54 protein-coding genes, 1 tRNA gene and 1 pseudogene (1 of these 56 only partly in view) are annotated in these 56607 nt (G+C 71.6%); 37 read left to right on the plus strand and 19 right to left on the minus strand.

The features are described 5' to 3' along the window. Window positions 1-177 precede the first annotated feature (177 nt). The 3 genes from E6R60_RS29980 to E6R60_RS29990 form a co-directional block, all read right to left on the minus strand. A complete protein-coding gene (locus E6R60_RS29980; protein ID WP_136329838.1) occupies window positions 178-2706 on the minus strand; it encodes an FtsX-like permease family protein in 2529 nt (842 codons plus the stop codon). Window positions 2707-2841: 135 nt separating this feature from the next. After that, on the minus strand, window positions 2842-3612 hold the full coding sequence (locus E6R60_RS29985; RefSeq protein WP_136329839.1) for an ABC transporter ATP-binding protein: 771 nt from the start codon (window positions 3610-3612) through the stop codon (window positions 2842-2844). Between the two features lie 196 nt (window positions 3613-3808). After that, the gene (locus E6R60_RS29990; RefSeq protein ID WP_136329840.1) at window positions 3809-4834 is read right to left on the minus strand and encodes a LacI family DNA-binding transcriptional regulator; all 1026 of its coding nucleotides are present in this window, start codon (window positions 4832-4834) and stop codon (window positions 3809-3811) included. 224 nt (window positions 4835-5058) lie between these two features. Here E6R60_RS29990 and E6R60_RS29995 point away from each other — a divergent pair, with 224 nt between their 5' ends. The 15 genes from E6R60_RS29995 to E6R60_RS30065 all read left to right on the plus strand — a co-directional run bounded on the left by E6R60_RS29995 (window position 5059) and on the right by E6R60_RS30065 (window position 19337). After that, on the plus strand, window positions 5059-6795 hold the full coding sequence (locus E6R60_RS29995; protein WP_136329841.1) for an ABC transporter substrate-binding protein: 1737 nt from the start codon (window positions 5059-5061) through the stop codon (window positions 6793-6795). A 119-nt stretch (window positions 6796-6914) separates the two neighbouring features. After that, the gene (locus E6R60_RS30000) at window positions 6915-7910 is read left to right on the plus strand and encodes an ABC transporter permease (protein ID WP_136329842.1); all 996 of its coding nucleotides are present in this window, start codon (window positions 6915-6917) and stop codon (window positions 7908-7910) included. Next, entirely contained in the window at window positions 7907-8833 is a 927-nt protein-coding gene (locus tag E6R60_RS30005; RefSeq protein WP_136329843.1) for an ABC transporter permease, read from the plus strand. The genes E6R60_RS30000 and E6R60_RS30005 overlap by 4 nt, the downstream gene beginning before the upstream one ends. Before the next feature lie 44 nt (window positions 8834-8877). Beyond that, window positions 8878-9819, plus strand: a complete 942-nt coding sequence (locus E6R60_RS30010) for an ABC transporter ATP-binding protein (protein ID WP_136329844.1) — start codon at window positions 8878-8880, stop codon at window positions 9817-9819. Further along, window positions 9804-10715 carry an ATP-binding cassette domain-containing protein gene (locus E6R60_RS30015; RefSeq protein WP_240802732.1) on the plus strand — a complete coding sequence of 304 codons (912 nt, stop codon included), beginning with the start codon at window positions 9804-9806 and terminating at the stop codon, window positions 10713-10715. Before E6R60_RS30010 ends, E6R60_RS30015 begins: the two co-directional genes overlap by 16 nt. Beyond that, a complete protein-coding gene (locus tag E6R60_RS30020; RefSeq protein ID WP_136329845.1) occupies window positions 10712-13120 on the plus strand; it encodes a glycoside hydrolase family 2 TIM barrel-domain containing protein in 2409 nt (802 codons plus the stop codon). The genes E6R60_RS30015 and E6R60_RS30020 overlap by 4 nt, the downstream gene beginning before the upstream one ends. Window positions 13121-13368: 248 nt before the next feature. Further along, window positions 13369-13454, plus strand: a tRNA-Leu gene (locus E6R60_RS30025). A 507-nt stretch (window positions 13455-13961) separates the two neighbouring features. Continuing rightward, window positions 13962-15545: a hypothetical protein gene (locus E6R60_RS30030; protein ID WP_136329846.1), complete on the plus strand. Its 1584-nt coding sequence runs from the start codon at window positions 13962-13964 to the stop codon at window positions 15543-15545. A gap of 26 nt (window positions 15546-15571) precedes the next feature. After that, complete coding sequence (locus E6R60_RS30035; RefSeq protein ID WP_136329847.1) at window positions 15572-16162, plus strand: hypothetical protein; 591 nt, start codon at window positions 15572-15574, stop codon at window positions 16160-16162. A 37-nt stretch (window positions 16163-16199) separates the two neighbouring features. Continuing rightward, window positions 16200-16646: a hypothetical protein gene (locus E6R60_RS30040; protein ID WP_136329848.1), complete on the plus strand. Its 447-nt coding sequence runs from the start codon at window positions 16200-16202 to the stop codon at window positions 16644-16646. A 9-nt stretch (window positions 16647-16655) separates the two neighbouring features. Further along, entirely contained in the window at window positions 16656-17069 is a 414-nt protein-coding gene (locus E6R60_RS30045) for a DUF3592 domain-containing protein (RefSeq protein ID WP_136329849.1), read from the plus strand. A 92-nt stretch (window positions 17070-17161) separates the two neighbouring features. After that, complete coding sequence (locus E6R60_RS30050) at window positions 17162-17536, plus strand: DUF4259 domain-containing protein (RefSeq protein WP_136329850.1); 375 nt, start codon at window positions 17162-17164, stop codon at window positions 17534-17536. Between the two features lie 50 nt (window positions 17537-17586). Next, entirely contained in the window at window positions 17587-18069 is a 483-nt protein-coding gene (locus E6R60_RS30055; RefSeq protein WP_136329851.1) for a GNAT family N-acetyltransferase, read from the plus strand. Window positions 18070-18154: 85 nt separating this feature from the next. Further along, window positions 18155-18775, plus strand: a complete 621-nt coding sequence (locus E6R60_RS30060) for a DinB family protein (protein ID WP_136329852.1) — start codon at window positions 18155-18157, stop codon at window positions 18773-18775. A 127-nt stretch (window positions 18776-18902) separates the two neighbouring features. After that, the gene (locus tag E6R60_RS30065) at window positions 18903-19337 is read left to right on the plus strand and encodes a VOC family protein (RefSeq protein ID WP_136329853.1); all 435 of its coding nucleotides are present in this window, start codon (window positions 18903-18905) and stop codon (window positions 19335-19337) included. 24 nt (window positions 19338-19361) lie between these two features. Here E6R60_RS30065 and E6R60_RS30070 read toward each other — a convergent pair whose 3' ends face one another. Both E6R60_RS30070 and E6R60_RS30075 read right to left on the minus strand, forming a co-directional pair. After that, a complete protein-coding gene (locus tag E6R60_RS30070) occupies window positions 19362-19772 on the minus strand; it encodes a cupin domain-containing protein (protein WP_136329854.1) in 411 nt (136 codons plus the stop codon). 47 nt (window positions 19773-19819) lie between these two features. After that, window positions 19820-20836, minus strand: a complete 1017-nt coding sequence (locus tag E6R60_RS30075) for a zinc-dependent alcohol dehydrogenase family protein (protein WP_136329855.1) — start codon at window positions 20834-20836, stop codon at window positions 19820-19822. A 257-nt stretch (window positions 20837-21093) separates the two neighbouring features. On the opposite strand from E6R60_RS30075, the gene E6R60_RS30080 reads away from it, so the two are divergent. Together E6R60_RS30080 and E6R60_RS30085 are read left to right on the plus strand one after the other, a co-directional pair. Further along, on the plus strand, window positions 21094-21999 hold the full coding sequence (locus E6R60_RS30080) for a helix-turn-helix domain-containing protein (protein WP_136329856.1): 906 nt from the start codon (window positions 21094-21096) through the stop codon (window positions 21997-21999). A gap of 66 nt (window positions 22000-22065) precedes the next feature. Then, complete coding sequence (locus E6R60_RS30085) at window positions 22066-22953, plus strand: Bax inhibitor-1/YccA family protein (RefSeq protein WP_136329857.1); 888 nt, start codon at window positions 22066-22068, stop codon at window positions 22951-22953. A gap of 97 nt (window positions 22954-23050) precedes the next feature. Here E6R60_RS30085 and E6R60_RS30090 read toward each other — a convergent pair whose 3' ends face one another. After that, window positions 23051-23278: a DUF4287 domain-containing protein gene (locus E6R60_RS30090; RefSeq protein WP_136329858.1), complete on the minus strand. Its 228-nt coding sequence runs from the start codon at window positions 23276-23278 to the stop codon at window positions 23051-23053. A gap of 102 nt (window positions 23279-23380) precedes the next feature. Here E6R60_RS30090 and E6R60_RS30095 point away from each other — a divergent pair, with 102 nt between their 5' ends. After that, window positions 23381-23698 carry a hypothetical protein gene (locus E6R60_RS30095; RefSeq protein WP_136329859.1) on the plus strand — a complete coding sequence of 106 codons (318 nt, stop codon included), beginning with the start codon at window positions 23381-23383 and terminating at the stop codon, window positions 23696-23698. A 109-nt stretch (window positions 23699-23807) separates the two neighbouring features. On the opposite strand, the gene E6R60_RS30100 is transcribed toward E6R60_RS30095, so the two are convergent. From E6R60_RS30100 to E6R60_RS30110, 3 genes are all read right to left on the minus strand, one after another. Continuing rightward, window positions 23808-24674 (minus strand): hypothetical protein, encoded by an 867-nt coding sequence (locus tag E6R60_RS30100; protein ID WP_240802733.1) that lies wholly within the window; start codon window positions 24672-24674, stop codon window positions 23808-23810. 343 nt (window positions 24675-25017) lie between these two features. Further along, entirely contained in the window at window positions 25018-26238 is a 1221-nt protein-coding gene (locus E6R60_RS30105) for an acetyl-CoA C-acetyltransferase (protein ID WP_136329860.1), read from the minus strand. A 164-nt stretch (window positions 26239-26402) separates the two neighbouring features. Next, window positions 26403-27464 carry an SGNH/GDSL hydrolase family protein gene (locus tag E6R60_RS30110; RefSeq protein ID WP_136329911.1) on the minus strand — a complete coding sequence of 354 codons (1062 nt, stop codon included), beginning with the start codon at window positions 27462-27464 and terminating at the stop codon, window positions 26403-26405. A 177-nt stretch (window positions 27465-27641) separates the two neighbouring features. Between E6R60_RS30110 and E6R60_RS30115 the strand changes: the two genes are divergently transcribed. Further along, window positions 27642-29054, plus strand: coding sequence for a cystathionine beta-synthase (locus E6R60_RS30115; RefSeq protein WP_136329861.1), 1413 nt, complete (start codon window positions 27642-27644; stop codon window positions 29052-29054). A 324-nt stretch (window positions 29055-29378) separates the two neighbouring features. Here the strand turns inward: E6R60_RS30115 and E6R60_RS30120 are convergent. Next, window positions 29379-30194 (minus strand): annotated as a pseudogene (locus E6R60_RS30120) (helix-turn-helix transcriptional regulator); the annotation flags it as partial. 149 nt (window positions 30195-30343) lie between these two features. Here E6R60_RS30120 and E6R60_RS30125 point away from each other — a divergent pair. After that, window positions 30344-31105, plus strand: a complete 762-nt coding sequence (locus tag E6R60_RS30125; RefSeq protein WP_136329862.1) for an SDR family oxidoreductase — start codon at window positions 30344-30346, stop codon at window positions 31103-31105. Window positions 31106-31115: 10 nt separating this feature from the next. On the opposite strand, the gene E6R60_RS30130 is transcribed toward E6R60_RS30125, so the two are convergent. Continuing rightward, window positions 31116-31544, minus strand: coding sequence for a hypothetical protein (locus E6R60_RS30130; RefSeq protein WP_136329863.1), 429 nt, complete (start codon window positions 31542-31544; stop codon window positions 31116-31118). A 161-nt stretch (window positions 31545-31705) separates the two neighbouring features. On the opposite strand from E6R60_RS30130, the gene E6R60_RS30135 reads away from it, so the two are divergent. Beyond that, window positions 31706-32551 (plus strand): MurR/RpiR family transcriptional regulator, encoded by an 846-nt coding sequence (locus tag E6R60_RS30135; protein WP_136329864.1) that lies wholly within the window; start codon window positions 31706-31708, stop codon window positions 32549-32551. A 649-nt stretch (window positions 32552-33200) separates the two neighbouring features. Here E6R60_RS30135 and E6R60_RS30140 read toward each other — a convergent pair. The 4 genes from E6R60_RS30140 to E6R60_RS30155 form a co-directional block, all read right to left on the minus strand. After that, window positions 33201-33575, minus strand: a complete 375-nt coding sequence (locus E6R60_RS30140; RefSeq protein WP_136329865.1) for a hypothetical protein — start codon at window positions 33573-33575, stop codon at window positions 33201-33203. A gap of 74 nt (window positions 33576-33649) precedes the next feature. Beyond that, complete coding sequence (locus E6R60_RS30145; RefSeq protein ID WP_136329866.1) at window positions 33650-34126, minus strand: roadblock/LC7 domain-containing protein; 477 nt, start codon at window positions 34124-34126, stop codon at window positions 33650-33652. Between the two features lie 38 nt (window positions 34127-34164). After that, a complete protein-coding gene (locus E6R60_RS30150) occupies window positions 34165-34950 on the minus strand; it encodes a transcriptional regulator (RefSeq protein WP_136329867.1) in 786 nt (261 codons plus the stop codon). Then, window positions 34947-35369, minus strand: a complete 423-nt coding sequence (locus E6R60_RS30155) for a hypothetical protein (protein WP_136329868.1) — start codon at window positions 35367-35369, stop codon at window positions 34947-34949. The genes E6R60_RS30150 and E6R60_RS30155 overlap by 4 nt, the downstream gene beginning before the upstream one ends. Before the next feature lie 233 nt (window positions 35370-35602). Between E6R60_RS30155 and hutU the strand changes: the two genes are divergently transcribed. From hutU to hutI, 4 genes are read left to right on the plus strand one after another with little or no spacing between them, the layout of a single operon-like run. Continuing rightward, window positions 35603-37297: a urocanate hydratase gene (hutU, locus tag E6R60_RS30160; RefSeq protein WP_136329869.1), complete on the plus strand. Its 1695-nt coding sequence runs from the start codon at window positions 35603-35605 to the stop codon at window positions 37295-37297. 17 nt (window positions 37298-37314) lie between these two features. Continuing rightward, on the plus strand, window positions 37315-38529 hold the full coding sequence (locus E6R60_RS30165) for an allantoate amidohydrolase (RefSeq protein ID WP_136329912.1): 1215 nt from the start codon (window positions 37315-37317) through the stop codon (window positions 38527-38529). After that, window positions 38526-39905, plus strand: coding sequence for a formimidoylglutamate deiminase (locus E6R60_RS30170; RefSeq protein ID WP_206309552.1), 1380 nt, complete (start codon window positions 38526-38528; stop codon window positions 39903-39905). The genes E6R60_RS30165 and E6R60_RS30170 overlap by 4 nt, the downstream gene beginning before the upstream one ends. Window positions 39906-39958: 53 nt before the next feature. Then, a complete protein-coding gene (hutI, locus tag E6R60_RS30175; RefSeq protein WP_136329871.1) occupies window positions 39959-41146 on the plus strand; it encodes an imidazolonepropionase in 1188 nt (395 codons plus the stop codon). Window positions 41147-41382: 236 nt separating this feature from the next. On the opposite strand, the gene E6R60_RS30180 is transcribed toward hutI, so the two are convergent. After that, window positions 41383-42366 carry an RNA polymerase sigma factor SigF gene (locus E6R60_RS30180; RefSeq protein ID WP_136329913.1) on the minus strand — a complete coding sequence of 328 codons (984 nt, stop codon included), beginning with the start codon at window positions 42364-42366 and terminating at the stop codon, window positions 41383-41385. Between the two features lie 281 nt (window positions 42367-42647). Here E6R60_RS30180 and E6R60_RS30185 point away from each other — a divergent pair, with 281 nt between their 5' ends. From E6R60_RS30185 to E6R60_RS30210, 6 genes are all read left to right on the plus strand, one after another. Beyond that, complete coding sequence (locus E6R60_RS30185; RefSeq protein WP_136329872.1) at window positions 42648-43016, plus strand: STAS domain-containing protein; 369 nt, start codon at window positions 42648-42650, stop codon at window positions 43014-43016. 220 nt (window positions 43017-43236) lie between these two features. Then, complete coding sequence (locus tag E6R60_RS30190) at window positions 43237-43785, plus strand: ATP-binding protein (protein ID WP_136329873.1); 549 nt, start codon at window positions 43237-43239, stop codon at window positions 43783-43785. Window positions 43786-43978: 193 nt separating this feature from the next. Continuing rightward, on the plus strand, window positions 43979-44644 hold the full coding sequence (locus E6R60_RS30195) for a peptidase (RefSeq protein ID WP_136329874.1): 666 nt from the start codon (window positions 43979-43981) through the stop codon (window positions 44642-44644). Between the two features lie 145 nt (window positions 44645-44789). Next, window positions 44790-45866 carry a hypothetical protein gene (locus E6R60_RS30200; protein WP_240802734.1) on the plus strand — a complete coding sequence of 359 codons (1077 nt, stop codon included), beginning with the start codon at window positions 44790-44792 and terminating at the stop codon, window positions 45864-45866. Between the two features lie 59 nt (window positions 45867-45925). Beyond that, window positions 45926-46978: a hypothetical protein gene (locus tag E6R60_RS30205; RefSeq protein ID WP_136329915.1), complete on the plus strand. Its 1053-nt coding sequence runs from the start codon at window positions 45926-45928 to the stop codon at window positions 46976-46978. Between the two features lie 35 nt (window positions 46979-47013). Then, window positions 47014-48342 carry a hypothetical protein gene (locus E6R60_RS30210; protein ID WP_136329916.1) on the plus strand — a complete coding sequence of 443 codons (1329 nt, stop codon included), beginning with the start codon at window positions 47014-47016 and terminating at the stop codon, window positions 48340-48342. Window positions 48343-48464: 122 nt separating this feature from the next. On the opposite strand, the gene E6R60_RS30215 is transcribed toward E6R60_RS30210, so the two are convergent. Beyond that, window positions 48465-49961 carry an oligopeptide:H+ symporter gene (locus E6R60_RS30215; protein ID WP_136329875.1) on the minus strand — a complete coding sequence of 499 codons (1497 nt, stop codon included), beginning with the start codon at window positions 49959-49961 and terminating at the stop codon, window positions 48465-48467. A 423-nt stretch (window positions 49962-50384) separates the two neighbouring features. On the opposite strand from E6R60_RS30215, the gene E6R60_RS30220 reads away from it, so the two are divergent. Both E6R60_RS30220 and E6R60_RS30225 read left to right on the plus strand, forming a co-directional pair. Further along, on the plus strand, window positions 50385-51062 hold the full coding sequence (locus E6R60_RS30220) for a response regulator transcription factor (RefSeq protein ID WP_136329876.1): 678 nt from the start codon (window positions 50385-50387) through the stop codon (window positions 51060-51062). A 15-nt stretch (window positions 51063-51077) separates the two neighbouring features. Then, a complete protein-coding gene (locus E6R60_RS30225; protein WP_136329877.1) occupies window positions 51078-52343 on the plus strand; it encodes an ATP-binding protein in 1266 nt (421 codons plus the stop codon). Between the two features lie 4 nt (window positions 52344-52347). Here E6R60_RS30225 and E6R60_RS30230 read toward each other — a convergent pair whose 3' ends face one another. Beyond that, on the minus strand, window positions 52348-52959 hold the full coding sequence (locus tag E6R60_RS30230) for a GtrA family protein (protein WP_136329878.1): 612 nt from the start codon (window positions 52957-52959) through the stop codon (window positions 52348-52350). 219 nt (window positions 52960-53178) lie between these two features. On the opposite strand from E6R60_RS30230, the gene E6R60_RS30235 reads away from it, so the two are divergent. Genes E6R60_RS30235 through E6R60_RS30245 form a run of 3 tightly spaced genes read left to right on the plus strand, consistent with a single transcriptional unit; the run spans window position 53179 to window position 56053 of the window. Continuing rightward, a complete protein-coding gene (locus E6R60_RS30235) occupies window positions 53179-54318 on the plus strand; it encodes a 5-(carboxyamino)imidazole ribonucleotide synthase (RefSeq protein ID WP_206309553.1) in 1140 nt (379 codons plus the stop codon). Next, window positions 54315-54851: a 5-(carboxyamino)imidazole ribonucleotide mutase gene (gene purE, locus E6R60_RS30240; protein WP_136329879.1), complete on the plus strand. Its 537-nt coding sequence runs from the start codon at window positions 54315-54317 to the stop codon at window positions 54849-54851. The genes E6R60_RS30235 and purE overlap by 4 nt, the downstream gene beginning before the upstream one ends. 5 nt (window positions 54852-54856) lie before the next feature. Then, window positions 54857-56053, plus strand: coding sequence for a dipeptidase (locus E6R60_RS30245; protein WP_136329880.1), 1197 nt, complete (start codon window positions 54857-54859; stop codon window positions 56051-56053). Window positions 56054-56077: 24 nt separating this feature from the next. On the opposite strand, the gene E6R60_RS30250 is transcribed toward E6R60_RS30245, so the two are convergent. After that, window positions 56078-56437 (minus strand): VOC family protein, encoded by a 360-nt coding sequence (locus E6R60_RS30250; protein WP_136329881.1) that lies wholly within the window; start codon window positions 56435-56437, stop codon window positions 56078-56080. 102 nt (window positions 56438-56539) lie between these two features. Between E6R60_RS30250 and E6R60_RS30255 the strand changes: the two genes are divergently transcribed. Then, window positions 56540-56607 carry the start of a CGNR zinc finger domain-containing protein gene (locus tag E6R60_RS30255; RefSeq protein WP_136329882.1) on the plus strand. 445 nt of this gene lie beyond the right edge of the window, so the window shows 68 of its 513 coding nt (coding positions 1-68); it begins with the start codon at window positions 56540-56542; its stop codon lies beyond the right edge, outside the window.

The raw sequence follows: 56607 nt of genomic DNA on the forward strand, positions 1-56607 counted from the left end.
ACAACAAGATCGGTGTGAACCAGATCCTCGCGGTCCGTCCGGCCGAGGGCGGGGGCTCCCGCATGCCTCTGCGCGCCCGCGACTGGAAGGCGTCCGCGACCGGCTGACACCGGACACGGCCGAGGGCCGGGACCCGCATCGGCGGGTCCCGGCCCTCGGCCGTGCTTCCCGCGGGCACTACTCCGTCTTGATCGCCGTCAGCATGTTCAGCTTCGCGGCGCTGCGGGCCGGCCACAGGGCGGCCAGCACCCCCACGAGTCCGGCCAGCAGCAGGAAGACCGCGATCCGGCCCCACGGCACGACCAGGACGTACTGCGGGATCTTGGCCGCCACGGTCTCGCCGATCGCCCAGCCGAGGAACATGCCGAGCCCGATGCCGATCACCGCGCCGAAGAGCGAGATGACCACGGCCTCCAGCCGGATCATGCGCTTGACCTTGCGCCGGTCCAGGCCGATGGCGCGCAGCATGCCGATCTCCTGCTGACGCTCGAACACCGACATGGCCAGGGTGTTGACGACCCCGAGGACCGCGATGATCAGGGCCATGGCCAGCAGGCCGTACATGATGTTCATCGCGAGGTTGATGGAACCGCCGAACATGTCACGGATGGCCTGGCGGTCCATGATGCTCATGCCCGGGTTGTCGCCCAGCGCGTCCACCAGGGCCTGCTCGTTGGCCGCGCTCGCGCCGCCGTCGGTCTTCAGCCAGATCTCGCGGATCTCCGCACGGGCCTGGTGCGGGGCCACGACGTCACGGGGGATCAGGACGGGCGAGAGGAACTCGTTCTCCTTGAAGAGGGCCCCGACCTTCAGCGTCCCCTTCTTGTCGTCCTCGTACGTGACCGGGACGGTGTCCCCGGTCTTCCAGCCGTGCGACTTCGCGGTCTTGTCCGAGACGGCGATCTCGCCCCTGCCGAGGGAGTCGATCGTTCCCGAGACGGTGTCGACCGTGAGCACGTTCTGCACCTCGCCGGGGGTGACGCCGGACGCCGAGACCCCGGCGCCGCCGAGCGTCAGCCAGACCGCCTGCTGGGGCGAGACCGCGCTGACGCCGTCGGCCTTCTCCAGGGCGGTGAGCGCCGACTCGTCGAGTGAGTCGCCGCCGGCCATCGAGACCATGTAGTCGGCCTTGATGTTGTCCGTCGTCACCTTGTCGACCGCCTGGCCGAGGGTGACGCCGAGCACCGAGATGCCGGTGACGAGGGTGAGGCCGATCGCCAGCGCGGAGGCGGTGGCGCCGGTGCGGCGGGGGTTGCGGACCGCGTTCTGCGCGGCCAGTTTGCCGGAGACCCCGAACAGCCTCAGCATCGGCGGGCGGACCAGGGCGATCACCGGGCGGGACAGCAGGGGGATCAGGATGATGACGCCGATCAGGGCCAGGAAGGCGCCGCCCGCGATGAGGAGCTGACCGTCCGACCCGGCCTGCGCCGCGCCTGCCACGACCGCCGCCCCGCCGAGCAGGGTGAGGACGCCGCCGATCGAGTTGCGCAGCACCAGGGACTTCACGGTGGCCACCGCGTACTGGCTGTTCATCGCCGCGACCGGCGGGATCTTCGCCGCCCTGCGGGCCGGCAGCCAGGCGGCCAGGACCGTGATCAGGACGCCGACGCCGAAGGCGGCGACGACCGTGAGCGGTGCGACGACCAGCGGGCCGGCCGGGATCTTCCCGCCGATCAGGCTCATCGCGGAGCGCAGCCCGGTGGCGAGGCCGAGGCCCAGCGCGAACCCGACGACCGACGCGATCAACCCGACCACGGCGGCTTCGAGCAGCACCGAGCGCTTGACCTGTCGGCGCGAGGCGCCGACGGCCCGCAGCAGCGCGAGCTCCTTGGTGCGCTGGGCGACCAGCATGGTGAAGGTGTTGGCGATGAGGAAGACACCGACGAACAGGGCGACGCCGGCGAAGGCGAGCAGGAGATTGTTGAGGCCGCTCAGGGCGGTCTCGGTCTGGTCGGCCTGCTCGTCCGCGCGGGCCTTGCCGGTCTTGGCCTCGGCGTGCTCGGGCAGCAGCGGCTTCACGGCGGTCAGCAGCTGCTGGTCGGTGGTGCCGGGGGCGGCGGAGACGGTGACGTCCCTGAACTCGCCCGGCCGCAGGAACAGCTTCTGGGCGACGGGGGTGTCGAACAGGACCAGGCTGCCGCCGGCGTTGACAGCACCGTCCTCGGTGGTGAAGACACCGGACAGGGTGTACTCCTTCACCGGTCCGTTGGTGGAGACGCGCACCTTGTCGCCGACCTCGTACTCGCCCTTCTTCGCGGTGCTCTCGTCCAGGGCGACGCTGCCCGCGGCGGTCGGTCCCGAGCCGTCGGTGAAGGTGTACTGGGCGTCCTTGCCGTCCTTGCCGGGGGCGAAGTTGGACCCGGTGTTGGACCAGCCGTTGCCGATGAGCTTGCCGTCGGGGTCGGCGACGCCGGCGAAGCCGTCGACGCGGCCGGTGGCGGAGGCGACGCCGTCGAGGGCCTCGATCTTCTTCAGGGTGGCGGCGTCGATGGCCCCGGACTTCTCGTCGTTCCGGTCGGCGTAGGTGGTGACGGCGACGGCGATGCCGTCGTAGCTCTTGGCCGACTGGTTGCGGAAGGCGTTGCCGAGGGTGTCGGTGAAGACCAGGGTGCCGGAGACGAAGGCCACGCCGAGCATGACGGCGAGGACGGTCATCAGCAGCCTGGCCTTGTGCGAGAGCACATTGCGCAGGGCGGTACGGAACATGTCTGTCAGTCCTGGGAGAGGGAGGGGTTCCGGATGGGGTGGCGACGAGGTCCTGCCGGGAGTTCCCCGCCGTCCGCGCGGGGCGCGGAGGGGGGAACCGCGGACAGGACCCGGGGGCCCGGGGAGGGCCGGGGCTCAGCTGGTGCGGCCCTTGGCGTCGAACGCCTTCATCCGGTCCAGCACCCCGTCGGCGGTGGGGTGCATCATCTGGTCGACGATCGCGCCGTCCGCGAGGAAGACGACCCGGTCCGCGTAGGAGGCGGCCGCCGGGTCGTGGGTGACCATCACGACGGTCTGGCCCAGTTCACGTACCGAGTTGCGCAGGAAGCCGAGGACTTCGGCGCCGGAGCGGGAGTCCAGGTTCCCGGTGGGCTCGTCACCGAAGATGATCTCGGGCTGCGAGGCCAGGGCGCGGGCGACGGCGACGCGCTGCTGCTGGCCGCCGGAGAGCTCGGTGGGCCGGTGCTTCAGCCGGTCGGCGAGACCCACCATGTCGATGACCTTGCGCAGCCAGTCCTGGTCGGGCTTGCGGCCCGCGATGTCCATCGGGAGCGTGATGTTCTCCAGCGCGGACAGCGTCGGCAGCAGGTTGAACGCCTGGAAGATGAAGCCGATCTTGTCCCGGCGCAGCTGGGTGAGCTGCTTGTCCTTGAGGGACCCGAGCTCCGTCTCGCCGATGCGCACGGACCCGCTGCTGAAGCTGTCGAGGCCGGCGACGCAGTGCATCAGCGTGGACTTGCCGGAGCCCGAGGGGCCCATGATCGCGGTGAACTCGCCCTGCGGGAAGTCCACGGTGACCCGGTCGAGTGCCGTCACCTTGGTCTCACCCTCCCCGTAGACCTTGGACAGTTCCGTGGCGCGGGCGGCCACCGCGGTGGCGCGGTGAGCGGTGGACATGGTGGTCACGGGATTCTCCAGGGTCGGGTTCGTACGGGACGGGGGGCCCGCCCGACGGCCTCGCCGGGCGGCGGGGGCCCGGGGCAGGGGCACCGCTCCATCGTCTCCGCCGTTCGGCCTCGGGTCGTCACTCCCGGTGCCCGTTCCCGGGACAGCCTTGAGTCGCACCACCGGGGCCCGGCGTACGCCTGGGGTATGACACGGCCTACGGCCGGTCGGGCGGGGCCGTCGATCCGCGCGGGACGAGCCGGGCCGGCACGTCCTCGTAGCCGGCCGCCGTGCCGTGGACGACCAGGGACAGCAGGGTGCGTGCCGCGTGTGCTCCGTACGCGGGTATGTCGCGGTTCAGTGCGGTGAGCGGCGGCCGGACCACCCGGGAGAGCTGGGAGTCGTCCCAGGCGACGAGGGAGAGGTCGTCCGGCACGCGGAGTCCCATCTCCTGGGCCACGGAGAGGCCGGCCACGGCCATGATGTCGTTGTCGTAGAGGACGGCGGTGGGCCGCCGCGGGGAGCTGATCAGCCGTCGCGTCGCGTGCGCCCCGTCCTGGCCGGAGTAGTCGGTGTGGACGATGACCGGCTCGCCGAGCCCGAGTTCGGCGCAGACCTCGCGCTGGGCCCGGTCGCGCCGCTCGGTGTGGTCGAGGCCGCGCAGCCCCGCGACCCGGGCGACCGAACGGTGGCCCAGCGCGGTCAGATACGCGAGGGTGTCGCGGACCGCGGTGTGCTCGTCCGACCACACGGAGGGGAGCGCGCCGGCGGCCGAGGGGTGGCCGATGACCACGGCCGGCAGCCCCAGTCCGACGACGCCCTCGATCCGCGGGTCGGGGCTGCGCAGATCGGCCAGGAACACGCCGTCCACCCGGCCCTCGCCCCACCAGCGGCGGTATACGTCCAGTTCCTGCGCCGGATCGGGGACGACCTGGAGCAGCAGGGCGCAGCCCCGGGGCGCCAGTTCGCTCTCGATGCCGCTGATCAGCTCCATGAAGAACGGCTCCACGCCGAGCAGGCGGGCGGGCCGGCACAGGGCGAGGCCGACGGCGTCGGCGCGGGCGCCGGTGAGGGCGCGGGCGGCGCTGCTGGGCTGCCAGCCGATCTCCTGGGCGATGGCCTTGATGGTGGCGCGGGTCGTGGCCGAAACGCCGGGCCGGTCGTTCAGCGCATAGGACACCGCGACCTTGGAAACCCCGGCGCGGCGCGCTATGTCGGCGATGGTGGGGCGGTGTCTGGGCAATGCGACCTCGCTTAACCGGTTCGTATTACACGCACACCCTGGGGGTCGGTCCTCTCTCCACGAAGCTCCCTCACCGGAATGATGGTGGCCCAACTGTCCTTGAAAATAAAGGGGATGGGAGCGCTCCCGTTCCCTTGACATGCCCACTCGCCGGCCTTAGCTTCACGTCACTTACCCGGTTCAGTAACTCCGCTCGGCAGCGACGGCGGGGAGATGGAGGGACGATGGGGACGGGATTCCGGGGACGGATCGCGGCCACGCTCGCCGTGATCGGACTCGCCGCCACCGCGTGCACGGGGGGCGGCTCCTCGGCGGGCGGCTCCGGTGGCACGGGCGGTGGCGGGGGCGGCGCGCTCCCGCGCAACGAGACGCTCTACACCACCGGTACGCAGTGGGGGCCGCCGGCCAACTACAACCCCCTGCACAACTGGGACCACGCCACCGGCACCAAGGGCCTGGTCTACGAGACGCTGTTCCACTTCGACCCCAACGCGGGCAAGCTGACCCCCTGGCTGGCGGAGTCGGGCAGCTGGACCGGCGACAAGACGTACGAGGTCAAGATCCGCCCGGGCATCACCTGGTCGGACGGCAAGCCGCTGACCGCCAAGGACGTCGCGTACTCCTACGGGCTCGGCAAGATCGAGGCCTCGTCCTTCCACACCCTGTGGAGCTGGCTGTCGGACGCGAAGGCGGTGGACGCCACGACGGTCCGCTTCACCTTCAAGGAGGCCCGCTACCAGGAGTGGGACTTCACCCTCTACGGGCAGCCCGTCGTCCCCGAGCACATCTGGAGCAAGCGCTCCGAGAAGGACATCCTCGACGGCGTCAACGACAAGCCCGTCGGCTCCGGCGCGTACACGCTCAAGAGCCACTCCCAGGACCGGGTCGTGTGGCAGCGGCGCGACGACTGGTGGGGCGTCAAGGCGCTCTCCATGAAGCCGGCGCCCCGCTACATCGTCGACGTCTCCAACCCGAGCAACGAAGTGGTCATCGGGCAGCTGGGCCAGGGCCAGCTGGACCTCAGCAACAACTTCCTGCCCGGGGCCTCCTCGCTGGTCAAGAGCAAGAAGGTGGTGTCGTACTACGACAAGCCGCCCTACATGCTCTCCGCCAACACGGCCTGGCTGGTGCCCAACACCACCAGGAAGCCGATGAACGACGCGGCCTTCCGCCGGGCGCTCGCCGCCTCGGTCGACACCGGCAAGATCGTCAAGGGTGTCTACGGGGAGCTGGTCAAGCCGGCCAACCCGACCGGTCTGCTCCCGCAGTGGGACAAGTTCGTCGACCAGGACCTCGTCGCCGAGGAGGGCTTCACCTTCGACACCGACAAGGCCAAGCGGATCCTCGCGGACGCCGGGTACAAAGACACCGACGGCGACGGCCTCGTGGAGAACAAGGACGGCTCCAGGATCAGTCTGAAGCTGGCCGTGCCCACCGGCTGGACCGACTGGATGGAGGCCGCGAAGGTCATCGCCTCGTCCGCCAAGGCGGCGGGCATCGGCATCACCACCGAGTTCCCCGACGCCAACGCCCTCAACGAGACGCGCGGCAAGGGCGCCTTCGACCTCATCGTCAACAACGAACGCCAGCTGTCCAGCACCCCGTGGACGTACTACGAGTACATGTTCCAGCTGCCCGTCCAGAAGCAGCAGAACACGGTCAACTTCGGCCGCTACGAGAACAAGGACGCCTGGAAGCTCGTCCAGGAGCTCGGCGGGGTGAAGACGGACGACGTCGAGGGCATGAAGAAGGTCATCTCCAGGATCCAGGCGATCCAGCTCAAGGAGATGCCGGTCATCCCCCTCTGGTACAACGGCCTCTGGTCCCAGTCGACCACCGGCAGCTGGACGAACTGGCCCTCGGACGCCGCGGGTGCGCCCAAGTACGCGCCGGCGCTGTGGCGCAACTGGCTGGAGATGGGCGGCTTCGAAGCCCTCACCCAGCTGAAGCCCGCCAAGTGACACGGCCGTTCTGAGAAGGACCGGCCCCGCGCCGGTCCTCCTCCTTCCATGACCGCCCCGCCGTGCGCACGCCGCCCTGACCGCCGCTCGCACGGCGGGGCTCTCTCCGGGGAGCCCCCTTGCGCCGCTACTTCGCCCGCAAACTTCTGATCTACGCGCTGACGTTCGTCGTCGCCGTCACCGTGAACTGGATGATCCCGCGCTTCATGCCCGGCGATCCCGTCGCCGCCATGGTGTCCAGGGCCCGGGTCTCGCAGCCCGAGGCCGTCGAGGCCATGCGCGCCTACTACAACGACCTCTTCGGCTTCGACGAGCCCGTCTGGCAGCAGTACCTCCACTTCTGGGGCGCACTGCTGCAGGGTGACTTCGGGCTGTCCATCTGGGTGTTCCCCAAGCCCGTCGCCGACGTGCTGCTCGACGCACTCCCGTACACGCTGGGGCTGATGATCCCGGCCGTCCTGCTCAGCTGGTTCGTCGGGAACTGGGCCGGGGCACTGGCCGCCCGCCGCAAGGTGCTCGACAACACCGTGCTGCCGGCGGGCTACCTGCTGACCGCGATGCCGTACATGTGGATCGCCGTCATCCTCGCCTGGGCACTCGGCTCCAAGGCCGGATGGTTCCCGCTCTCCGGCGGCTACAGCCTCGACATCCAGCCCACCTGGTCCACCGCCTTCGCCGTCGACCTGCTCCAGCACTGGGTGCTGCCGTTCCTCTCGCTCTTCCTGGTCGCGCTCGGCGGCTGGGCCATCGGCATGCGCAACATGATCATCTACGAGCTGGAGTCCGACTACTCCTCCTACCTGTCGGCCCTCGGCGCACCGCAGCGGCTCATCCGCCGCTACGCCTTCCGCAACGCCGTGCTGCCGCAGATCACCGGCCTCGCCCTGCAACTGGGCGTCCTGGTGGCCGGGGCCCTGGTCACCGAGATCGTGTTCGCCTATCCCGGGCTCGGCTCGCTGATCCTGGCCGCCATCCAGAACCAGGACTTCTTCCTGCTCCAGGGCGCGTTCCTGTTCATCGTCATCGGCGTACTGATCGCCAACTTCCTCATCGACATCGTGTACGTCGTCGTCGACCCGCGGACCCGTACCGGCATGGCAGGAGGCCAGTCATGACTACCGTGCCCGAACCGGCCACCGAGCCCGGACCCGTGGCGGGGCCCGCGCCCGGGCCCGCGGCCGCCGCGGCCAAGCCCGGCCGCGAGACGCTGCACTACGCCGTGCGCAACCCCAAGCTCATCATCGGGTTCACCGTCGTCGTGCTGCTCCTGCTCGTCGGCATCATCGGCCCGCCGCTGCTCGACAGCGCCGACCCCAACGAGTACGTGGGCCCGCAGGCCGCGCCGCCCGACGGCACGTACTGGATGGGCACCACGACCTTCGGCCAGGACGTCTACGCCCAGTTCGTGCACGGGCTGCGCGCCACCTTCCTCGTCGGCGTCGTCGGCGGGGCCATCGCCGCCGTCATCGCGATGCTCGTCGGCTTCCTGGCCGGCTACCGCGGCGGAGCGGTCGACGAGATCCTCAACATGCTCACCAACGTGGTCCTGGTGCTGCCCGCGCTCGCCGTGCTGCTGATCATCAACGCCTACCTGGGGGTCCGCTCGGTCCCCGTCCAGGGGCTGTTCATCGGCCTCACCTCGTGGCCCTGGGCGGCGCGCGCCATCCGGGCGCAGACCTTCTCGCTGCGCACCCGGGAGTTCGTGGACCTGGCCCGGCTCAGCGGCAGCGGCACCTGGCGGATCGTCTTCCGCGAGATCGCGCCCAACATGAGCTCGTACCTCTTCATGATGTTCATCCTGCTCTTCGGCGGATCGGTGCTGATCGCCTCCTCGCTCGACTTCATCGGGCTCGGCCCCACCGAGGGCGTCTCGCTCGGCATGATGCTGCAGAGCGCCCAGCAGTGGAGCGCGCTCCAACTCGGCATGTGGTGGTGGTTCGTTCCCCCGGGCGCCGGGATCACCGCGATCGTCGGCGCGCTCTACGTCGCCAACGTCGGTCTCGACGAGGTCTTCAACCCGAAGCTGCGGGAGGCGTGAGCCATGACTTCCACCGTGACCGCTCCCGGAGAGGCCCTGAGCACATGACCCTGACCGTGACCGACCTCCGCGTCCACTACCGCACCCTGCGCGGCGAGGTCCGGGCCCTGGACGGCGTCTCCTTCGACCTGGCCGACGGGGAGATCCTGGGCCTGGCGGGCGAGTCCGGCTGCGGCAAGACGACGCTCGGCAAGTCGCTCATCCGCCTCGACGGCCGGATGCGGCACGCGGGCGGCACCGTCACCCTCGACGGCGACGACGTGCCCGTGGCCGACGACCGGGCGATGAACGCCTTCCGCTTCCACCGGATCTCGCTCGTACCGCAGTACTCCATGAGCGCCCTCAACCCGACCCGGCGCATCGGCCGCATGATCCGCGAACTGCTCGCCTCGCGCGGCGTCAGCGTGGACACCGCCGAACTGCACCGCCGCCTGGACCTGGTGGGCCTGGACCACGACATCCTGAACCGCTATCCGATCGAACTCTCCGGCGGCATGAAGCAGCGCACCGTCATGGTGATCTCCACGCTCCTCGACCCGTCCGTCCTCATCGCCGACGAGGTCACCTCGGCCCTCGACGTCTCCACCCAGCGGGCCGTCGTCGGCGCGCTCACCGGGCTGCGCGACAAGGGCCTGGTCACCAGCATGATCTTCGTGACGCACGACCTCGGCCTCACCTCGCACATCGCCGACTCGATCATGGTGATGTACGCGGGCAGACTCGCCGAGAAGGCCCCCACGAAGGTCCTGACGACCGCGCCCCGCCACCCCTACACCAAGCTGCTGCTCGGCTCGCTCCCCGAAGTCGGCGCCCGGTACGCCGACAAGCCGCTCAAGGGCATCGCGGGCGCCCCGCCCTCGCTGCTGAACCCCCCGGCCGGCTGCCGCTTCCGCGACCGCTGCCCGCTCGCCGACGAGCAGTGCGCCGAACAACCACCGGTCGTGGAGATAGCCCCCCGTCACTCCGTCGCATGCTGGAAGGCCTGATGCTGACCCTCGACCACGTCACCAAGACCTACCGCGCCGGAGCCTTCGGCGGCGGTTCCGTCACCGCGGTGGACCGGGTGTCCTTCACCGCCGAACCCGGCGAAGTCGTCTCCCTCATCGGGGAGAGCGGCAGCGGGAAGTCCACCATCGGCCGGATGATCCTCGGCCTGACCGGCGTCAGCTCTGGCAGCCTCACCCTGGACGGCCGCCCGGTCCGCCCGGGCAAGGACTTCTACCGCCGCGTCCAGGGCGTCTTCCAGGACCCCTTCTCCTGCTACAACCCCGTCTTCCGGGCCGACCGCGTCTTCTCCCTCGTCCGTCGCGCCTACCACCCGGGCGTGTCCGACACGGAGTGGGCCCACCGCGTCGAGAAGGCCGTACGGGACGTCCGCCTGGACCCCGGACAGGTGCTCGGCCGCTACCCGCACCAGCTCAGCGGCGGCCAGCTGCAACGCCTCCTCATCGCCCGCGCCCTCCTGCTCGACCTGAGCTTCCTGGTCGCCGACGAGATCACCAGCATGCTCGACGCCTCCACCCGCATCGACGTCCTCAACCTCCTGGCCGCCCTCAAGGAACGCGGCCTCGGCGTCCTCTACATCACCCACGACCTGGCTCTCGGCACCTACCTCGCCGAGAGGACCGTGGTGCTGCGCCGCGGCCGGGTCGTCGAGCGCGGCGACACCCAGAAGGTGTTCGGCAACCCGCTCCACCCCTACACCCGCACCCTGCTGGCCGCCGTGCCCCGGCTCAACACCCCGTGGGACCCGCCGCAGCCGCTGGAAAGCTGCGCCTTCCACGCGGGCGGCGGCGCCACGGACACGGATCTGTACGAGACCGAGCCGGACCACTTCGTCGCCTGCGCCCAGCTCCCCGACTGCGGAAGGACCTCCGCGTGACCCTTCGCCACCTGCCCCTGCACGACGGCTGGACGCTCACCGCCGAGAGTCCCGTGCCGCTGGGGCTCCCCGCGGGGGGCGTGCCCGCCACCGTGCCCGGCTGTGTCCACACCGACCTCCTCGCGGCGGGGCTGATCGACGACCCGTACCTGGACGACAACGAGAACCGGCTCGGATGGATCGGCCGCACCGACTGGACGTACCGGACCACGTTCGACTGGACCCCGGACGGGGACGACCACGCCGACCTCTGCTTCGACGGCCTCGACACCGTCGCCACCGTCCTGCTGAACGGCATCGAGGTGGGCCGCAGCGCGAACCAGCACCGCGGCCACCGCTTCCCGGTCCGCGCGGTGCTGGCCGAGGGCGCCAACACCCTCGACGTCCGGTTCACCGCCCCGTACACCTACGCCGAGGAGCTGCGCGAGCGGCTGGGCGACCGCCCCGGCGCGTATGCGGAGCCGTACGCCTTCCTCCGCAAGATGGCGTGCAACTTCGGGTGGGACTGGGGCCCGACGCTGGTGACCTCCGGCATCTGGCGGCCGGTCGCCCTGGAGACCTGGAGCGGGCCGCGGATCGCGTCGGTGACCCTGCTCCCGGATCTCGACGACGCGGGGGTGGCACGGCTGGCGGTCACGGTGGAGGTCGACCGGTCCGGCCAGGAGGCCCTCGAAGCCGTCGTGGAGGCCGCGGGCGAGCGGACCGCGTTCACCGTCCTCGCCGGTGAGGACCGGGCCACCGTGACCCTCTCCGTCCCCGGCGCGGCGCCCTGGTGGCCGCACAGCCACGGCGAGCAGCCCCTGTACGCCGTCACCGTCCGGCTCGGGGGGCAGGTCCGGCGGTTCAGGACCGGCTTCCGCGGCGTCACGCTGGAGCGGGAGGCGTTCCGCTTCGTCGTCAACGGCGAGCCCGTCTTCGTACGCGGCGTCAACTGGATCCCCGAGGACTGCTTCCCCTCCCGGCTCACCCGGCAGCGGATCTCCGACCGCCTCGACCAGGCGGTCGCCGCCGGCGTCAACCTGGTCAGGGTCTGGGGCGGCGGGCTCTACGAGAGCGACGACTTCTACGAGCTGTGCGACGAGAAGGGCCTGCTCGTCTGGCAGGACTTCCCGTTCGCCTGCGCCGCGTACCCGGAGGAGCAGCCGCTGTGGGACCAGGTGGCGGCGGAGGCCCGGGAGAACGTCACCCGCCTCGCCCCGCACCCCTCGCTCGTCCTGTGGTGCGGCAACAACGAGAACCTGGAGGGGCACGCCGACTGGGGCTGGCAGAAGGAACTGGGCGACCGGACCTGGGGGTACGGCTACTACCACGAACTGCTCCCCGCGATCGTCGCCGAGACCGATCCGACCCGCCCCTACTGGCCCGGCTCGCCCTACTCCGGCACACCCGACGCGCACCCGCAGGACCCGGCGAGCGGCACCGTCCACATCTGGGACGTGTGGAACCGCGCCGACTACCGCGCCTACGCCGACCGGGTGCCGCGCTTCGTCGCCGAGTTCGGCTTCCAGGGCCCGCCCGCGTACGCCACCCTGCGCCGCGCCGTCAGCGGCCCGCTGACCCCCGACGCCCCGCTCGTGGCCCACCACCAGAAGGCCGAGGACGGCAACGCCAAGCTGCTCCGGGGTCTGGGCGACCACCTGCCGCAGCCGGGTGCGGACTTCGACGACTGGCTCTGGCTCACCCAGCTCAACCAGGCCCGCGCCGTGGCGTTCGGCATCCGCCACTTCCGCTCGCACACGCCGTACTGCATGGGCACGATCGTGTGGCAGCTCAACGACTGCTGGCCGGTCGTCTCCTGGGCGGCCGTCGACGGGGACGGCCGCCGCAAGCCGCTCTGGTACGCGCTGCGGGCCGTGTACGCGGACCGTCTGATCGCCGTACGCGACGGAGCCGTGCACCTCGTCAACGACGCCCCCGCCGCATGGACCGGCACGCTCCGCCTGACCCGCCACGGCCTGGACGGGGCGGTCCTGGCCGAGGACGAGGTGGTGGTGAGCACGGCCGCGCGCTCGGTCACCCGGGTCCCGCTGCCGCCGTCGGTCGCCGAGCCCGCCGACCGGACCCGCGAACTGCTGGTCGCGTGCCTCGGCGACACCCGGGCGGTGGAGTTCTACGAGGAGGACACCCGCCTCGCGCTGCCGCCGGCCCGGTACGACGTCACGGTCACGGAGAGCGGGGGCACGGCGCCCGGCTACCGCGTCGAGGTGACCGCCCGCACCCTGCTGCGGGACCTCGCGCTCTTCCCCGACCGGCTGGACCCGGCGGCCGAGGTGGACGAGATGCTCGTCACGCTGCTGCCCGGGGAGAGCGCGGTCTTCACGGTCACGGGGGCCGTCCTGGCGGACCCGGACGCCCTGGGCGCGCACCCGGTGTTGCGCTGCGTCAACGACGTGGTCACCCGATAGGGGTGGCGCGGCCCTGGCGATCCATGGCGCGCCCCTGGCGAATCGGCTGTGCGGGTGCGGCGACTTTCCGTCAATCCGGATACGCGGCCGCCGGGCCCGCTACCCCGCCCGGGCATGTGACTATGCCTTCCACGTGTGCTGACACACCCTCAAGAGATCAATAAAATAGGACAACATCGAGCCACTGTCCGTCCGGTGGAGGGGTGCCCCCGGATAGGGTCATGTGCCAACGCGGAGCCGCGCGCCAGGCCCGGATGGTGGAATGCAGACACGGCGAGCTTAAACCTCGCTGCCCCTCGGGGGCGTACCGGTTCGAGTCCGGTTCCGGGCACCACCGCGCGCACGGGGGCGCGCGTGGGCCCGGGGGCCGGACGCCCGCCGCGGGACGACGTGATCGGCCGCCCTGATCCGCTCCCTCGGCGTTCGGGTGCCGCGGCTGACAGGGGCGGAAGGCGGGGGCGGGAGGCCGCGTGGGCGGCGGGCCGGTGAACTGCGCGGTGGAAGTGGCGGGGCCGACGGTTTCCCGCCTCGCCCCCGTCCCGTAGCCGTCCGGTGAGCACGGGTGACGCGCTGCGGACATTCATGGCCGGGCGTGGAGGCGGAATCCCCTGGCCGGTCGTCCTGGGGCCGCGCGGCCGGCGACCGGCGTTGGGCCCGTTCGCCACGTTCCGTAGCCTCCCGTGTGCGGAAAGATGTCCGACTGGGCCCACTGCCCGGCACGCGGGCCCTGTCGGCCCACAGCTCCCGCGATCGGGGCCCTGATTTGGGCCCACGGGCCCGTGCCGCCACAGGTGCACCTCCCCTAGCCTCCCTGCCCTAAGGCCATACGGGAGGGCAAGCCATGCGGCGGACCAGGTGTCGGGAGACCATACCCAGCAGCAGACGGGGTGACAGGGGCGCCACCGCGTTCGAGTACCTCGGCACGATCCTGGTCGTCGTGTCCCTCATCGGCGGTATGGCGGTGGCCGGCCTCGGCGGGCAGATCACCAACAAGATCCAGTGCCTCGTCTCGTCGCTCGGCGGCGGCAGCGCCGGGTGCGGCACCGGCAAGGGCGGCGAGGCCGGCGGCGATCCCAACGCCGAGTTCGAGCCCCTCACCTGCGCCACGGTGACCAGGTCCGGCACCCAGGGCGGCAAGTTCGGCGTCTCGTTCGAAACGCTCGGTATCGAATTCGGCGGCGAATTCGGCTTCGAGGAGACGACGACCAAGGCGAAGACGGACGTCAACAAAGACGGCAAGATCGACGACAAGGACGAGCAGGTCTCGCTCACCTTCACGGACGCCGGCTCGGTGAAGGGCACCGAGAAGCCCAAGGCCCGCGTCAAGATCGGCAACGTGGGCAAGGACAAGGTGGAGATCGGCGCCGGTCTCACCGTCACCACGGGCGACACCTGGGTCTTCGACAGCCAGGAGGAAGCGGACCAGTTCCGCAAGGACCTCGAGGAGTACAAGAAGCTCAGCCGGCTGAACAAGCTCTCCAACCTCAGCCCGATCGTCGGCGGTTCGACCGAGATCGCCAGCTGGTTCGGCAAGGGGCCGAAGGCCAAGGAGAGCCGCCTCAAGCAGAACATCGAGGACAGGCTCGGCAACAAGCACATCACCACGCAGAAGATCAGCCTCGAAGTCGCCGCCCAGGCCGGCTTCCAGTTCGGCGCCGGGATGAACACCCCCGACACGACCAACCCGGACGGCACGACCACCCCGGCACCGAAGCCCGGCGCCACCGTCGAGGCCGGCCTCAAGATCTCCGAGGCCCAGGAAGTCACGCTGACGCAGAACCACATCAACAACACCGACGCGTACACCTACCAGGCCAAGGCCACCGGAGGCGCGTACGCGAAGGGCGAGGCCGGTCCCGCGAAGGCGGGCGCTGAGGCCGCGGGTTCGGCGGCGGGCGCCATCACCGTCACGGTCGACAGCAAGACCGGCAAGGTGAAGAGCATCACGATGACGCGGACGCTGGAGGGCAAGGCCGAGGCCAACGCGGGCCTCAAGGGCGACGTCAACGGCAACAAGAAGGGCGGCGGGACGACCACTCAGGTCGTCACCACCACCGTCCCCCTGGACGACAAGAACATGTCCCAGGCCGAGTCCGACGCCATCAAGGCCCAGCTCTTCTCCGGCCAGGGCATGAACAGCGCCTTCACCTACCTGTTCACCGGAACGCCGGTGCCGACCAAGGACCCCGGCGCGGGCGACCCGTTCGGCCACTACGCGTTCCACCACGGCCAGGTCAGCAAGCAGGAGTACGACGGATCGTCCTCGTCCGAGGAGATCGGCCTCGACATCAACCTGGAGATCGCCGGGATCAACGGCGCCTACACCACGTCCGAGTCGGAGAAGAACCTGACGAAGGCCGAGTTCCTCGGGGCTCCCTCCGGTGGCCAGCGCTCGTTCTTCCCCTACAGCTACTGTGCCAAATGACCCACAGGTACCAGGAGGAGACGATCATGACCAAGCTTTCCGTCCGGCGGACGGTACGGGTTGTCGCCGTCACGACCGCCGTCCTCACCGCCGGTCTGACGCTCGCCGCTTGCGGCGGCGGCAAGGGCTCGGACACGGCCGCGCCCGCCGCGCCCAGCGGCTGGAAGAAGCTCTCAGGGCCCACGGTGTCGCTCGCCTACCCGCCCGGCCTCACCGAGCAGAGCAAGGCGGAGCGCGGCAAGCTCAACGACGCCGCGGCCCTGCAGAGCGAGGGGGACCGGCCGACCGTGAAGGTGTCGATCCAGAGCGGCTTCGCCAACGCCTCCACCGGTGACGACGCCGCCTCGGTCGGCCGGGCCCTCCTCATGGCGACCACCGAGGTGAAGGGCACGAAGAACGCGGACATCGAGGGTGCGAAGGATGCCAAGCGCATCGACTTCACCTACACCGGCACGGGCGTGCCCCAGTCACCCCCGAAGGGCGCGAAGGTCGACGGCGTGGTCATCACGGGCGTCGACTCCGAAGGAAAGATCTACTCCGTCCGCATCGACGCCCAGGAGGGCAAGCTCAGCGACGCGGACCGGACGAAGATCGTCGACAGCATCCAGGTGAAGTAGCAACCCGAGCCCCCGGCAACGACGAACAGGCAGCCGAATGTCCAGATACGACGCACACCGCGGGTACGGTTCCGCTCCCCACGACCGGCCGCGCCTGATGAACTTCATGCTGCCCTGGGCCGCGGGCATCGTGGTCACGCTGGTGACGCAGGTGGTCCTCGCGGTCCTCGTCTGGGACGTCATCACGGGCGACGACGTCTCCCGCATGGCCTCACCGGTCCGCACCGTCCTGCTGCTGCACCTGCCCTCCGCCGCCTGTATCGCCCTGGGCGTCTGGGCCGCGGCGGCCGTACACCAGGGGGCGTCACGGGAGTCGCGGGTCCGGCACTCCCTCGCGGCGTTCGCCCCGGCCGTCGTCCTCCAGCTGGTGATCTTCTTCTCCCAGGGAAGCGATCTCACCGTCCTCACGTTCCTGGTGCAGCTGGTGGTCCTGGTGGTTGGGTGTGCGGTGGGCTTCCTCGTCGACAGGCTGCGCAACGGTTAGAAGGTTTCCATGGACACCTCGCTCGTCATCACCGGTGTGGTCGCGCTGGCGGCGCTCAGATCCCTGGGCCGGACCGTCCGGCAACTGCGCGGCGTACGCTCCGGCGTGACGGCCCCGGCCCGCTGCGTCCGGGTGGACGAGCGCGACTCGGCGACGGGCTCGTCGGGCGACCGGCGGGCCTGGCACGTCTTCGCGTTCACCGCGCAGAACGGGCAGTGGGTCGAGTTCCGGAACACCGGCACCAAGCGCTTCCACGAAGGCGCGCGGGTGACGGTCCGCTACGACCCCGCCGACCCGCACCGGACGGCGACCCTGGCGGCCAGCCCGCGCGCCGCGCTGACGGAGGGGGCCCTCTCCCTGCTGCTGATGGGGCTGGTGCTGCTGATGTTCCTCACGGACTTCCCGGAGAACCTGTTCGGCTGACCGGCTGTTCCCCCGACTGTCAGTCCCCTCTGGTCTGATGAGTCCGGAGGCAAGAGGGACGCAATCGACGACGCACACGCGGAGGCGGAACATTGGGCACGTGGGGCGCGGGCAACTTCGACAGCGACACGGCGGCGGACCATCTCGGGGACCTGGCCGGCCGGCTGACAGCCGAGGTGACGGAGGCCATGGCCGGCGACCCGGTGGGGATCGAACCGGACGAGTACGGGGGCGTGACCGTCCCCTGCAACCTCGAACTGCTGCTCGTCCTGGACCGGCAGGGCTGGGTGGGCGTGACCCTTCCGCCCCCCGAGGTGATCCGGAGCTGGCAGGAGAAGTTCCTGGCGGTGTGGGAGGCGACGATCGACGGGCTGGAGCCGAAGCCCGCGTACAAGGAGGAGCGCAGGGCGGTGCTCAACGAGACGTTCGAGCGCCTGGCGGAGGCGTCGGCGGCGGCTGCGGCGTAGCGGCGGCCCTGCGGACCGCCGCGGAACCGGGAGGACGAGGAGAGTGCCGCATGGCTGATGACCTGGCTGTCGACGGGGTGCTGACCCGTCTCGTCCCGGCCGCCGAGGGCGACCTGGACCTGCTGGCCGCATGGTTCGCCACCCCGGCATTCGTCGAGCACTGGGGCGGGGTGCCGCAACCGCGTGCGGTGGTGGCCGAGAAGTACGTGGGGAGGCGCCGGCCCCGCGTGGAGTCGTACCTCGTGCTGTCGCGGGAAGAGCCGGTGGGGTATGCGCAGTACTGGCATGCCGACGCGGCGGACGAAGGCGGCATCGACCTGGTGCTCACGCCGGAGGCGCGGGGCCGGGGCCTCGGTCCGGACGCCGCGTGCGCGCTGGTCACGCACCTGTTCGGCCGACTCGGGTGGCGGCGCGTGACCGTGGACCCGGTGGCCGGCAACGCCCGCGCCGTACGCGCATGGGAGAAGGCGGGCTTCCGGCAGGTGTCGTGCGAGGACGGCCGGCTCCTCATGGAGCGCCGCGCCGACGACTGAACCCGGGCAGACCGTCACCCGTGGCCGGGCCGGCCGGGGAGAAAAGCCTTTGGGCGCGGACCCGGCTCCCCGGCAGAGTGGCTTCGTGACCGGGACAGAGGGAAAGACGGGCCGGGAAGCCGACCGCAAGAAGGACCTGCACGTGTATCTGCAGGACGCGCGTGACGCGTTCCTGTGGAAGCTCGAAGGGCTGTCGGAGTACGACATCCGCCGGCCCGTGACCGCCACCGGCACCAATCTGCTGGGGCTGGTCAAACACGTCGCCGGGGCCGAGGCCTTCTACTTCGGTGAGGTCTTCGGGCGTCCCGTGGACGCGCCCGCGCTCTGGATCACCGGTGAGGCCGAGCCGAACGCGGACCTGTGGGCGAAGGCCGACGAGACGCGCGAGGAGACCGTCGCGGGCTACCGCCGGGTGTGGGCCCACTCCGACGCGACGATCGACGCGCTGGACCTCGATGCGGCCGGCCGCCTTCCCGGGGGAGGGGAGCTGACGCTCCACCGCGTCCTCGTCCACATGGTCGCCGAGACCCAGCGCCACGCGGGCCACGCCGACGTCGTCCGCGAGCTGGTCGACGGGGCCACGGGCCAGCGGGAGCGGGGGCGCAACATGGCGCCCGGAGACGCGGCCTGGTGGGCGGCCCACCGGGAGCGGGTGGAGCGGGCGGCCCGGGAGGCCGTCGCGACGGATCCCAGCTTCCGTCGGTAAGGCTCCCTGCCCACTGTCAGCCCTCGCTGGGGGCCAGGCCCGGTGACCCGGTGGGGGGCCGGAGAAGGCCGCGGACGGGTCGAAAAATCCGTCCCGTTCCCCGCGCCTGCGCCCTTACGATGGGCCGATGGTGTCGATCAAGCAGGTCCAAATCACCTTCGACTGCGTGGAACCCGTGCGCGTCGCCCGCTTCTGGGCCGAGGTGCTGGGGTATGTCGCGTCCCTACCCGAGGGCTTCGACAGCTGGGACGCGTTCGACCGGGCCCAGGTCCCCGGCCGGCCGGGGCCGGCGGACGCGGCGTGCGCCGATCCGTCGGGCGCGGGCCCGCGGCTGTACTTCCAGCGCGTTCCCGAGGGCAAGGTCGTCAAGAACCGGGTGCACCTCGATGTGCGCGTCGGCACCGGACTCGTGGGTGAGGCGCGCCTGGCCGCACTCGAGGCCGAGTGCGCACGGCTGCTCCCGCTCGGCGCCGTACGCGGACAGCTCCTGGTCGCCGACGAGGAGAACGAGTCGTGCCTCGGGATGCAGGACGTCGAGGGCAACGAGTTCTGCCTCGACTGAGCGGCCGCACACGCGGCAGCGCTGTCAGGCGGTGGCCGGCGCCGCGCCGTACTCCTCGTCGGTGACCGGGGTCAGCCAGTGCACCACGTCGTGGTCGGCGTCGCCCTCGTTGATGGCCAGGTGGACCATCAGCCGGTTCGGCGCCGCGCCGTGCCAGTGCTCCTCACCGGCCTCGAACAGCACGCGGTCGCCGGGCCGGATGACCTCGACGGGGCCGCCCCGGCGCTGGCACAGGCCGACCCCCTCGGTGACGAAGACGGTCTGGCCCAGCGGGTGGCGGTGCCAGTGGGTGCGTGCCCCGGGCATGAAGTGCACCAGCGAGGCGGTGACCCGGGACGGGGCGGGGGCGGCGGCGACGGGGTCGATGTAGACATCGCCGGTGAACCAGTCGGCGGGGCCCTTGAGGGTGTCGACGGAGCTTCGGGTGATCTGCATGGGGCTTCCTCGGCAGGTGTCGGGGGGCGGGTGGCGGGGGCGGTGCGTCAGGGCTTGAGGAGGGCCTTGACGGCGCGGCGTTCGTCCATGGCCCGGTAGCCCTCGGCGACCTGGTCCAGCGGCAGGGTGAGGTCGAAGACCTTGCCCGGGTCGATCCGGCCCGACAGGACCCGGTCGATCAGGTCGGGGAGGTACCGGCGCACGGGGGCGGGCCCGCCGCGCAGGCCGACGTGGGAGAAGAAGAGCTCCTGGCCGTCGACGGACACCTCGTGGGGGACGCCGACGAAGCCGACGTTGCCGCCGGGGCGCGTGGAGTGCAGGGCCTGCCCCATGGCCTGTGCGGTGCCGACGCACTCCAGCACGGAGTCGGCGCCGATGCCGCCGGTGAGGTCCTTGATCCGGGCGACGCCCTCGCCGCCGCGCTCGGTGACGATGTCCGTGGCGCCGAACTCGCGCGCCAGCTCCTGACGGGAGGCGTGCCGCGACATCGCGATGATGCGCTCCGCGCCCATCTCCCTGGCCGCGATCACCGCGGAGAGGCCGACCGCGCCGTCGCCGACGACCACGACGGTCGAGCCGGGCCCGACCTCGGCGGCGTCGGCCGCCCACCAGCCGGTGCCCATGACGTCGGAGACGGCCAGCAGGCCGGGCCACAGTTCCTCGCCGGGCACCTCGTCGGTGGCGACCAGGGTGCCCTGGGCGTTGGGGATGCGCACGTAGTCCGCCTGGCAGGTGCTCATGAACTCGCGGTGCAGGCAGTTCGACTGGAAGCCGTTGCGGCAGTTCGCGCAGGTGTTGTCCGAGGTCGCGAACGAGCCGACGACGAACTGCCCGGGCCTGACGGAGGTGACCTCGCTGCCGACCTCCTCGACGAAGCCGACGTACTCGTGCCCCATCGGGTGCGGGTCGCCTATGGGCTCCAGGCCGCGCCAGGCCCACAGGTCGGAGCCGCACACCCAGGTGACGGCCGTGCGGATGACCGCGTCGGTCGGGTGGAGGATCTTCGGGTCGTCCAGGGTTTCGAAGCGGACGTCGCCGGGGGCGTGGATCACTGCGCCGCGCATGAGGGTTCCTTACGTGTCGAGGCGAGGGCACCGGGGGTGCCGGGCCGCCGGGTGCGGTCCCCGGCCCGGCGGCGGGCGGCGGGAAGCCGCCGCCCGGGGGGCCGGTGGCGGGCTCACTTGCCCGTCCGCCTTCACGGCCGGACAAAAAGCACCACGTCCTCCTGGTAACCCGCTCTCCGCGCGCTCAGCGAGTCACCAGGGAGAGGTGTACCGGCAGTACACCCCTGCTTCCGCGCCCGGGACGTACCGTCGATGGCGTGGACAACAGTCGAGAGGTCCGTGAGTTCCTCACGTCGAGGCGAGCCAGGATCACCCCCGAGCAGGCCGGGATGCCCTCGGGTCCCCGGCGGCGCGTCCCGGGCCTGCGCCGCAGCGAGGTCGCGGCCCTGGCGGACGTGAGCGTGGAGTACTACGCCAAGCTGGAGCGCGGCCACCTCGCCGGCGTTTCCCCCGCCGTCCTGGAGGCCGTCGCCCGCGCCCTGCGGCTCGACGACGCCGAGCGCGCCCACCTGCTGCTTCTGGCCCGGGCCGCCGACGGCTCCGACGCCCTGAGCCGCCCGCGCCGCCGCCCCGCCCGGCAGTGGACGGCGCACCGCAGCCTGCAGTGGACGCTGGACGCGATCACGGCGGGACCCGCCTTCGTGCGCAACGGCCGCATGGACATCCTGGCGACCAACCAGCTCGCCCGCGCGTTCTACAGCGACGTCTACGCCGCACCCGACAACCAGGCGAACCTCGCCCGCTTCCAGTTCCTGGACCCCGCCTCCCGCCCCTTCTACCCCGACTGGGACCAGGCCGCGGACGTCGTCGTCGCCATCCTGCGCACCGAAGCCGGCCGCAACCCCCACGACAAGGACCTCCACGACCTCGTCGGCGAGCTGTCCACCCGCAGTGACGCGTTCCGCACACGCTGGGGCGCCCACAACGTCCGCCACCACGGCACCGGCACCAAGCGCTACCACCACCGGGCCGTCGGGGGACTGACCCTCGCCTACGAAGGTCTCGAGATGACCGCCGAACCGGGCCTCACCCTCACCGTCTACACCGCCGAACCCGCCTCCCCCTCCGAAGAGGGCCTGCGGCTGCTCGCTTCCTGGGCCGCCACCCAGGAGGCGCCGGCCCCGCCGGGCGCCAGGAGCGGAAAGATCCTCCCCTGGCACTAGGCGGATTGTTTTGCCTAGCCATTACTCTTGTTCCAAGGCCACGCTGGGTGGCCATGGAGGAGTGAGATGAGGAGCAGCAACCCGGTCTTCTCGCGACGGGGCTTCAGCCGCGACAACGGGCACGCGGGCTTCACCGCGGCACCGCAGGCCGGGGCCCCCGCAGCGGGTGCCAACCCGTACGCACAGGGCACCGCCCCGAACCCGTACGCCACCAACCCCTACGCCCAGCAGGACACCCGGTTCGACGCCCCGCAGGCGCCGGCGCGCTCCGGCGCGATGACGATCGACGACGTCGTCACGCGCACGGCGATCACGCTTGGCACGGTCGTGCTCGGCGCCGCGGCCGCCTGGGCCCTGCTGCCGGTCGACGAGGCCAACCTGGGCAAGTCGTACGGCATCGCGATCGGCGCCGCGCTGATCGCCTTCGTGCTGTCGCTGGTCCAGTCCTTCAAGCGCAAGCCCGTCCCCGCGCTGATCATCTCGTACGCGGCCTTCGAGGGTGTCTTCCTCGGAGTGATCTCCAGCGCGGTCAGCACGTACATCGGGCCGGGCGTCGTGATGCAGGCGGTGCTGGGCACCATGTGCGTCTTCGCCGGTGTGCTGCTCGCGTACAAGATGCGCTGGATCCGCGTCACCCGCCGGTTCTACGGCTTCGTGATGGCCGCCGCCATGGGCTTCATGCTCCTGATGGTGGTCAACCTGCTGTTCGCCGTGTTCGGCGGCGGTGACGGTCTGGGCTTCCGCAGCGGCGGCCTCGGCATCCTCTTCGGCGTCATCGGCATCGTCCTCGGCGCGTGCTTCCTGGCTCTGGACTTCAAGCAGGTCGAGGACGGCATCGCGTACGGCGCCCCGCGCGAGGAGTCCTGGCTGGCGGCCTTCGGCCTCACCATGACCCTGGTGTGGATCTACCTGGAGATGCTGCGCCTGCTGTCCATCCTCAGCGGCGACGACTGACCCGGGCGACCGGACCCGTGCAGCGGCCCGCAGGCTCCGAGGAGGAGCCTGCGGGCCGCTGCCGTTGTACGCGGACGGGGGGCGGTGCCCTCCCGCGCTAGAGCAGCTTGCGGGCCGCTCTTCTCAGGTCGTACTCGTGGATGAGTGCCTTCGCGTGGCCGTAGGCGAGGTCGTGTTCGCTCCGCAGCCAGCTGACCTTCTCCTCGAAGCGGAGAGCGGGCCCGTCCTCCACGGTCCGGAGCCAGTCGGAGATCTCACGACCGGTGCAGTGCGGGATTCTGGAGAGCAGGTTGCGATGGGTCTCTTCGGACAGGACTTGTGACATCGGCGCCTCCGACGCGTTGAGCGCGTTGCTGGTCCTTCCCGACACCGTGCCCGAGCGACGGCCCGTTGGCAACCATGCGGGAGGGGCGCGTAGGGTCGCGGGGTGCTCGATACGACGCCCCTGATCACCGCCGTGGACCGATTCGCCGACCGGCTGCGCTCGGCCCCGCAGAGCAGGCTGCAGCGCGGAGCGGCGGCCGAAGGACTGGCCGCGGCCAGGGAGCTGGCGGTGCGGGCCCAGCGCGTCGAGGCGCCCGGCCGGGAGCCGCGGATCATGCCGGACGCCGGGATCTTCGCCATCGGCGATCAACTCGCCGTCGCGGGGCGGGATCTGGCCGTGGCACTGGAAATGGCCCCGTCCGTGGAGCTGGACGAGGCCGTGCGGTTCGTCGAGGAAGCGGCGGCGCGGGCGTTCGCGTAGGCGGTGCGCGCCGGGGTGAGCGCGCCTCCCGAAGGGGGCGCGAGGGACGGCGGCAGCGGCCGGCGAGGCCGCTGTGCCCCGGAGCGGGGCCGGAGACCGGTCCCGCGGGCTAGAAGCTCGCGATGACCCGGTCGGCCAGTATGTAGACGTTGTCCGTGCCGCACGAGAACGTCAGGGCGTACGCGCCGGAGACGCCGGAACCGCCCAGGAGCACGGGGTGTTCGCCGGCCCGCAGCGCCGCGGCCAGCTGCTCGGCCGTCTCGCGGTGGCCGGGGGTCATACAGAGCGTGGTGCCGTCGGCGAAGACGTACACGTCGAGCGTGCCGAGCGGGCCGGGGCGCACGTCGGAGAGTTCCGTCCGGCTGTCGGCCAGCTCCTCCAGGCGGTTCACCGTGCGCTCGTGGTCGGTGACGACGGGCGTCTGCACCGGCACGAAGTCGGGGTGCGAGGGGTGACGGCGGCGCGCCGCGGCCAGCTCGGGGGAGTCCTCCGCGAACTCGGCCGTCTCCGGGAGCTCGGCCATGTCGGCCAGTTCCGTCAGCTCGGCCAGCTCCGTCAGTTCCTCGAACGCCTCGGTGGCGTCGAGGTCCATCGCATCGAGCCCGGCGAAGTCGCTCTGGCGCGGCATGAAGAACGGGGCGTCCTCGCCCAGTCCGGCCAGCCCGCCCAGCAGGGACGGGGCGGCGGCGTCGCGCGCCTCCTGCGTGGCCCAGAAGGCCCGGGCCTCGGCGAGCTCACGCTCCCGCTCCTCGGCCAGCGCCTCGGCGACCGCCGCGCGTATTTCCGCGACAGGGGTGGCGTCGTGACGGCCCTGAGCGGGTACGGCAGCACTGTGGGCGCGGTTGTCGGCCAGCTCCCGCCGGAGGGCGGCGACCTGCTGACGCAGCCCGTGAGCGGCGTGCAGAGCGGCAGCGCCCACGGCCGTGGCAGCGGCGGTGGTCAGCAACAGGGCAAGAGGCATGGCGCTCACTGACATACTCCCGGTTTCAATCGATCCCCCGACTTCCTACATCAGCTTGTCCTGTACCGGCACCCTGTGTCAGTGCATTACGTCACGAATTGGACAGGTCTTTGGGCCCGGGGTTTCACCCTGGTACGGGTGTGACCTGCGGGTATGACTCTCCCCCAGGAGATAGGTCACATCCTGGGGGAGATTCGGTCACGTTCGGGGCTCGGAACCGGCCACTGCGTCCGGCCGGAGGGCCGGAAGCCGGTGTGGGCCCGGCGGGGGCCGATGCCCGGTGAGAGCGCACATGCGGAGAGTCACCGGGAAGACGGGGTCACGGGGGCGGCGCGCCGCCCCCGACCGCCGGCCGGTCTCAGCTCAGGCGCTCGATCACCATCGCCATGCCCTGGCCGCCGCCCACGCACATGGTCTCCAGGCCGAACTGCTTGTCGTGGAACTGCAGGCTGTTGATCAGCGTGCCGGTGATGCGGGCGCCGGTCATCCCGAAGGGGTGGCCGACGGCGATGGCCCCGCCGTTGACGTTGACCTTGTCCAGCGGCAGGCCCAGGTCGCGGTAGGACGGGATCACCTGGGCGGCGAACGCCTCGTTGATCTCCGCCAGGTCGATGTCGTCGATCGTCAGCCCGGCGCGCTTCAGCGCCTGCTTGCTCGCCTCGACCGGTCCGTAGCCCATGATCTCGGGGGAGAGGCCGGAGACGCCGGTGGAGACGATCCGGGCCAGCGGGGTCAGGCCCAGCTCGCGTGCCTTGGTGTCCGACATGATCACGAGCGCCGCGGCGCCGTCGTTGAGCGGGCAGCAGTTGGCCGCGGTGACCAGTCCGTCGGGGCGGAAGACCGGCTTCAGGCCCTGCACGCCCTCCAGCGAGACGCCCGCGCGCGGACCGTCGTCCTTGGAGACCACCGTGCCGTCCGGGGTCGTCACCGGGGTGATCTCGCGCTCCCAGAAGCCGTTCTTCAGGGCTTCCTCGGCGAGGTTCTGCGACCGTACGCCGAACTCGTCCATGTCCTGACGGGTGACGCCCTTGATCCGTGCCAGGTTCTCCGCCGTCTGCCCCATCGCGATGTACGCGTCCGGAACCAGGCCGTCCTCGCGCGGGTCGTGCCAGCTCGCGCCGGACTCCGCGGCGCGGGCCGCCGTGCGGGCCTCGGCGTCGGCGAAGAGCGGGTTGCGGGTGTCCGGGAGGCTGTCGGAGTTGCCCTTCGCGAACCGGGACACCATCTCCACGCCGGCGGAGATGAAGACGTCGCCCTCGCCGGCCTTGATGGCGTGCAGCGCCATGCGGCTGGTCTGCAGGGAGGACGAGCAGTAGCGCGTGACCGTACAGCCGGGAAGGTGGTCCATCCCCATCTGCACGGCGATGATGCGGCCCAGGTTGTTGCCCTGCTCGCCGCCGGGGAGGCCGCAGCCGAGCATCAGGTCGTCGATGTCCTTCGGGTCCAGCTCGGGGACCTTGGCGAGGGCGGTCTGGATGATCGTGGCGGTCAGGTCGTCCGCGCGCAGGTCCTTCAGCGAACCCTTGAAGGCCCGGCCGATGGGCGAACGGGCAGCAGAGACGATCACGGCTTCGGGCATCACGCGGCTCCATGAGGGCTGGAAGGCTGTCTGGCAGGACTGCTCTGGAAGTTACCCGGACGTACTGCTGAGGTCACCCGACAGGGCGTGTGATGCGGGCCTCTTTTCTAAGCAACCGCTCAGTTCGCCTGCGGAGAGGTCCGCCGGGCCCGCCCGGAACCCCCTCAGGCGTGCCTCGGCGAGGTGTCCGTGCCGGTGCCGGGGCGCCGCTCCACCCGCGTCGAGCCGCCCGCCTCCCCGTGCATCTCCGGGTGGGGGTGCGGGTGCGGCTCCGTGGCCGGGGGCAGGCGCCGCCGCCTGCGGTGCTTGAGCAGCGCCCAGGGCGCCCGGGCCCCCGTGACCTCCGTACCGGCCTCCTTGGCCGCCTGGGAGGCCGCCTTGGCCACCGGCAGCATGTCCTCCCGCCGGGCGCCGTCCAGCCGGTCGGTCTCCGGCCACAGTCCCAGCACCGCGCAGAGCGTCGGCAGCAGCGCCATCGCGGCCGTCGCGTAGCCCTCCGCCGACGGGTGGTAGTTGTCCGGGCCGAACAGCTCCCGCGGGTTCGCCTCGAACTCGGGGCCCAGCAGGTCGCCCAGCGACACCGTGCGCCCGCCCTGCTCCACCGAGCCGATCGTCTGCGCCGCCGCCAGCTGCCGGCTCACCCGCCGGGCCATCCACCGCAGCGGCTGGTAGACGGGCTCGATCGTGCCCAGGTCCGGGCAGGTGCCCACGACGACCTCGGCGCCCGCCGTACGCAGCCTGCGCACCGCCGTCGTCAGGCACCGCACCGACTGCGTGGCGGGCATCCGGTGGGTCACGTCATTCGCGCCGATCATGATCACGCATACGTCGGGCGTCCGGGCCGGGTCCGCGAGCAGCAGCGAGACCTGTCGCTCCAGGTCGTCCGAACGGGCGCCCGGCTGCGCGACGTTCCGCAGGTCCACCGGCCGCTCCGACACCGCCGCGAGCCCCGAGGCGAGCAGCGCCCCCGGGGTCTGCCCGGCCCGGCGTACCCCCTGCCCCGCCGCCGTGGAGTCCCCGAGGAGCCCGAGGCGCAGCGGTTCGGCGGGGCCGGTGAACGCCACCCCGTACCGTCCGTCCGCACTCGGCGGGACCGGTGCGGTGCCGCCCCCCACCTGCCGCTTCGCCAGCTGGACCTCCGCCAGCAGGACGCCTGCGGCCGCGGCGCCCAGCAGCCCGATGCTGCCACCGCCGTAGGCCGCGCCCGCCGCGATCCGCCGTGCCACCCTTGCCCTCGACACAGTCCGGTCCACCTCCTCGTGGCCTTACGGCCTCACCCAAACCGTCGTACCGCCGTACACAGAGCTACCTGCCCCCAAGGGACCGTCGTTCAATCGCTTCGCCCAATCTCGTGCCCGTACGCATACTCTTGCGGCACCATCTCGGAGACCCCGGAGTACACGGTGCAATTCCACGATTCGATGATCAGTCTCGTAGGCAATACCCCGCTGGTGAGGCTGCGCAGTGTGACGGCCGGCATCCAGGCGACGGTCCTGGCCAAGGTCGAGTACTTCAACCCCGGCGGATCGGTCAAGGACCGGATCGCCCTGCGCATGATCGAGGCCGCCGAACAGAGCGGCGAGCTGAAGCCCGGCGGCACGATCGTCGAGCCCACCAGCGGCAACACGGGCGTCGGCCTGGCGATCGTCGCGCAGCAGAAGGGCTACAAGTGCATCTTCGTCTGCCCGGACAAGGTGTCCACGGACAAGATCAACGTGCTGCGCGCCTACGGTGCCGAGGTCGTCGTCTGCCCCACGGCGGTCGACCCGGAGCACCCGGACTCGTACTACAACGTCTCGGACCGGCTGGTCCGTGAGACGCCGGGAGCCTGGAAGCCCGACCAGTACTCGAACCCGAACAACCCGCGCTCCCACTACGAGACCACCGGTCCCGAACTCTGGGAGCAGACGGACGGGAAGATCACCCACTTCGTGGCGGGGGTCGGCACCGGCGGCACGATCACCGGCACCGGCCGCTACCTGAAGGAGGCGAGCGGCGGCGCCGTCAAGGTCATCGGCGCGGACCCGGAGGGCTCGGTCTACTCCGGCGGCTCCGGCCGGCCGTATCTGGTCGAGGGCGTCGGTGAGGACTTCTGGCCGTCGGCGTACGACCGGACCGTCACCGACGAGATCGTCGCCGTGTCCGACAAGGACTCCTTCCAGATGACCCGCCGGCTCGCCAAGGAGGAGGGGCTGCTGGTCGGCGGTTCCTGCGGCATGGCGGTCGTCGGAGCCCTGGAGGTCGCCCAGCGGCTCGGGCCCGAGGACGTCGTCGTCGTCCTGCTGCCGGACAGCGGCCGCGGCTACCTGAGCAAGATCTTCAACGACGAGTGGATGGCCGACTACGGCTTCCTGGAGGACACCGGCCCCTCCGCCCGGGTCGCCGACGTCCTGGACTACAAGGCGGGCCCGATCCCGACCCTCGTCCACATGCACCCGGAGGAGACCGTCGGCGAGGCGATCGACGTGCTGCGCGAGTACGGCGTCTCCCAGATGCCGATCGTGAAGCCCGGCGCCGGCCACCCGGACGTGATGGCCGCCGAGGTCATCGGTTCGGTCGTCGAGCGGGAGCTGCTGAACGCCCTCTTCGCCCAGCGGGCCTCCCTCACCGACCCGCTCGAGAAGCACATGTCGCCGCCGCTGCCGCAGGTCGGCTCCGGCGAACCGGTCGAGGACCTGATGGCGGTCCTCGGCGGCACGGGCGCGGCGGACGCGGCGATCGTGCTGGTGGAGGGCAAGCCGAAGGGCGTGGTCAGCCGCCAGGACCTGCTGGCCTTCCTCGCCAAGGACGCGTCGGCGGCGCCCGCCCAGCCGTAACCGGCGCCACCCGGCGGCGGGGTTCGCGAAAACGGTACGAGCGCGTCACGTGGCCGCAGCACCCGCTTAACACGGGTCGGGCAGATTAGTGGGTGCCGGCAGGGAAACCCGCCGGCACCACAACGGCGACACGGACTACGGAGCGGCTCCCGGACCTCCACCGTCGCCCGGACGCGGAGACCGGCCCTGACCCGGACCCGTGTCCTTCGCGGGGACCGCCGTCGTCCCGCCCCCTGGGAAACCGGGGGTGCGGCGGTCCCCGCGACACATCGGTGCGCGCCGACCGCGCGCCCCGTCCTCGTCCCCGTCCCGCGGATGCGGAGAGGCCGCCCAGCTCGCGAGAAGCGCGATGCGCTCCGCCGTCTCCGAACCGGGCTCCGGGGTGTAGACCACCAACGACTGGCCGGGATCGCCGGGCACGCCGAGCGTCTCGTACGGCAGCGTCAGCGCGCCCACGACCGGGTGGTCGATCCGCTTCACGCCGTACGTCTTCGCCTTCACCTGGTGGTCCGCCCACAGCCGGCGGAAGTCCTCGCTCTTCATGGACAGTTCGCCGACCAGGGTGGCGAGCTCCTTGTCATCGGGGTGAAGTCCCGCGTCCAGCCGCAGATACGCGACCGTCTCCGCCGCCACGGCCGGCCAGTCCGGGTACAGCTCCCGCGCCGCGGGCTCCAGGAACGTCTGCCGCGGCATGTTGCGCTCACCGGCGGCCATGCGGGAGAAGCCGACGACCGCGTCCCCCAGCGCGTTCCACGCCAGCACGTCCATCCGCCGGCCCAGCAGGAAGGCGGGCGCCCGGTCGAACGTGTCCAGGAGCACCCGCAACCCCGGCCGCACCCGCTGCGCGGCGGCCGGTGCCGCCTTGCGCGGTGCGGGGCGTGCCACCGTACGCAGGTAGGCGTGCTCCGTCCCGTCCAGCCGGAGCACCCGGGCTATCGCGTCGAGGACGGCGTCCGAGACGCTGGGGCCGCGGCCCTGCTCCAGGCGGATGTAGTAGTCGACGCTGACTCCGGCGAGCTGGGCGACCTCCTCGCGCCGGAGACCGGGAACGCGCCTGCGGCCGTACGAGTTCAGCCCCACCTCCTCGGGCTGAATGCGGGCACGTCGTGAGCGGAGGAAGTCTCCGAGGTCGCCGTCCATGCCGCCGATCGTAGAAGACCGGCCGTTTCCCAGCCTGGTACTGCCGGACCCAGGAAAGACGCATCCCTGGGTAGCCGCCGCGCGCCGTCACAGAGTGGAGCCCAGGCCGGGGAAGCGCCCCGGCGGCACCGCCTCAAGGAGTACCCGACATGTCGTACGCAACGCTCGCAGGCCGCACCGCCGTCATCACCGGAGCCGCCAGCGGCATGGGGCACGCGACCGCCCGGCTGCTCGCCGCCCAGGGCGTCAGGGTGGCGCTGCTGGCCCGCCGCGCGGAGCGGCTGGAGGAGCTCGCCGCCCAGATCACCGCCGAGGGCGGTCAGGCACTCGCCGTCGTCACCGACGTCACCGGCCAGGCGTCCGTGGACGCCGCCGCCGAGCGGGTGCACGCGGAGTTCGGACCGGTGGACCTGGTGGTCAACGCGGCCGGTGTGATGCTGCCGAACCCCGTGGACGCGGGCCGCGCCGACGAGTGGCAGCGGATGCTCGACACCAATGTGGCCGGAGCCCTGCGTGTCATCCGGGCCTTCACCGCCGACCTGGTGGCCACCGCCGCCGAGGGGCGCACCGCCGACCTGGTCAACATCTCGTCCATCGGCGCGCACGTCACGTTCCCCAACTACGCGGTGTACGGAGCCACGAAGGCCGCACTCACCTACCTGTCGGCCTCGCTGCGCACCGAACTGGGCCCGCGCGACGTCCGCGTCACGAACATCGAGCCCGGGCTCACCGACTCCGAACTCGCCGGACACGTCGACAACGCCGAACTCAGCGGCCAGCTCGACGGCATGTTCGACGCGCTCGGGGGCCTCTCCAGCGACGAGATCGCCGACCTGATCGCGTACACGACCAGCCGCGCGCGCCACATCAACCTGCGCCAGGTGGTCGTGCTGCCCACCCGGCAGGCGTGATCCGGCCTGGTCAGGCCTCCCACTCGGAGGCCTGGCGCCGCTCGGCCTCCCGGCGCCCGAACAGCCGCCCGCCGTGGGCCGCCTGGAAGACGTTGACGCCGACGATCCCCAGCCAGGCCACCACCAGCCCCTCGATGCCCGCGTTCGCGACGCCGATGGCGGACAGCGGGATCGCCAGGACCAGCAAGATGATCCCGAAGCCGAAGCGTTCCCCGAAGTGCCCCAGCGGCTGCTCCGGAGCGCGCGCCCCTCGGGCGACGGTGATCTGCTGCTCCGCGAGATGCCGCCGGACCCGGCGGTCGAGCGTGCCGTCCAGCCGCTGCTCGACCTTCTCCAGAAACGACTCGACGAGCGCGGACTCGTACTCCGCCCCCAGCTCGCTGCGCGCCTGCAGGGTGGCGTTGAGCTCCTTCTTGAGCTCGGCGTCGGATGCGTCCATGGGGCCACCGTACGAAGCGGGGGGTGGCCGGGTCAGTGGTGCTAACCCCCCTGTTTCCCCTGTTTCCCCACCCCGTCTGCATATGGACATGCAGACGGCTTGCTGGCTGAATGGATCCGTCGGCGCCGGTCCCGGTGCGACGCATCTACCGAGGGGACAGGATGAGCGGGAGCAGCCCGGGCGCGCGTCTGCAGCAGCTGTTCGAGGGCCGCAGGCTCACGCCCACGCAGCGGCGCATCGCGCACTCCATGGTGCGCAGGGCCGGTGACGCCCCGTTCCTCTCCAGCGTCGAACTGGCCGAACTGGCCGGGGTCAGCCAGCCCTCCGTCACCCGGTTCGCCGTCGCCCTCGGATTCGACGGCTATCCCGCGCTGCGCAAGCACCTGCGGGAGGTCGCCCCGGCCGGCACCGCCGCGGACGGCGGGGAGGAGGTCTTCAACGAGTACCAGCAGGCGGTGCTCGGCGAGATCGAGAATCTGCGCCACCTCGCCGAACTGCTCGCCGACCCCGCGCCCGTCGAACGGGCCGGCCGGCTCCTCGCCGCCTCGCGCCCCCTGCTCGTCCTCGGGCTGCGCGCCGCGTCCTCGCAGGCGCGGGGCTTCGGCTACTTCGCCGCCAAGGTGCACCCGGACGTCCGGGTGCTCGACGAGGGCGGCAGCATGCTGCACGACCGCATCGACGCGGCCCGGCGGGCCGGTGCGAGCGCACTGATCTGCTTCGCGCTGCCGCGTCACCCCCGCGAGGTGGTCGACGCCCTCGCCTACGCCCGGGACCAGGGCCTGGCCGTGGTGTCGGTGGCCGACTCCGCGTTCGCCCCGGTGGCCGCGCACAGCGACCTGCTGCTCCCCGCCGCCGTCGGCACGGGGCTCGCCTTCGACACCGCCTGCGGCCCGATGCTGCTGGGGCGGGTGCTGCTGGAGGCCATGTGCGACGCCCTGCCCGACGCGCAGGCCCGCCTGGAGTCGTTCGACGCGGGTGCCGCGGTGCGGCAGCTTTTCGTCGAGTGACGTTGCCCCTTGCCGGGGCGGGTCCCTGGCGGGGGGCGGCGTCTTGTTTTGGTTGCCCCTTTCCGGGGCGCGGGGTTCCGTCCTCAAGCGCCGGACGGGCTTGGGGTGTGCGGGCCCCGTGCGGGGTGCGGGTTGCTCCGGCGGGCCGGTTCCGTCCTCAATCGCCGGACGGGCTTGGGTGGTGCGGGTGTTCCGTGTTGCGGAGGCGCGGTACCCGGGTGGGTGGGGGGTTCGGGGTCCCTCCGGGGCGTCTCCTCGGACGACGAACGTTCGGCGGGTACGCAGCGGGCCCGGGTATCTGTTCGTCGTCCTGCGGGGACTCCCCTGCACGCCCCCGAACCCGCCCGGCGTGCGTCTGCGACAGTCGCAGGGCCGGTGTGCACACGCGACTGAGGCCGGGTGGGGGCGTGCAGGGGAGTCCCCGCAGGAAATGGCGTACGACTCGGGTCGTTTTCCCACCCGCCCGCACATGCCATTTCTGAGGAGTCTCCCCGGAGGGCCCCCACCCCCACCCACCGGACAGAGGCGAACACCCGCACCACACCGCGCACCCGCACCACCACAGCCCGTCCGGCGATTGAGGACGGAACCGGCCCGCCGGAGCACGGAGCACCGCGGAGCACCGCCACCCCGCAAGGGGACCCTACGGTCAGACCTCCAGCTCGGCTTCGATCCTCTTCAGCTGGTGGCGGGCCATCGCCAGGTTCGCCCGTCCGCCGTCCAGCACCAGGTAGAGGAACAGGCCGTTGTTCCCCCGGGTCTTGAGCAGCCGGATCAGGTGGTACTGGGTGCCCAGGGTGATCAGGATGTCCTCGATCTCGTCCTGGATGCCGAGGTGCTCCATCGTGCGGAGTTTGGCGCGTACGACGTCGGTGTTGCCCGCGGCCGCGACCTCCAGGTTGAAGTCCTTGCCGCCGCCGAGGGTGCCCAGTGCCATGCCGCTCGTGTAGTCGACGAGGGCGACACCGAGGGTGCCCTCGATGGACGACATCGCTTCCTTCAGTGACGCTTCGGTGTTCGCCATGAGTGCTCGTTTCCTTTCCCTGACCGGTCGGGGCGACCGGTTCCGTTTCTGGGTCGTGCCGGGCTTGTCCTGGGTCACGTGGTGCGGTGCGGCAGGGCGCCCGGCTGCTGCGGGGGCTGCGGGGGCTGCACGGGGGCCCGTGGGCCGGGGGCGGGCTGGGGCGCGCGTTCCAGGGCCGCGTCGACGAGTTCGCCGATCCGGGAGCTGGACCTGCGGCCCTCCAGATGGAGCCGGCCGACGTTGATCCGGTCCTCGGCGAGCAGGGTCAGTACGGCCGAGGAGCCGGCGGCGTACGTCGCGATGTAGCCGGTCCCGCCGCGTACGAGGAGTTCGCGGAAGCCGCCCCGGCCGGTCGCGTCCGTCATCCGGATCGAGACGCCGAGCGCGGCGGCGGTCAGCGCGGCGACGCCCTCCGCCTCGACTCCCGGCGTGTCATGGGCCAGGACGAGGCCGTCGGTACTGGCGGCCAGGGCGCCGGAGAGGAGCGGAACCCGGGCCCGTAACCGCTGGAGTTCGGCCAGGACATCCTGCACTTCGGCCTCGGGCACCATCAGCTGTCTCCTCCCGGCACGCTGTCTGAGCGCGCGTATCACAGGGCCTCCAATGCGTCTCGGAGCCGACGCAGCAGGGCGACGTCGGGGTCGGCCGTGACCTCGGGGAGCGTGATCCGGCCGGCGGTGGGCGGGCCCGCCGTCTCCCGTACCGCCGCGACCAGTCCGGCCGCTGCCAGCCGGCGCAGGTCGACCAGGGTGTGGAAGGCCGATCTGCCCAGTTCCTGCGCGATGTCCGTCGCCGTACGCGCTCCGTCCACGCGTTCCAGTACGCGGCGCTGGCGGGGCGGCACGGGGGAGTCGGCCGGCCGGCCGGTCCGTACGAGGGGGGCGCTGTCGGTCACGGCCTCCGGCCAGATCCGGTCCAGCAGTTCCCGGCGCCGGAGCGTCTCGCGCTGCACGGCGTCCACGGGGACGGGGCGGACGGGGCCGATCCAGTGGGCGACCCCGTAACGGAAACGGGCCGGGGTCCGCGTCGGAGCGAGGGCGAAGAACGCCGCGTCGTACAGCGCCCCGAGGTGGCACAGTTCGAGTGCGCCGCCCGGCACCCGGCCGCTGTCCACGAGGTAGCGGCCCACCCGCTGTCCGGCACCGGCCTGGGCGACCGCGTCCCACCAGCCCTCGCGGTGCAGCGAGCCGCCCCGGGTGAGCAGGACGTCGATGCCGGGGGTGGCGGGGCTCTCGGCGTGCACGACCTTGCCGTCGGCCAGGTAGAGGGTGCCGCGGTCGCGCATCAGGGCGCCGGTGGCCCGTTCGGCGGCGAGGCGCTGGAGCATGGGCGAGAGGACGGCGGCCGGGGTGGGGGCGGCGGTGGCGGCGCTCATGCCAGGACCAGTCGCTCGGCCATCTCGCCCAGCCGTATCCGGGCCAGGGCCAGATTGCCCTCCGTGCGGTCCAGCCACAGGTGGAGGAAGACGCTGCTGTCGAAGTCCGTCTCGACGAAACGGAGGATGTGGTAGTCGGCGCGGGTGGTGACGATGACGTCCTCGACGGGTGGCGGTGTCCCCGTAACCGCCTTATTGTCCCTGTCGGTTGACGCCTCGGGTAAGCCGGTCGCGAAGGCGGGCTGTTCGGCCGCCATCCGCGCCACCTCCGCGGTCTCCGCGGCGGTGGCCTCGTGGTCGCCGTGCGGCGAGTCACCGATGGTGCCGAGAGCGAGACCGCTCGTCCAGTCGACCACGGCGGCGCCTCGGGCACCGGGCAGTCTCATGACGTCGAGCAGGCACTCGTCGATTCCGGGCACGCGAACTCCCCTCCGACGCTGCGTGCGGCTGTGACCCCGAGGTTACGCAACGTGCTCGCTCCAGGTGGAGGTTCTGGCATTTTCCATCGGTACATGCCGACGGTTCGGGAGAATGCCCCGCCCCGGGCCGGGACGGCCGGCCTGACGGGGCCGTCCGTCCCGCCCTGTTGACTGGAGCTATTCAGCCACTCAAGATGTGAATAGAAAATTCACAGTCGCGAGGAGGCACCGCCATGTCAGGACCCCGCCCCGTACGGGCACCGCGCGGTACGGAACTGAGTGCCCTGGGATGGCAGCAGGAAGCCGCTCTGCGCATGCTGCAGAACAACCTGGACCCCGAGGTCGCCGAGCACCCCGACAAGCTCGTCGTCTACGGCGGCACGGGCAAGGCCGCCCGCGACTGGCGCTCGTTCGACGCGATGGTCCGCACCTTGCAGACGCTCAAGCAGGACGAGACGATGCTCGTCCAGTCGGGGCGGCCGGTCGGTGTCATGCAGACGCACGAGTGGGCGCCGCGGGTCCTGATCGCCAACTCCAACCTGGTCGGCGACTGGGCGAACTGGGAGGAGTTCCGCCGCCTGGAGGCGCTCGGGCTCACCATGTACGGCCAGATGACCGCCGGATCGTGGATCTACATCGGTACGCAGGGCATCCTGCAGGGCACGTACGAGACGTTCGCCGCCGTCGCCGCGAAGAAGTTCGGCGGGACGCTGGCCGGGACGATCACGCTGACCGCCGGGCTCGGCGGCATGGGCGGCGCGCAGCCGCTCGCGGTGACGATGAACGACGGTGTCGCGATCTGCATCGACTGCGACCCGCGCGCCATCGAGCGGCGCATCGAGCACCGCTTCCTGGACGTGAAGGCGGACAGCCTGGAGCACGCCCTCCAGCTGGCCACCGAGGCGAGGGACGCGCGCAAGCCGCTCTCCATCGGCCTTCTCGGCAACGCGGCGGAGCTGCTGCCCCGGATGCTCGCCGAGGGCGCCCCCATCGACATCGTCACGGACCAGACCAGCGCGCACGACCCGCTGGCCTACCTCCCGCTCGGCGTCGAATTCGACGACATGGCCTCGTACGCCACCGAGAAGCCCGCCGACTTCACCCAGCGCGCCCGGGAGTCGATGGCCCGTCACGTCGAGGCGATGGTGGGCTTCATGGACGCCGGTGCGGAGGTCTTCGACTACGGCAACTCGATCCGCGGCGAGGCGCAACTCGCCGGTTACGAGAGGGCCTTCGACTTCCCCGGCTTCGTGCCCGCCTACATCCGGCCGCTGTTCTGCGAGGGCAGGGGCCCGTTCCGCTGGGCCGCGCTGTCCGGTGAGGCGTCCGACATCCACAAGACCGACAAGGCGATGCTGGAGCTCTTCCCGGAGAACGAGTCCCTGCACCGCTGGATCAAGATGGCCGGCGAGCGCGTCCACTTCCAGGGCCTGCCCGCCCGTATCTGCTGGCTCGGCTACGGCGAACGCGACCGGGCCGGAGAGCGGTTCAACGACATGGTGGCGAGCGGCGAACTCGCGGCGCCGCTGGCGATCGGCCGCGACCACCTCGACTGCGGCTCCGTCGCCTCCCCGTACCGGGAGACCGAGGCCATGCTCGACGGATCCGACGCGATCGCCGACTGGCCGCTGCTGAACGCCATGGTCAACGTGGCGTCCGGGGCGTCCTGGGTCTCCATCCACCACGGCGGCGGCGTCGGCATGGGCCGCTCCCTCCACGCGGGCCAGGTGACGGTCGCCGACGGCACGAAGCTCGCGGGGGAGAAGATCCGCCGCGTCCTGACCAACGACCCGGGCATGGGCGTCATCCGGCATGTGGACGCCGGATACGACATCGCGGAGTCGGTCGCCGCGGAGCGCGGGGTCAGGGTGCCCATGCGTGAGGGTGGCACGGACGACGCGTCCGGCACGGGCGGGACCGCCGCGTGAGCCCCACCTTCCATGCGATGTGGGCCTCGCTGCGGAACATCGGCCGCAACGCCGAGTCCGGCGGTTACCGGCGCTACGCGTGGACCGGGGCCGACGCCGACTGCCGCCTCTGGTTCCGGATGCAGGCCGAGGCCCGCGGCCTCGACTGCGAGACCGACCGCAACGGCAACCAGTGGGCCTGGCTCGGTGATCCCCTGGCCGGGGACGCCGTCGTCACCGGCTCGCACCTCGACTCCGTACCGGACGGCGGCGCCTTCGACGGGCCGCTCGGTGTCGTGTCCTCCTTCGCCGCGCTCGATGAACTCCGCCGCAGGGGAGTGGAGTTCACCCGGCCACTGGCCATCGCCAACTTCGGTGACGAGGAAGGGGCCCGCTTCGGTCTCGCCTGTGTCGGCTCCCGGCTCGCCGCCGGACAGCTGACCGTCGAGGCCGCGCACCGGCTGCGCGACGGTGACGGCATCACGCTGCCGCACGCCATGGAAGCGGCCGGGTACGACCCCGACGCCATCGGCCCGGATCCGGCACGGCTCGCCCGTATCGGCGCGTTCGTCGAACTCCATGTCGAGCAGGGACGATCCCTCGACCTCACCGGCGACCCGGTCGGCATCGCCTCCGCGATCTGGCCGCACGGACGCTGGCGGTTCGACTTCCGGGGCGAGGCCAACCACGCGGGCACCACCCGGCTCGCCGACCGCCGCGACCCGATGCTCACGTACGCGGAGACGGTGCTCGCGGCCCGCCGGGAGGCGGAACTCGCCGGCGCCCTCGCCACCTTCGGCAAGATCGCCGTCGAGCCGAACGGCGTCAACGCCATCCCCTCCCTCGTGCGCGGCTGGCTCGACTCCCGCGCCGCCGACCAGGACACCCTGGGCACGGTCGTCGCCGGCATCGAGCGGGCGGCCCGGGAGCACGCCGGGCGGGCCGGGATCGACCTGGACGTCGTACGGGAGTCCTTCACCCCCGTGGTGGAGTTCCAGCACGCCCTGCGTGACGAGCTGGGCGTGATCCTCAAGGGCTCCGCCACGCGGGACACCGGGCGCGACGTGCCCGTACTCGGCACCGGGGCCGGACACGATGCGGGTATTTTGTCCGCTTCGGTCCCCACCGCCATGCTGTTCGTACGGAACCCCACCGGGATCTCGCACTCGCCGGCCGAGTACGCCGCCGAGGACGACTGTGTGGCCGGGGTGATCGCACTCGCCGACGTACTGGAAGGTCTCGCGTGCCGATGACGACGGAAGTGACGGGCAAGCCCGTCACCGTGACGTACTGGCTGTCCCATGCCTGGCTCGGCACCCATGTCGAACCGGACGTCGTCCTGGAGGTGGCCGGCGGGCGCATCGCCGGGGTGCGGACCGGCGTCGACGCCCCGCCGCCCGGCGCGACCGCGCTGCGGGGGCTCACCCTGCCCGGGCTCGCCAACACCCATTCGCACGCCTTCCACCGCGCTCTGCGCTCCACCGTCCAGGTCGGCTCCGGCACGTTCTGGACCTGGCGCGAGATCATGTACCAGGTCGCCTCCCGGCTCACCCCCGACACGTACTACGCCCTGGCCCGGGCCGTGTACGCCGAGATGGCGCTGGCCGGCATCACCGCGGTCGGCGAATTCCACTATCTGCACCACGGGCCCGGCGGTGTCCCGTACGACAACCCCAACGCGATGGGCGAGGCCCTGATCGCGGCCGCCCGCGAGGCCGGCATCCGGATCACCCTGCTGGACACCGCCTACCTCGCCGCCGGGTTCGGCGGCAGGCCCTCGCAGTACCAGCGGCCCGACCAGCACCAGCTGCGCTTCTCCGACACGACCGCCGACGCCTGGGCGGAGCGCGCCGCCCTGCTGAAGGGCGACGAGCACGCCCTGATCGGCGCCGCGATCCACTCCGTACGTGCGGTCCCCGCCGACCAGCTCGCCACCGTCGCCCAGTGGGCCCAGGAGCGGCGCGCCCCGCTCCACGTCCACCTCTCGGAGCAGACCGCGGAGAACGACGCCTGCCTCGCCGCCCACGGCCGCACCCCCACCCGGCTCCTCGCCGACCACGGGGTCCTCGGCCCGGGCACCACCGGCATCCACAACACCCACCTCAACGCCGAGGACATCGAGCTCATCGGCTCGACCTCCACCGGCACCTGCATGTGCCCCACCACCGAACGCGACCTGGCCGACGGCATCGGCCCCGCGGTCGCCCTCCAGCGCGCCGGATCGCCGCTCTCCCTCGGCAGCGACAGCCACGCGGTGATCGACCTGTTCGAAGAGGCCCGCGCGATGGAGCTCAACGAACGCCTGCGCACCCGGACCCGCGGTCACTGGACGGCCGCCGCACTGCTGCGCGCCGCCTCCGCCGACGGCCACGCCGCACTCGGCAGGCCGGAGGCGGGCACCCTCGAACCGGGCGCTCCCGCAGACCTGGTGACCGTCGCCCTCGACTCCGTCAGGACGGCGGGGCCGGTGCCACGCCTGGCAGCCGAAGCGGCGGTATTCGCCGCCTCCGCGGCCGATGTGCGCCACACCGTGGTCGCGGGCCGGCACCTCGTCGTCGACGGACATCACGCGTCGGTCGACGACGTCCCCGGAGCGCTCGCCCAGGCCATCGCGGCCCTGCACCACTGAGCACCCAGGCGGTGGCTCCACGACCGCCCCCACGCAAGGAGAGCAGCCCCCCGATGACGACGACCGCCCTGACCCACATCTCCGCACTGGTCACCAACGACCCCTCCCTCGGTGACGGTTCCCCCCTCGGACTGATCCAGGACGCGGCCGTCGTCATCGAGGGCGACCGGGTCGTCTGGACCGGTGAATCAAGCAAAGCACCCGCCACTGACAAGGCCGTCGACGCCGCCGGGCGGGCCGTGATCCCCGGTTTCGTCGACTCCCACTCCCACCTCGTCTTCGCGGGCGACCGCACCCAGGAGTTCCACGCCCGGATGTCCGGCCGCGCCTACAGCGCGGGCGGCATCAGGACCACCGTCGCCGCCACCCGCGCCGCCACCGACGACGAGCTCTCCGCCAACGTCGCCCGCTACCTGGCCGAGGCACTGCGCCAGGGCACCACGACGTTCGAGACCAAGTCCGGTTACGGCCTCACGGTCCAGGACGAGGCCCGTGCCCTGCGCATCGCCGCCCGCCACACCGACGAAGTCACCTTCCTCGGCGCCCACATCGTCTCCCCGGACTACGCGGACGACCCGGCCGGATACGTCGACCTCGTCACCGGCCCGATGCTCGACGCCTGCGCCCCGCACGCCCGCTGGATCGACGTCTTCTGCGAGAAGGGCGCGTTCGACGGCGACCAGGCCCGCGCGATCCTCACCGCGGGCCGGGCCAAGGGCCTCCACCCCCGGATCCACGCCAACCAGCTCGGGCACGGCCCCGGCGTCCAGCTCGCCGTCGAGCTCGACGCCGCGTCCGCCGACCACTGCACCCACCTCACCGACGCCGACGTCGACGCCCTGGCCCAGTCGGAGACCGTCGCCACGCTGCTCCCCGGCGCCGAGTTCTCCACCCGGGCGCCCTGGCCCGACGCCCGGCGCCTCCTCGACGCGGGGGCCACGGTCGCCCTGTCCACGGACTGCAACCCGGGCTCCTCGTTCACCTCGTCCGTGCCGTTCTGCATCGCCCTCGCCGTCCGCGACATGGGCATGACCCCCGACGAGGCCCTCTGGTCCGCGACGGCGGGCGGCGCGGCCGCACTGCGCCGCGCGGACGTCGGCCGGATCACCCCCGGCGCCCGCGCCGACCTGGTGGTCCTCGACGCCCCCAGCCACGTCCACCTCGCCTACCGGCCGGGCGTACCCCTGGTCCACGAGGTCTGGCGGCGCGGCGAGCGGGTCGTGGCATCGCACCCGGGCTGATCGGCGACCGGAAACGCCGAAGGAACGCGTCGGGCACCGAAACCCGGAAGGGACCCGAAACCCGGAAGGGACCCGAAACGCGGAAGGGACCCGAAACGCGGAAGGCAGCGAAAACGCGGAAGGGACCGGGACACGGAAGGCACGGGAGCGGGGAGCCCCGGAACGCGGAAGGACCTGCCCCTCGGCGGGGCAGGTCCTTGATCCGGCGGTCCCGCACGCGGGGCGCGGGTGCTCGCTCACTCCTCCAGGGTCAGTCCCTTGCGGAGCTTGACCAGGGTGCGGGAGAGCAGCCGCGACACGTGCATTTGTGAGATGCCGAGCTCGTCACCGATCTCCGACTGCGTCATGTTGGCGACGAACCGGAGCGAGAGGATCATCCGGTCGCGGCCCGGCAGGGAGGCGATCAGCGGCTTCAGCGACTCGACGTACTCGATGCCTTCGAGGCCGTGGTCCTCGTAGCCGAGCCGGTCGGCCAGCGTGCCCTCGTTGTCGTCCTCCTCGGGCTTGGCGTCCAGCGAGCTCGCGGTGTACGCGTTGCTCGCGGCCATGCCCTCGACGACCTCGTCATGGGTGATGCCGAGGCGGTCGGCGAGCTCGCCCACGGTGGGCGATCGGTCCAGCTGCTGGGCGAGCTCGTCGCCCGCCTTGGCCAGGTCGAGCCGCAGTTCCTGCAGGCGGCGCGGTACGCGCACGGACCAGCTGGTGTCGCGGAAGAAGCGCTTGATCTCGCCGATGATGGTCGGCATCGCGAAGGTCGGGAACTCGACGCCCCGGCTGAGTTCGAACCGGTCGATCGACTTGATCAGGCCGATGGTGCCGACCTGGACGATGTCCTCCATGGGTTCGCTGCGCGAGCGGAACCGGGAGGCGGCGAACTTGACCAGGGCCAGGTTCAGTTCGACGAGCGTGTTGCGTACGTAGGAGTACTCGGGCGTGCCCTCTTCGAGGGCCTCCAGCCGGGCGAAGAGCGTCTTCGACAGGGCCCTGGCATCCAGTGCCCCCACCTCGGCGTAGGGCGGGATCTCGGGAAGTCCTTCGAGACCGGTCACGTCTTCCGCGCTGCGGCTGCCTTCGGTACTGCTGGTGTCACTGCCACTGCTGGTGGTGCTGTTGCGCGTGCCGTCCAGGACGGCCGCAGCAGGGGAGTCTGATTCGGTCAGTCCCTGAGGACATGCCGACGTCGCGTTGTGGGTACGCGATTCGTCGAGCCGGGGTGACATGGTCTCCTCCATCGTTCTCGGCATATGGCTGCCGATGCCCATACGTGTTCCTGCGGTGAAGCGGCGCCTCCAAAGCCGGCCGTGGTTCGGGTGTCCCCCTACCCTTACCCGGTCCTTGCGGGTCGTTACAAGCTGCAAATGGGGCCATATGTCCGGTTTGTTGAGGTCTTCGGCTACCGCGTGGCGTAGGAAACGCGTACTGTTTCACCGACGTCAGCGACAGCTGCGACTCATCTGCATGCACTTCGATGCAGACAGTGACGAGGCGAAGAGGGGCGGGCATGGACCGCGGGACGGTCGGCAGCGCGAACCGGGGGCGACTTCAGGTCGATACCCGGACCGAGGGCCGCAGTGAGATTGTGACGCCGGCGGGTGAGCTCGATCACCACACGGCTGAGCTGCTGCGTGCACCCTTGGAGCACGCGGTCGAGCAAGGGCGCGTGCGCCTGGTGGTCGACTGCTCGCGCCTCGAATTCTGTGACTCCACCGGGCTCAACGTGCTGCTCGGTGCCCGCCTCAAGGCCGAGGCTGCCGGGGGAGGGGTTCATTTGGCCGGAATGCTGCCCGTGGTGGCGCGGGTCTTCGAGATCACCGGAGCCGAGGCGGTCTTCACCGTCCACGACTCCCTCGAAGAGGCCCTGGCCACTTGATCGTGGCGTGTGGCGAGGCCCGGGCGCCTCTCCCGTCGCCCCCGTCACGCTTTCCGCGTAGGCGAAGTGGGTGTTGTCACCACAAGACCGGGCAGGAGACACCCCGGCGGGCCGTGGAAGATCTGCACGCTTCGTGTTCGTGCGGTACCTGTAGGGGTGTCCGCGTCAGTATTCGTATCTGTTCAATGGCGACATGGTGAATCGGTGAGGTGAAGCGCTGATGAGCACCACCCGGCAGCATCCACCGGGCGACCTCGGCCGCGAGCCGGAGGACGCAGGCGTGGGTGCACGCGCCGACGCGGGCACGCGCGCTGACGCGCGCCCCGGCGTTCCCTCCGCCGCGCCCGTCGAGCCCGCGGAGTGGCAGTGGCGCACCCTGTCGCTGCGGCAGGTCAGCGGCATCGTGCCGACGGCACGTGATTTCGCCCGGCAGGCGCTCCACGACTGGGGCTGGCTGCCCGCCTCGAGCGCCGACCGCCGGGCCGCCGCCGAAGACGTCCTGCTGGTCGTCTCCGAGCTGGTCACCAACGCGTGTCTGCACGCGGAGGGCCCCGACGAGTTCCGCATCGCCCGCACGCCGAAGGCGCTGCGGGTCGAGGTCGCCGACGGTGGCGAGGGACAGCCCGCGCCCCGCACGCCGCACCGGGCGGGGCGGCCCGGCGGTCACGGCATGTTCATCGTGCAGCGGCTCTGCCTGGACTGGGGAGTCGCACGGGTGCCGGGCGAACCCGGCAAGACCGTCTGGGCGGAGCTGGCCGCCCCCGCGTAACCCCCTCCGCAGGTTTCCCCTGCTCGTCCCCCCGGGCTCGTCAGCCCCTCCAAGAGCGCGCCGGATCGGCGCGCTCTTTGTCTTCCCTCCACAAGGCCCCGGGCGTACCTTGAGCGCCCAATCTGATGTGTCGTCAGTTATGCGGGCCGCGCGGAGCGGCGCACGACGACTCCCGGCATGAGGGGAACTCGAGGTGTCGTACCAGAAGCGAACAGCTCTCGCGCTGGCGTCCGGGCTGGCGGGCGCGGCGGTGCTGCTGGCCGCGCCCGCCGCCCACGCGACGGTCGTCGACGTCAACTACCAGTGCAAGACCCCGATCGGCGACAAGGCCGCTGTCTCGCCGATCGACATCAGGAGCGTCAGGAGCGGCAGCGGCTACAAGCTCACCATGTCCTTCCAGAAGGGCGTCTCCTCCAGCCCGGTCGAGCTGGGGAAGGGGGCGATGAACCCCAGCGCGGTGATCAAGGTGGGCGGCGCCGACCCGGGGCAGGTCCAGGTCTCGGGCCCCGCCAACGCGGCTGCCATCCCCGCCAACAGCCCCATCAAGATCAGCGACCTCTCGGGGACGTACACCCCGAAGAAGAGCGGCAAGGTCGACTTCACCGCCGGAGTGCTCACCATCAAGGCGCTCGGTACGACGACGACCTGCACCCCGGCGAACAGCCCGGGCCCCTCGCTCTCCCTCGACGTCACCGCCGCGGGGGGCGGGGCGACCACACCGGACGGCGACGACTCACTGCCCAGGACGGGCCCGCTGGACTCGGCCGTGGCGCTCGGCACCCTCGGCGGCACGGTGCTGCTGACCGGCGCGGCCGGAGTCCTGTGGCTGACCAGGCGCGGGCCGCGGGCCACGGGCTGACCGCCGCACGAACCGCCGCCCGTCGCGGGCAGCGGGCCACGGGGCCGGCCACCCGCCCGAACGGCCCGCCGCCGACGACGCCGGCAGCGGGCCGCGGGCCGCCCCGCGCAACCGCACGCCGCCGTCCTGCACCAGGGAGCCGCCCATGCCGCCGTTCACCGGTCCCGCCACCCGCCCCGCCCAGGCGCCCGACGTCCGACCGCCGTCCTCCCCGGCCCCCGCCGCCGGACCGCCGTCCGCCGCCCGGCGCCTCGCCCGGGCCCTGCCGCTGCTCGCCGCCCTGGGGTGCGCCCTCGCCACGGCGCCGGCGGCCGGTGCCACCGGGCACCCGGCCGGCCCGGTATGGGCGGCGCAGCCCGCGGCGGGCGCCACCGGGCAGCCCGAAGGCAGACCGGCCTTCTACCTGGAGGGCCTTCCTGGCAGCGTCCTGGAGGACCGGCTCTCGGTCGTCAACCCGGGACCGGAACCGGTCACCGTACGGCTGCGCGGCGCCGACGCGTACCCCCCGGGCAGCGGCGGCTTCGCCGTGCGCGGTGCGCACGGCTCCACCGGGACCGGGTCCTGGCTGCGGACGGCGAAGGACGAGGTGACGGTGCCCGGCCGGACCAGGGCCGACGTGCCGGTCTCCTTCACCGTCCCCGAGGACGCGCTGCCCGGCGACCACCCGGGCGCGATCGTCGCCGAGAGCGGAGGCCGCTCGGTGGGCGTACGGGTCCGACTGCGGGTCGGCGGGCCCACGCTGGCCGCCCTCACGGTGGAGGACGTCACGGTGAGCGGCGGGACCCTCCACTACACGCTGGTCAACCGGGGCAACGCGGTCCTCGTGCCCCGCCTGTCCGTCAGCGTGGACGGGGCGTTCGGCCCCCTGCTGCGCCGCGCCGCCCGCCCCCTTCCGGTGGAACTGCTGCCCGGTCAGCGGGTCCGGCGCACCGAGCCGTGGGGCGACACCCCCGCCCTCGACTCCGTCACCGTACGGCTCCGCGTCACGGCGGCGGGTGGGGCGCACGCCGAGGCGACCGCCTCGGCGGCTTTCGTGCCCTGGGCGCCGGTGACCGGCGGCGCGCTGCTCCTCCTGGCCGGCGTCGCCGCCGGTGTGCACGGCCTCCGGCGCCGGCGGGCGACGCGGCGGGGCCCACGCGCCGACGACGGGGCCGGCCAGGCTCCGGAACCCGAACAGCACTCCGACGAGAGGCACGTGGTGAAGGCGGGAGCGGAATCGTGACGGGACGGACCGGACCGGCGGCATTCCGGAGCGAGCGCCGCGGGCGGGCGGCCACCCTGATGGCCGTACTGCTGGCCGCGATACTGCCGGCCCTGCTGCTCACCGCGACCGGGGCCGGGGCCGCAGGGCGTACCGCGGCAGAACCGGAACCGGTGGTCACGCTCTCGCAGAAGGAGGCGGGCAAGGGCGGCGAGGTCACCGTCAGGGGCAAGGAGTGGCACCCCGGCACCCTGCTCATGATGCTGATCTGCGGGCAGTCCACCCCCGCGCGCGGCGTGATCGGCGGCACCAACTCCTGCGCCAACGCGCAAGGCCGCGCCGTCACCACCGACGACAAGGGCGCTTTCACCAGGAAGATGCCCGTCACCGAGCCGCCCGTGCCGTGCCCGTGCGTCGTCCATGTCGCCACGGTGACCGGGGAACAGGTCCTCGCCGACGCGGTGATCGTGGTCGCAGGCCACCCCGTCGCCGCGCTGCCGAGGGAGACCGGTGACGGGAGGCTCGCCGTTCTCGCGGCCACCCGGCTGGAAGGTGACAGCGGGCTGCTGACGTGGTTCGGAGCGCCGCCGTCCCGCCGGCTCGTGTTCACCGTCGGCAACCTCGGCTCCGCACCGGTCAAGGACCCGGTCTTCCGGGTCGGCACCGCGCACGGCGTCTACGCCGCGCAGTGGGAGGAGCGGCAGTGGCGCGGGACCGTCGAGCCCGGCCGCAAGGCCCGTATCGAACTGCCCGTGGAGCTGACGGCCGGCGCGCACGGCGACTACCAGATCTCACTGAAGTACGGCACGAAGGTGCTGGCCGAGCAGCCGTGGGGGGTCGGCCGCCCCTGGGGCGTGACGCTCTTCTGGATCCTGCTGTGCCTCGTCGTGCCCGCGGCCGTCTTCCGTATCGGCATGGCGATCGTCGACAGGGCCCGTCCGCGGCCCGGCCGCGCCGGGGGCCGCCGGCGTCCGTCCCCGCGCGCCGGAGTGACCGCGAGGTTCCCGAAACCGCGGAGCGCCCCGTCCGCGGGTAAGGCGCCGTCCCCCGGCACCACTGCGGCGGCGCTGCCGTGGTTCACCCCTGACTCCGCACCGTCAGAGCACAGACCGACGACGAAGGGACATTCGTGAGTACGCAACGCAGGACGGTCGCGGCGGGAGTCGCGATGATGATCGGCGGGGCGGGCATGCTGCTGGCCGCCAGCCCGGCCCAGGCCGCCGACATCTCGTACAAGACGGAGTGCATCCCCCCGGCCATCTCCGGACTGCCCCCCGTCCAGGGCACCACCGAGGTGCGGCTGACCGCGCCCGCGCAGGCCAAGGTGGGGGACACCGTCGAGGTCGTGTGGAAGACGGTCCGGGCCGCCTCCAGCAACCCCGACGTCCTCGACCTCGACAAGGACACCGTCAAGCCGACCGGCACGATCAAGCTGGCCGGCGCCGCCACCGGAGACCTGAAGATGGAGGGGCCGCGTCAGAACCCGGCGATCCCCAAGAACAGTCCCATGCTCCTGCCCGACATGAAGGGCTCGCTGAAGCTGGAGAAGGCGGGCGAGCTGACGCTGACGCCCGACGGGTACAACATCAACGTCTCCAAGCCCCTCTCCACCGACACCAAGTGCTCCCCGAAGGAGACGGTCCAGCCGGGCGCGACGATCAAGGTCACGGACGGCGGCGGAGGCACCAGCGGGGGCACGACGGCGGGTGGCACGACCTCCGGGGGCACGACGGCGGGCGGCACGACCTCCGGCGGTACGACGGCGGGCGGCACCACCAGCGGTGGCACGACGACCACGGGAGGGGGCACGACGTCCGGCGGCACGACCGGCGGCAGCGGCGGGGCCACCGACTTCCCGGGCAGGGAAGTCGTCGTGAACTTCGCCTGCAAGGCGCCGGGCCCGCAGGAGGGGATCGCCTCCAAGGTGACGATCAATGCCGAGAAGAAGGGCGGGAGCTACGCGCTGACGGTCAAGACCGCCAAGGGTGTGATGGACAGCCCGGCTCCGCTGCCCGCCGGTGCGCTCAAGCCGTCCATGAACATCGTCATCGGCGGCGCCGACAAGGGTTCTGTGACCGTCAGGGGGCCGGGGAACCCCGAGCCCCTGGAGACGGGCAAGCCGGTCAGCCTGCCCGACATGACCGGCACGTACAAGCCGGGCGCCTCCGGCAAGTCCAGCCTCACCCCCGGCGCGCTCACGATCGACGTCATGCTGGGCGGCTCGAAGATCAACATCCCGTGCACGGTCAAGGGCGCCCCCGAGGCGTCGCTCGTGCTCGACACCGCGGCGCAGGAGGGCGGCGCCTCCGGCGGCGGATCCACGGCCTCCGGCGGAGCGGCGGCGGGCGGCACGGCGTCCGGCGGCGGTCTCGCGGCCACCGGGGCCGAGGACAACGGCGCCCTGCGCGCACTCGGCCTGGTCGCCGGCACGGCGATCCTGCTGGGCGGCGCCGTGTTCACGTTCACCCCGTGGCGCCGGCTGCGCTCGGGCCGGTGAGCTGAACCGGATCCCGTACGCGTACGAAGGCCCGGCCCGGACGCAGACGGATGGCACGGCACACGAAAGGGCCGCCGCACCGTGGAAACGGTGCGGCGGCCCCTACGCGTGGAACCGGACGGTCAGCTCGCGTCGCTCATGTGCTGCGTGACCTTCCTGCGGTACATCCAGATGCCGATACCGGCGATGACCGCGAGGACCGCCTCGAAGGCGACGGCCCCCGTGGTGTCCAGGTTGACCCCGACCGGCGTGGACGTGAGCAGACCCGTCAGCGAGTCGCCCGCGGTGACCGCGAGGAACCAGACACCCATCATCTGGGAGCTGTACTTCGCCGGCGCCATCTTCGTGGTGACCGACAGGCCGACCGGGGAGAGGCAGAGCTCGGCGACCGTCTGGATGAAGTAGATCGCCACCAGCCACATGGGGCTGACCCGGCCGCCGTTGGCCGCGGTGTCGATCAGCGGGATCATGAAGACGACGAAGGAGATGCCGATCAGCACGAGGCTGGAGGCGAACTTGACGGCGGTGCTCGGCTCCTTGCCGCGCTTGTTCAGCCACAGCCAGCCCGAGGCGACCACCGGGGCGATCGCCATGATGAAGATCGGGTTCAGCGACTGGTACCAGGACGTCGGGAAGTCGAAGCCGAGCAGGCTGTTCGTCGTCGAGTGCTCACCGAAGATCGACAGGGTCGAGCCGTTCTGGTCGTAGATCATCCAGAAGACGGCGGCGACCACGAAGAACCAGATGTAGCCCGACAGCTTGGACTGCTCCGTGTGCGTCAGTTCCTTGTCGCGCTTCATGCGCACCAGGACCGCGATCGGGATGACCAGACCGGCGATGCTGAGCGGCACCGTGGCCCAGTCGGCGAAGTTGCCGGTGATGGCGAGCAGGCCGTAGAGGACCGCCGCGACGATCAGCCAGATGAGGCCCTTGCGCAGGACGGAGCGCTTCTCCTGCTCCGTCGCCGGAGTGGAGACGACATCGCTCTCCGGGCTCAGGTGGCGGGTGCCGAGCAGGAACTGGGCGAGACCCAGGGCCATGCCGACCGCGGCGAGCGCGAAGCCGAAGTGCCAGTTGACGTTCTCGCCGATGCTGCCGATGGTCAGCGGGGCGAGGAAGGCGCCGAGGTTGATGCCGATGTAGAAGAGCGTGAAGCCACCGTCACGGCGCGGATCCTCCGGGCCCTTGTAGAGGTGCCCGACCATCGTGGAGATGTTCGCCTTCAGCAGCCCGGAGCCGAGCGCGACGAGGGCGAGTCCCAGGAAGAAGGAGGCCGAGTTGGGCACGGCGAGGGTGATGTGGCCGAGGATGACGACACCGCCACCGATGGCGACCGTCCTGCGCGGCCCCCAGAAGCGGTCGGCCACCCAGCCGCCGGGCATGGCGAGCAGGTAGACCATCGCCATGTAGACGGAGTAGATGGCCGTGGCCGTGGTGGCATTCATGTGCATGCCGCCGGGCGCGATCAGGTACAGCGGGAGCAGTGCCTTCATGCCGTAGAAGCTGTAGCGCTCCCACATCTCGGTCATGAAGAGCGTCGCCAGGCCGCGGGGGTGGCCGAAGAAGGTCTTCTCGCCGACCGCGGTGCTCGCGGGGTCCTTCGTCAGGCTGGACGCCATGATCGATCCTTGCTTGCTCGGGACGCGTCGCCTCGTGAGCCGTACGCGCCCGGTGGGGGGAGGCCGGCACCGGCACGGGAACGCCACCGTGCCGGGATCCACGCCCGGAGCGCCTTCATCGGCGTACCGGGCCCGGCCCACAGGTCATTCACTGAAATGAATCCGGACTGGCGGGTACCAGCCCTGCACAGGAAGAAGGACCTTCGGCGCTCATAGCTGCTCAAAGGTCCTTCAGTAGTGCAACAGGCGTTGAAACACCATACGACACGACAGAGCGGCATATGGAAGGACTTGAGACATGGATCACAGGTCCGGGCGCAACCACACTCCCATATTCGAAGGTCTGACAAGGAACGGGTCGCAGACCCGCAGGGCTTCCGGATCACCTCACTCGTTGTCGTCCGCGCGGACTACCATCACTCCATGACCCGTGTACTGCTCGCCGAGGACGACGCATCCATCTCGGAGCCGCTGGCCCGCGCCCTGCGTCGGGAGGGCTACGAGGTCGAGGTCCGCGAAGACGGCCCGACCGCCCTCGACGCCGGCCTCCAGGGCGGTATCGATCTGGTCGTGCTCGACCTGGGCCTGCCCGGGATGGACGGCCTCGAAGTCGCCCGCAGGCTCCGCGCCGAGGGCCACACCGTGCCGGTCCTGGTGCTCACCGCCCGCGCCGACGAGGTCGACACGGTCGTCGGCCTCGACGCCGGCGCCGACGACTACGTCACCAAGCCCTTCCGGCTCGCCGAGCTCCTGGCCCGGGTCCGGGCCCTGCTGCGCCGCGGCTCCACCGAGCCCGCCCCGCAGCCCGCCACCCACGGCGTCAGGATCGACGTCGAGTCACACCGTGCCTGGATGGGTGACGAGGAACTCCAGCTCACCGCCAAGGAGTTCGACCTCCTGCGGGTCCTCGTCCGGGACGCGGGCCGGGTCGTCACGCGCGACCAGCTGATGCGCGAGGTCTGGGACACCACCTGGTGGTCGTCCACCAAGACCCTCGACATGCACATCTCCTGGCTCCGCAAGAAGCTCGGGGACGACGCCGCCAATCCCCGCTACATCGCCACCGTCCGGGGCGTCGGCTTCCGCTTCGAGAAGAGCTGACGTACAGAAGCAGTCATGCGCCGACGCCTGATCAACTCCACCCTCGCCGTGGTGCTCGTGGTGATCGCCGTCTTCGGCGTCTCCCTCGTCATCGTCGAGACCCGCACCATCAGCAACAGCGCCCAGGAGAGCGTCGACTCCGAGGCGCTGCGGCTGATCAGCGTGATCGAGAGCCGGCTCCTGGGCGCCGAACGGATCAACCCCGGCGTGCTGGCCGAGCAGATCGACGACAAGCGCTACGCACTGATCAAGATGCCCGGCCGCGCCCCCATCGAGGTGGGCGACCGCCCCAGCGGCAGCGTGATCAGCGCCACGGAGGAGGGCGAACACGGTGAGAAGGTCACCGTCGAGGAGTCCCGCTCCTCCGTCACCCGCGAAGTCGGCCGCACCCTGATGATCATCGGCGCGGTGGCGCTGCTGGCCATCGTCTCCGCCGTGCTCCTGGCCGTACGCCAGGCCAACAAACTGGCCTCGCCGCTCACCGACCTCGCCGAGACCGCGGAACGCCTGGGGTCGGGCGACCCGCGCCCGCGCCACAAGCGGTACGGGGTGCCGGAGCTCGACCGGGTCGCCGACGTCCTGGACTCCTCGGCGGAACGCATCGCCCGGATGCTCACCGCGGAGCGCCGGCTCGCCGCCGACGCCTCCCACCAGCTCCGCACGCCGCTCACCGCGCTCTCCATGCGGATCGAGGAGATCTCCGTCACGGACGACCCCGAGACCGTGAAGGAGGAGGCGAACATCGCCCTCACCCAGGTCGAGCGGCTCACGGACGTCGTCCAGCGGCTGCTGACCAACGCCCGGGACCCGCGGACCGGCTCCGCCGTCGTCTTCGACCTCGACGAGATCATCAAGCAGCAGATCGAGGAATGGCGCCCGGCCTACCGCAGCGAGGGGCGGGCCGTCGTCTGCTCCGGCAAGCACGGGCTGCGCGCCGTGGGCACACCGGGCGCGGTCGCCCAGGTGCTCGCCGCCCTGATCGAGAACGCCCTCATGCACGGCGGCGGGACGGTCGCGCTGCGTACCCGCGTCACCGGAAACCAGGCGGTCATCGAGGTGACGGACGAGGGTCCGGGCGTCCCCGCCGACCTGGGCGCACGGATCTTCGAGCGGACCATCAGCGGCCGCAACTCCACGGGCATCGGCCTCGCGGTGGCCCGCGACCTCGCGGAAGCGGACGGCGGCCGTCTCGAACTGCTCCAGCAGCAGCCCCCGGTCTTCGCGCTGTTCCTCAGCCAGGTGGCCCTGGACCGGGGGGAGCCGGAACGCCCGGTGAGGTGAGCCGTTACCGCCGCGCCGGGTCCGCCTCGGCGCGTACGGCGGCGGCCTGGGCAGGAGCGGGTACCGGGACGGCGCGCCCCTGCGCGACGCCCTCCGTGGTCACGACGCCTTTGTCGGGCAGCGCCTCCCCGTCGGCCGGCGGAACGTCGGCCGACGCCTCTCCGGCGGGCAGCGTCTCCCCGTCGGGCAGCGCCCGGAAGACCCATGTGCGGTAGGACCAGAAGCGGAACAGCGTCGCGATGCCGATTCCGACGATCTTGAAGACGTTGCTCTGGACCGGCGTGTCCCAGCCGAATCCGTACGTCGCCGCGTACAGCACACCCGTCTCGATGACCGCACCGACCACGCTGAACAGCAGGAACAGCGTCAGCTCCCGGGTCCGGCCGGTCTTGTCGCGGTCCCGGTACGTCCAGTAGCGGAAGCCGACGTAGTTGCAGAGGATCGCGACGAGAGTGGCCAGCAGACCCGCTCGCACCGTCGGGATGTCCGTGTAGCGCCACAGCAGGTTGGAAACGGCGATATTGACGACCAGGCCGACCGCGCCGACCACGCCGAACTTGGCCACCTCCCGGGCCAGCAGATCCAGCCGGACCCGCAATGCGCCCCGTTCGCTCATGGTGATCGCTCAGCCCGTCTGTCGGTCCTGCTTCGAGTTCGGGTTCGGTCCCGTCAACCCAGCCATGCTAACCAGGCGGCCCGTCGGCTGCCCGTGAGTACGCGGACGGGCGCGGGGGGCCGTGACACACCCGTGGCCCGCCCGGGACCCCCGGACCGGCCACGGGGCGCCGACGGGGCATCGTCCGACGGTCCCGCGGGGTGCGGATACCCTGGAGGAGTGACGTTCCCGGTAGTCGGCATGGTCGGTGGCGGTCAGCTCGCCCGTATGACCCACGAGGCGGGCATCCCCCTCGGCATCAAGTTCAAGCTCCTCAGTGACACCGCTCAGGACTCGGCGGCCCAGGTGGTGAGCGAAGTCGTCGTCGGCGACTATCGCGACCTGGACACGCTGCGCGCCTTCGCGCGCGGCTGTGACGTGATCACGTTCGATCACGAGCACGTGCCCACCGAGCATCTGCGGGCCCTGGAGGCGGACGGCATCCCCGTGCGCCCCGGCCCCGACGCGCTGGTGCACGCCCAGGACAAGGGGGTGATGCGCGCGAAGCTCACCGAGATCGGCGCGCCCTGCCCCCGCCACCGCATCGTGGAGGACCCGGCCGACGCCGCGGCCTTCGCCGAGGAGGTGGGCGGCTTCCCGGTCATCCTCAAGACCGTGCGCGGCGGCTACGACGGCAAGGGCGTGTGGGTGGTCCGCTCCGAGGCGGACGCGGCCGACCCCTTCCGGGCGGGTGTCCCCGTCCTCGCCGAGGAGAAGGTCGACTTCGCACGGGAGCTGGCGGCCAACATCGTCCGCTCGCCGCACGGCCAGGCCGTCGCCTACCCGGTCGTGGAGTCCGTCCAGGTCGACGGCGTCTGCGACACGGTCATCGCCCCGGCCCCCGGCCTGAGCGAGGACCTCGCCGGACAGGCCCAGCAGCTCGCCCTCCGCATCGCCGCCGAACTCGGCGTCGTCGGCCACCTCGCCGTCGAACTGTTCGAGACCCGCGACGGGCAGATCCTCGTCAACGAACTGGCGATGCGCCCGCACAACTCCGGGCACTGGACGCAGGACGGCGCGATCACCTCGCAGTTCGCCAACCACGTCCGGGCCGTCCTGGACCTCCCGCTCGGCGATCCCCGCCCGCGCGCCCCCTGGACGGTCATGTCCAACGTGCTGGGCGGCGACTTCCCGGACATGTACCAGGCCTACCTGCACTGCATGGCCCGCGACCCGCAGCTCAAGATCCACATGTACGGCAAGGACGTGAAGCCCGGCCGGAAGGTCGGCCACGTCAACACCTACGGCGACGACCTGGCGGACGTGCGGGAGCGCGCCCGGCACGCGGCCGACTACCTGCGAGGAACGATCACCGAATGACCGCACAAGGCTCCGCCCCCGTCGTCGGCATCGTCATGGGCTCGGACTCCGACTGGCCCGTCATGGAAGCCGCGGCGAAGGCGCTGGACGAGTTCGAGATCCCGTACGAGGTCGACGTCGTCTCGGCCCACCGCATGCCGCGCGAAATGATCGCGTACGGCGAGAACGCCGCGGGCCGGGGCCTCCGGGCGATCATCGCCGGTGCGGGCGGCGCCGCCCACCTGCCCGGCATGCTGGCCTCCGTCACCCCGCTGCCCGTCATCGGTGTGCCGGTCCCGCTGAAGTACCTGGACGGCATGGACAGCCTCATGTCCATCGTGCAGATGCCCGCCGGCATCCCCGTCGCCACCGTCTCCATCGCCGGCGCGCGCAACGCGGGCCTGCTGGCCGTCCGCATGCTCGCCGCCCACGACGCCGAGCTGCGGAACCGCATGACGGAGTTCCTCTCCGACCTGAACGACCAGGCCACCGAGAAGGGCAAGCGCCTGCGCAGCAAGGCCGGCAACCCCGACACCTTCGGCTTCGGGAAGTAGGAACCGTGACGGACCGACTGGACCGGGCCCGGGCACTCCTCGCGGAGTACCCCGTCGTCGACGGCCACAACGACCTGCCGTGGGCGCTGCGCGAGCAGGTCGGCTACGACCTGGACGCCCGCGACATCGCCACCGACCAGTCGGCCCACCTCCACACCGACATCCCCCGGCTGCGCGCCGGGGGAGTCGGAGCCCAGTTCTGGTCCGTGTACGTACGGTCCGACATGGCGGGCGACACCGCCGTCGCCGCCACCCTGGAACAGATCGACGCCGTCGCCGAACTGCTGGAACGCCACCCCGCCGACCTGCGCCGCGCCCTGACGGCCGACGACATGGAGGCGGCCCGCTCCGAGGGCCGGATCGCCTCCCTGATGGGGGCCGAGGGCGGCCACTCCATCCACAACTCGCTGGGCACCCTGCGCGCCCTGCACGCTCTGGGCGTCCGCTACATGACGCTCACCCACAACGACAACATCGCCTGGGCGGACTCGGCGACGGACGCCCCGGGCGTCGGCGGCCTCTCCCCGTTCGGCCACGAGGTCGTACGGGAGATGAACCGGACCGGCATGCTGGTGGACCTCTCGCACGTCGCGGCGACGACGATGCGCGACGCGCTCGCCACCTCGACCGCGCCGGTGATGTTCTCGCACTCCTCGGCGCGGGCGGTCTGCGACCACCCGCGCAACATCCCCGACGACGTCCTCGCACAGCTCCCGGCCAACGGGGGCATCGCCATGGCGACCTTCGTGCCGAAGTTCGTGCTGCCGGAGGCCGTCGCCTGGACGAACGCCGCGGACGCCAACATGCGGGACCACGGACTGCACCACCTGGACACCACCGAGCGGGCGATGAAGATCCACGCCGCGTTCGAGGCGGCCCACCCCCGCCCGAGGGCGACGGTGGCCACGATCGCCGACCACCTCGACCACATGCGCGAGGTCGCCGGGGCCGACCACATCGGCATCGGCGGCGACTACGACGGCACCGCGTTCCTCCCGCAGGGCCTCGAAGACGTCGCCGGCTATCCGAACCTGATCGCGGAGCTCCTGGGCCGCGGCTGGTCGACCGCCGACCTCGCCAAGCTCACCTGGCAGAACGCGGTGCGGGTGCTGCGCGCCGCCGAGGACGTGGCCCGGGACCTGCAGGCCCGCCGCGCCCCGTCCCACGCCACGATCGAGCAGCTGGACGCCCCGGGGGCCTGAGCCCTCGGGGCGGCCGCGCGCGTCTCAGCCGGCGCAGAGACAGAACGGGTGCCCCGCCGGATCGGCGTAGACCCGGAAGGTCCGCTCCCGGTCCTCCGCGTCGAGCACCGTCGCTCCCAGCGCCAGCACCTCCTTCTCGGCCGCGTCGAGGTCCGGCACGGTCAGATCCAGATGGAACTGCTGCGACGCGTCCGGACGCGGCCACTGCGGCGGTACGAATCCGGGCGCGGCCTGGAAGGCGAGCGGCGTGCCGGTGACTCCGGCGAGATCCACCCAGTCCTCGTGCCGCTCGGCCCTCCCGCCGAGCAGTCCGACGTAGAAACCGGCCAGGGCGACGGGGTCGGGGCAGTCCAGGACGACGGAGCCCAGCTTGGCTACGGCCATGACGTTCTCTCCTCGGTCAGGTGCGGACAGGTGGTTACCGGTTGAGCTCGTCAACCGGTCACCGTTACTGCATGCTCCCGCAATGGAGGTAACGTCGCAACCATGAATGAGAGGGATTCCGCGCCCGGCGGGCTCGCGCTGGTCGAAGCCCTGGTCAACACCCTGAACGT

Source organism: Streptomyces sp. A0642, assembly GCF_004795105.1.
Lineage (GTDB): Bacteria > Actinomycetota > Actinomycetes > Streptomycetales > Streptomycetaceae > Streptomyces.

Excerpts from the sequence above, each read along its gene's own strand:
- E6R60_RS30200 (WP_240802734.1), top strand. The coding sequence starts at position 44,790 with ATGCCGCCGTTCACCGGTCCCGCCACCCGCCCCGCCCAGGCGCCCGAC.
- E6R60_RS30055 (WP_136329851.1), top strand. The coding sequence starts at position 17,587 with ATGGCTGATGACCTGGCTGTCGACGGGGTGCTGACCCGTCTCGTCCCG.
- E6R60_RS30185 (WP_136329872.1), top strand. The coding sequence starts at position 42,648 with ATGGACCGCGGGACGGTCGGCAGCGCGAACCGGGGGCGACTTCAGGTC.
- E6R60_RS29980 (WP_136329838.1), bottom strand. The coding sequence starts at position 2,706 with ATGTTCCGTACCGCCCTGCGCAATGTGCTCTCGCACAAGGCCAGGCTG.
- E6R60_RS30140 (WP_136329865.1), bottom strand. The coding sequence starts at position 33,575 with ATGGCGAACACCGAAGCGTCACTGAAGGAAGCGATGTCGTCCATCGAG.
- E6R60_RS30190 (WP_136329873.1), top strand. The coding sequence starts at position 43,237 with ATGAGCACCACCCGGCAGCATCCACCGGGCGACCTCGGCCGCGAGCCG.
- E6R60_RS30205 (WP_136329915.1), top strand. The coding sequence starts at position 45,926 with ATGGCCGTACTGCTGGCCGCGATACTGCCGGCCCTGCTGCTCACCGCG.
- E6R60_RS30090 (WP_136329858.1), bottom strand. The coding sequence starts at position 23,278 with ATGTCACAAGTCCTGTCCGAAGAGACCCATCGCAACCTGCTCTCCAGA.
- E6R60_RS30210 (WP_136329916.1), top strand. The coding sequence starts at position 47,014 with ATGATGATCGGCGGGGCGGGCATGCTGCTGGCCGCCAGCCCGGCCCAG.
- E6R60_RS30225 (WP_136329877.1), top strand. The coding sequence starts at position 51,078 with ATGCGCCGACGCCTGATCAACTCCACCCTCGCCGTGGTGCTCGTGGTG.
- E6R60_RS30075 (WP_136329855.1), bottom strand. The coding sequence starts at position 20,836 with ATGCGCGGCGCAGTGATCCACGCCCCCGGCGACGTCCGCTTCGAAACC.
- hutU (WP_136329869.1), top strand. The coding sequence starts at position 35,603 with ATGTCAGGACCCCGCCCCGTACGGGCACCGCGCGGTACGGAACTGAGT.
- E6R60_RS30070 (WP_136329854.1), bottom strand. The coding sequence starts at position 19,772 with ATGCAGATCACCCGAAGCTCCGTCGACACCCTCAAGGGCCCCGCCGAC.
- E6R60_RS30180 (WP_136329913.1), bottom strand. The coding sequence starts at position 42,366 with ATGTCACCCCGGCTCGACGAATCGCGTACCCACAACGCGACGTCGGCA.
- E6R60_RS30010 (WP_136329844.1), top strand. The coding sequence starts at position 8,878 with ATGACCCTGACCGTGACCGACCTCCGCGTCCACTACCGCACCCTGCGC.
- E6R60_RS30220 (WP_136329876.1), top strand. The coding sequence starts at position 50,385 with ATGACCCGTGTACTGCTCGCCGAGGACGACGCATCCATCTCGGAGCCG.
- E6R60_RS30045 (WP_136329849.1), top strand. The coding sequence starts at position 16,656 with ATGGACACCTCGCTCGTCATCACCGGTGTGGTCGCGCTGGCGGCGCTC.
- E6R60_RS30005 (WP_136329843.1), top strand. The coding sequence starts at position 7,907 with ATGACTACCGTGCCCGAACCGGCCACCGAGCCCGGACCCGTGGCGGGG.
- E6R60_RS30035 (WP_136329847.1), top strand. The coding sequence starts at position 15,572 with ATGACCAAGCTTTCCGTCCGGCGGACGGTACGGGTTGTCGCCGTCACG.
- E6R60_RS30135 (WP_136329864.1), top strand. The coding sequence starts at position 31,706 with ATGAGCGGGAGCAGCCCGGGCGCGCGTCTGCAGCAGCTGTTCGAGGGC.
- E6R60_RS30170 (WP_206309552.1), top strand. The coding sequence starts at position 38,526 with ATGACGACGGAAGTGACGGGCAAGCCCGTCACCGTGACGTACTGGCTG.
- E6R60_RS30125 (WP_136329862.1), top strand. The coding sequence starts at position 30,344 with ATGTCGTACGCAACGCTCGCAGGCCGCACCGCCGTCATCACCGGAGCC.
- purE (WP_136329879.1), top strand. The coding sequence starts at position 54,315 with ATGACCGCACAAGGCTCCGCCCCCGTCGTCGGCATCGTCATGGGCTCG.
- E6R60_RS30145 (WP_136329866.1), bottom strand. The coding sequence starts at position 34,126 with ATGGTGCCCGAGGCCGAAGTGCAGGATGTCCTGGCCGAACTCCAGCGG.
- E6R60_RS30105 (WP_136329860.1), bottom strand. The coding sequence starts at position 26,238 with ATGCCCGAAGCCGTGATCGTCTCTGCTGCCCGTTCGCCCATCGGCCGG.
- E6R60_RS30150 (WP_136329867.1), bottom strand. The coding sequence starts at position 34,950 with ATGAGCGCCGCCACCGCCGCCCCCACCCCGGCCGCCGTCCTCTCGCCC.
- E6R60_RS30100 (WP_240802733.1), bottom strand. The coding sequence starts at position 24,674 with ATGTCAGTGAGCGCCATGCCTCTTGCCCTGTTGCTGACCACCGCCGCT.
- E6R60_RS30230 (WP_136329878.1), bottom strand. The coding sequence starts at position 52,959 with ATGAGCGAACGGGGCGCATTGCGGGTCCGGCTGGATCTGCTGGCCCGG.
- E6R60_RS30015 (WP_240802732.1), top strand. The coding sequence starts at position 9,804 with ATGCTGGAAGGCCTGATGCTGACCCTCGACCACGTCACCAAGACCTAC.
- E6R60_RS30030 (WP_136329846.1), top strand. The coding sequence starts at position 13,962 with ATGCGGCGGACCAGGTGTCGGGAGACCATACCCAGCAGCAGACGGGGT.
- E6R60_RS30065 (WP_136329853.1), top strand. The coding sequence starts at position 18,903 with ATGGTGTCGATCAAGCAGGTCCAAATCACCTTCGACTGCGTGGAACCC.
- hutI (WP_136329871.1), top strand. The coding sequence starts at position 39,959 with ATGACGACGACCGCCCTGACCCACATCTCCGCACTGGTCACCAACGAC.
- E6R60_RS30130 (WP_136329863.1), bottom strand. The coding sequence starts at position 31,544 with ATGGACGCATCCGACGCCGAGCTCAAGAAGGAGCTCAACGCCACCCTG.
- E6R60_RS30215 (WP_136329875.1), bottom strand. The coding sequence starts at position 49,961 with ATGGCGTCCAGCCTGACGAAGGACCCCGCGAGCACCGCGGTCGGCGAG.
- E6R60_RS29995 (WP_136329841.1), top strand. The coding sequence starts at position 5,059 with ATGGGGACGGGATTCCGGGGACGGATCGCGGCCACGCTCGCCGTGATC.
- E6R60_RS30250 (WP_136329881.1), bottom strand. The coding sequence starts at position 56,437 with ATGGCCGTAGCCAAGCTGGGCTCCGTCGTCCTGGACTGCCCCGACCCC.
- E6R60_RS30165 (WP_136329912.1), top strand. The coding sequence starts at position 37,315 with ATGTGGGCCTCGCTGCGGAACATCGGCCGCAACGCCGAGTCCGGCGGT.
- E6R60_RS30040 (WP_136329848.1), top strand. The coding sequence starts at position 16,200 with ATGTCCAGATACGACGCACACCGCGGGTACGGTTCCGCTCCCCACGAC.
- E6R60_RS30085 (WP_136329857.1), top strand. The coding sequence starts at position 22,066 with ATGAGGAGCAGCAACCCGGTCTTCTCGCGACGGGGCTTCAGCCGCGAC.